This window comes from Dyella subtropica, from assembly GCF_026283965.1.
Taxonomy (GTDB): Bacteria; Pseudomonadota; Gammaproteobacteria; order Xanthomonadales; family Rhodanobacteraceae; genus Dyella_D; species Dyella_D subtropica.
In genome coordinates, this window is sequence record NZ_JAPDPD010000008.1 from 1 (window position 1) to 57671 (window position 57671).

General features: G+C 63.4%; 48 protein-coding genes. 32 read left to right on the top strand and 16 right to left on the bottom strand.

What is annotated here, in order from left to right; genetic code table 11:
- Positions 1-326: 326 nt before the first annotated feature.
- The 6 genes from yajC to OUZ45_RS08320 all read left to right on the top strand — a co-directional run bounded on the left by yajC (position 327) and on the right by OUZ45_RS08320 (position 8357).
- Positions 327-668: a preprotein translocase subunit YajC gene (yajC, locus tag OUZ45_RS08300; RefSeq protein WP_266169467.1), complete on the top strand. Its 342-nt coding sequence runs from the start codon at positions 327-329 to the stop codon at positions 666-668.
- 87 nt (positions 669-755) lie between these two features.
- Complete coding sequence (secD, locus tag OUZ45_RS08305; RefSeq protein ID WP_266169468.1) at positions 756-2645, top strand: protein translocase subunit SecD; 1890 nt, start codon at positions 756-758, stop codon at positions 2643-2645.
- A gap of 16 nt (positions 2646-2661) precedes the next feature.
- Positions 2662-3618: a protein translocase subunit SecF gene (secF, locus tag OUZ45_RS08310; protein ID WP_266169469.1), complete on the top strand. Its 957-nt coding sequence runs from the start codon at positions 2662-2664 to the stop codon at positions 3616-3618.
- Positions 3619-4187: 569 nt separating this feature from the next.
- Positions 4188-7265, top strand: coding sequence for a TonB-dependent receptor (locus OUZ45_RS08315; RefSeq protein WP_266169470.1), 3078 nt, complete (start codon positions 4188-4190; stop codon positions 7263-7265).
- A gap of 205 nt (positions 7266-7470) precedes the next feature.
- Positions 7471-7791, top strand: coding sequence for a DUF6289 family protein (locus tag OUZ45_RS20930; RefSeq protein WP_486599077.1), 321 nt, complete (start codon positions 7471-7473; stop codon positions 7789-7791).
- A gap of 128 nt (positions 7792-7919) precedes the next feature.
- Positions 7920-8357, top strand: a complete 438-nt coding sequence (locus tag OUZ45_RS08320) for a GNAT family N-acetyltransferase (protein ID WP_266169471.1) — start codon at positions 7920-7922, stop codon at positions 8355-8357.
- Between the two features lie 27 nt (positions 8358-8384).
- On the opposite strand, the gene OUZ45_RS08325 is transcribed toward OUZ45_RS08320, so the two are convergent.
- The 3 genes from OUZ45_RS08325 to OUZ45_RS08335 all read right to left on the bottom strand — a co-directional run bounded on the left by OUZ45_RS08325 (position 8385) and on the right by OUZ45_RS08335 (position 11417).
- Positions 8385-9500 (bottom strand): sterol desaturase family protein, encoded by a 1116-nt coding sequence (locus OUZ45_RS08325; RefSeq protein ID WP_266169472.1) that lies wholly within the window; start codon positions 9498-9500, stop codon positions 8385-8387.
- A gap of 196 nt (positions 9501-9696) precedes the next feature.
- The gene (gene murU / locus OUZ45_RS08330) at positions 9697-10407 is read right to left on the bottom strand and encodes an N-acetylmuramate alpha-1-phosphate uridylyltransferase MurU (RefSeq protein WP_266169473.1); all 711 of its coding nucleotides are present in this window, start codon (positions 10405-10407) and stop codon (positions 9697-9699) included.
- Positions 10404-11417 (bottom strand): aminoglycoside phosphotransferase family protein, encoded by a 1014-nt coding sequence (locus OUZ45_RS08335; protein WP_266169474.1) that lies wholly within the window; start codon positions 11415-11417, stop codon positions 10404-10406. The genes murU and OUZ45_RS08335 overlap by 4 nt, the downstream gene beginning before the upstream one ends.
- Before the next feature lie 117 nt (positions 11418-11534).
- Between OUZ45_RS08335 and OUZ45_RS08340 the strand changes: the two genes are divergently transcribed.
- The 5 genes from OUZ45_RS08340 (at position 11535) to OUZ45_RS08360 (ending at position 18922) form a co-directional block, all read left to right on the top strand.
- The gene (locus tag OUZ45_RS08340) at positions 11535-12809 is read left to right on the top strand and encodes a nucleotide sugar dehydrogenase (RefSeq protein ID WP_266169475.1); all 1275 of its coding nucleotides are present in this window, start codon (positions 11535-11537) and stop codon (positions 12807-12809) included.
- 93 nt (positions 12810-12902) lie between these two features.
- Positions 12903-13298 carry a hypothetical protein gene (locus tag OUZ45_RS08345; RefSeq protein WP_266169476.1) on the top strand — a complete coding sequence of 132 codons (396 nt, stop codon included), beginning with the start codon at positions 12903-12905 and terminating at the stop codon, positions 13296-13298.
- Between the two features lie 68 nt (positions 13299-13366).
- Positions 13367-14680 carry a TolC family protein gene (locus OUZ45_RS08350; RefSeq protein WP_266169477.1) on the top strand — a complete coding sequence of 438 codons (1314 nt, stop codon included), beginning with the start codon at positions 13367-13369 and terminating at the stop codon, positions 14678-14680.
- Complete coding sequence (locus OUZ45_RS08355; RefSeq protein ID WP_266169478.1) at positions 14677-15804, top strand: efflux RND transporter periplasmic adaptor subunit; 1128 nt, start codon at positions 14677-14679, stop codon at positions 15802-15804. Before OUZ45_RS08350 ends, OUZ45_RS08355 begins: the two co-directional genes overlap by 4 nt.
- A 1-nt stretch (position 15805) precedes the next feature.
- Entirely contained in the window at positions 15806-18922 is a 3117-nt protein-coding gene (locus OUZ45_RS08360) for an efflux RND transporter permease subunit (RefSeq protein ID WP_266169479.1), read from the top strand.
- 456 nt (positions 18923-19378) lie between these two features.
- Here the strand turns inward: OUZ45_RS08360 and OUZ45_RS08365 are convergent, their stop codons facing one another.
- Together OUZ45_RS08365 and OUZ45_RS08370 are read right to left on the bottom strand one after the other, a co-directional pair.
- The gene (locus OUZ45_RS08365; RefSeq protein WP_266169480.1) at positions 19379-20692 is read right to left on the bottom strand and encodes an ammonium transporter; all 1314 of its coding nucleotides are present in this window, start codon (positions 20690-20692) and stop codon (positions 19379-19381) included.
- A 52-nt stretch (positions 20693-20744) separates the two neighbouring features.
- Complete coding sequence (locus OUZ45_RS08370; protein WP_266169481.1) at positions 20745-21083, bottom strand: P-II family nitrogen regulator; 339 nt, start codon at positions 21081-21083, stop codon at positions 20745-20747.
- A 242-nt stretch (positions 21084-21325) separates the two neighbouring features.
- Here OUZ45_RS08370 and OUZ45_RS08375 point away from each other — a divergent pair, with 242 nt between their 5' ends.
- The 8 genes from OUZ45_RS08375 to OUZ45_RS08410 all read left to right on the top strand — a co-directional run bounded on the left by OUZ45_RS08375 (position 21326) and on the right by OUZ45_RS08410 (position 29679).
- Positions 21326-21790: an SUF system Fe-S cluster assembly regulator gene (locus OUZ45_RS08375; protein ID WP_266169482.1), complete on the top strand. Its 465-nt coding sequence runs from the start codon at positions 21326-21328 to the stop codon at positions 21788-21790.
- Positions 21787-23259: a Fe-S cluster assembly protein SufB gene (gene sufB / locus OUZ45_RS08380; RefSeq protein ID WP_266169483.1), complete on the top strand. Its 1473-nt coding sequence runs from the start codon at positions 21787-21789 to the stop codon at positions 23257-23259. The genes OUZ45_RS08375 and sufB overlap by 4 nt, the downstream gene beginning before the upstream one ends.
- Positions 23256-23705: a lysozyme inhibitor LprI family protein gene (locus OUZ45_RS08385; RefSeq protein ID WP_266169484.1), complete on the top strand. Its 450-nt coding sequence runs from the start codon at positions 23256-23258 to the stop codon at positions 23703-23705. Before sufB ends, OUZ45_RS08385 begins: the two co-directional genes overlap by 4 nt.
- A 2-nt stretch (positions 23706-23707) precedes the next feature.
- Positions 23708-24478 (top strand): Fe-S cluster assembly ATPase SufC, encoded by a 771-nt coding sequence (gene sufC, locus OUZ45_RS08390; protein ID WP_266169485.1) that lies wholly within the window; start codon positions 23708-23710, stop codon positions 24476-24478.
- Complete coding sequence (gene sufD / locus OUZ45_RS08395) at positions 24475-25794, top strand: Fe-S cluster assembly protein SufD (RefSeq protein ID WP_266169486.1); 1320 nt, start codon at positions 24475-24477, stop codon at positions 25792-25794. Before sufC ends, sufD begins: the two co-directional genes overlap by 4 nt.
- 128 nt (positions 25795-25922) lie before the next feature.
- A complete protein-coding gene (locus OUZ45_RS08400) occupies positions 25923-27170 on the top strand; it encodes an aminotransferase class V-fold PLP-dependent enzyme (protein ID WP_266169487.1) in 1248 nt (415 codons plus the stop codon).
- A 67-nt stretch (positions 27171-27237) separates the two neighbouring features.
- Entirely contained in the window at positions 27238-28641 is a 1404-nt protein-coding gene (locus tag OUZ45_RS08405; RefSeq protein ID WP_266169489.1) for a pyridoxal phosphate-dependent decarboxylase family protein, read from the top strand.
- Between the two features lie 39 nt (positions 28642-28680).
- Positions 28681-29679 carry a TPM domain-containing protein gene (locus OUZ45_RS08410; RefSeq protein WP_266169490.1) on the top strand — a complete coding sequence of 333 codons (999 nt, stop codon included), beginning with the start codon at positions 28681-28683 and terminating at the stop codon, positions 29677-29679.
- A 67-nt stretch (positions 29680-29746) separates the two neighbouring features.
- Here OUZ45_RS08410 and OUZ45_RS08415 read toward each other — a convergent pair whose 3' ends face one another.
- The 3 genes from OUZ45_RS08415 to OUZ45_RS08425 form a co-directional block, all read right to left on the bottom strand.
- A complete protein-coding gene (locus OUZ45_RS08415) occupies positions 29747-31783 on the bottom strand; it encodes a M13 family metallopeptidase (RefSeq protein ID WP_266169491.1) in 2037 nt (678 codons plus the stop codon).
- Positions 31784-32232: 449 nt separating this feature from the next.
- Positions 32233-33552, bottom strand: a complete 1320-nt coding sequence (locus OUZ45_RS08420) for a sensor histidine kinase (protein ID WP_266169492.1) — start codon at positions 33550-33552, stop codon at positions 32233-32235.
- Positions 33553-33577: 25 nt separating this feature from the next.
- Entirely contained in the window at positions 33578-34255 is a 678-nt protein-coding gene (locus OUZ45_RS08425; RefSeq protein WP_266169493.1) for a response regulator transcription factor, read from the bottom strand.
- Positions 34256-34458: 203 nt separating this feature from the next.
- Here OUZ45_RS08425 and OUZ45_RS08430 point away from each other — a divergent pair, with 203 nt between their 5' ends.
- The 4 genes from OUZ45_RS08430 to OUZ45_RS08445 all read left to right on the top strand — a co-directional run bounded on the left by OUZ45_RS08430 (position 34459) and on the right by OUZ45_RS08445 (position 39272).
- Positions 34459-37293, top strand: coding sequence for a TonB-dependent receptor (locus tag OUZ45_RS08430; protein ID WP_266169494.1), 2835 nt, complete (start codon positions 34459-34461; stop codon positions 37291-37293).
- A gap of 28 nt (positions 37294-37321) precedes the next feature.
- Entirely contained in the window at positions 37322-38323 is a 1002-nt protein-coding gene (locus tag OUZ45_RS08435; RefSeq protein WP_266169495.1) for a YncE family protein, read from the top strand.
- A 77-nt stretch (positions 38324-38400) separates the two neighbouring features.
- Positions 38401-38949 (top strand): GNAT family N-acetyltransferase, encoded by a 549-nt coding sequence (locus OUZ45_RS08440; RefSeq protein ID WP_266169496.1) that lies wholly within the window; start codon positions 38401-38403, stop codon positions 38947-38949.
- 8 nt (positions 38950-38957) lie between these two features.
- The gene (locus OUZ45_RS08445) at positions 38958-39272 is read left to right on the top strand and encodes a non-heme iron oxygenase ferredoxin subunit (protein ID WP_266169691.1); all 315 of its coding nucleotides are present in this window, start codon (positions 38958-38960) and stop codon (positions 39270-39272) included.
- Positions 39273-39350: 78 nt separating this feature from the next.
- On the opposite strand, the gene OUZ45_RS08450 is transcribed toward OUZ45_RS08445, so the two are convergent.
- The 6 genes from OUZ45_RS08450 to OUZ45_RS08475 all read right to left on the bottom strand — a co-directional run bounded on the left by OUZ45_RS08450 (position 39351) and on the right by OUZ45_RS08475 (position 44712).
- Positions 39351-40100, bottom strand: a complete 750-nt coding sequence (locus OUZ45_RS08450) for a MipA/OmpV family protein (RefSeq protein ID WP_266169497.1) — start codon at positions 40098-40100, stop codon at positions 39351-39353.
- 74 nt (positions 40101-40174) lie between these two features.
- Positions 40175-41107: an efflux RND transporter periplasmic adaptor subunit gene (locus OUZ45_RS08455; RefSeq protein ID WP_266169498.1), complete on the bottom strand. Its 933-nt coding sequence runs from the start codon at positions 41105-41107 to the stop codon at positions 40175-40177.
- On the bottom strand, positions 41104-41829 hold the full coding sequence (locus tag OUZ45_RS08460) for an ABC transporter ATP-binding protein (protein WP_266169693.1): 726 nt from the start codon (positions 41827-41829) through the stop codon (positions 41104-41106). The genes OUZ45_RS08455 and OUZ45_RS08460 overlap by 4 nt, the downstream gene beginning before the upstream one ends.
- A gap of 33 nt (positions 41830-41862) precedes the next feature.
- Complete coding sequence (locus OUZ45_RS08465; protein ID WP_266169499.1) at positions 41863-42996, bottom strand: ABC transporter permease; 1134 nt, start codon at positions 42994-42996, stop codon at positions 41863-41865.
- On the bottom strand, positions 42996-44417 hold the full coding sequence (locus OUZ45_RS08470) for a TolC family protein (protein ID WP_266169500.1): 1422 nt from the start codon (positions 44415-44417) through the stop codon (positions 42996-42998). Before OUZ45_RS08470 ends, OUZ45_RS08465 begins: the two co-directional genes overlap by 1 nt.
- A gap of 112 nt (positions 44418-44529) precedes the next feature.
- Complete coding sequence (locus OUZ45_RS08475) at positions 44530-44712, bottom strand: hypothetical protein (protein ID WP_266169501.1); 183 nt, start codon at positions 44710-44712, stop codon at positions 44530-44532.
- 101 nt (positions 44713-44813) lie between these two features.
- Here OUZ45_RS08475 and OUZ45_RS08480 point away from each other — a divergent pair, with 101 nt between their 5' ends.
- Both OUZ45_RS08480 and OUZ45_RS08485 read left to right on the top strand, forming a co-directional pair.
- Positions 44814-45515: an MtnX-like HAD-IB family phosphatase gene (locus OUZ45_RS08480; RefSeq protein WP_266169694.1), complete on the top strand. Its 702-nt coding sequence runs from the start codon at positions 44814-44816 to the stop codon at positions 45513-45515.
- Positions 45516-45560: 45 nt separating this feature from the next.
- A complete protein-coding gene (locus OUZ45_RS08485; RefSeq protein WP_266169502.1) occupies positions 45561-46970 on the top strand; it encodes an aspartate aminotransferase family protein in 1410 nt (469 codons plus the stop codon).
- A 124-nt stretch (positions 46971-47094) separates the two neighbouring features.
- Here the strand turns inward: OUZ45_RS08485 and OUZ45_RS08490 are convergent, their stop codons facing one another.
- Both OUZ45_RS08490 and OUZ45_RS08495 read right to left on the bottom strand, forming a co-directional pair.
- Entirely contained in the window at positions 47095-48546 is a 1452-nt protein-coding gene (locus OUZ45_RS08490) for a sensor histidine kinase (protein ID WP_266169503.1), read from the bottom strand.
- 52 nt (positions 48547-48598) lie between these two features.
- Complete coding sequence (locus OUZ45_RS08495) at positions 48599-49279, bottom strand: response regulator (RefSeq protein ID WP_266169504.1); 681 nt, start codon at positions 49277-49279, stop codon at positions 48599-48601.
- A gap of 249 nt (positions 49280-49528) precedes the next feature.
- Between OUZ45_RS08495 and OUZ45_RS08500 the strand changes: the two genes are divergently transcribed.
- The 7 genes from OUZ45_RS08500 to OUZ45_RS08530 all read left to right on the top strand — a co-directional run bounded on the left by OUZ45_RS08500 (position 49529) and on the right by OUZ45_RS08530 (position 57425).
- A complete protein-coding gene (locus tag OUZ45_RS08500; protein ID WP_266169505.1) occupies positions 49529-50155 on the top strand; it encodes a PepSY-associated TM helix domain-containing protein in 627 nt (208 codons plus the stop codon).
- Between the two features lie 11 nt (positions 50156-50166).
- Positions 50167-50682, top strand: a complete 516-nt coding sequence (locus OUZ45_RS08505; protein WP_266169506.1) for a DUF2271 domain-containing protein — start codon at positions 50167-50169, stop codon at positions 50680-50682.
- A 53-nt stretch (positions 50683-50735) separates the two neighbouring features.
- Entirely contained in the window at positions 50736-51548 is an 813-nt protein-coding gene (locus OUZ45_RS08510; RefSeq protein ID WP_266169508.1) for a DUF4198 domain-containing protein, read from the top strand.
- Positions 51549-51562: 14 nt separating this feature from the next.
- A complete protein-coding gene (locus tag OUZ45_RS08515) occupies positions 51563-52528 on the top strand; it encodes an FAD:protein FMN transferase (protein WP_266169509.1) in 966 nt (321 codons plus the stop codon).
- Positions 52525-54171: a sulfite reductase subunit alpha gene (locus OUZ45_RS08520; RefSeq protein WP_266169510.1), complete on the top strand. Its 1647-nt coding sequence runs from the start codon at positions 52525-52527 to the stop codon at positions 54169-54171. Before OUZ45_RS08515 ends, OUZ45_RS08520 begins: the two co-directional genes overlap by 4 nt.
- A gap of 105 nt (positions 54172-54276) precedes the next feature.
- The gene (locus OUZ45_RS08525; protein ID WP_323137536.1) at positions 54277-56520 is read left to right on the top strand and encodes a M1 family metallopeptidase; all 2244 of its coding nucleotides are present in this window, start codon (positions 54277-54279) and stop codon (positions 56518-56520) included.
- Complete coding sequence (locus OUZ45_RS08530; protein ID WP_266169511.1) at positions 56520-57425, top strand: hypothetical protein; 906 nt, start codon at positions 56520-56522, stop codon at positions 57423-57425. The genes OUZ45_RS08525 and OUZ45_RS08530 overlap by 1 nt, the downstream gene beginning before the upstream one ends.
- Positions 57426-57671: the final 246 nt, after the last annotated feature.

Below are 57671 nucleotides of genomic sequence, written 5' to 3' on the forward strand. Positions count from 1 at the left end.
GGAGCCCACCCTGTGGGCGACCGGGCTCTGTGAAGCAGGGCCCGGTCGCCCACAGGGTGGGCTCCTACATATAAGGTGTGGCGGCGAACGAAGTGGCGCCCTTACGGTCCCAAAGCCGGGCAGGGGAGCTGCGACGAGGCGTGGTTCTCAGTTGGGGACGGGGCGCTTGCAAGTGCCCCCCTTTGAGCCCCATAAGCTAGTGCTGGCGCGCCTTACGGACGGATCAACCACCGTGCGTGGTACCCGGGCGGCATGGCATAATCCACGATCTTTTTCAGGCGTCCGGCGGAAATTCCTGCTGGCGCCGCTACTTACGAGACAAAGTGATGAATCTTCCGACCACCTTCATGCTCGCTCAGGCCGCTCCGGCCGCGGCCGGTGCCCAGGCGCCGAACCCGCTGATGACCTTCCTGCCGCTGATCCTGCTGTTCGTGGTGTTCTATTTCCTGATGATCCGCCCGCAGATGAAGCGGCAGAAGGAGCACCGCACGATGGTCTCGTCCTTGTCCAAGGGCGACGAAGTGGTGACCAATGGCGGCATCGCCGGTCGCGTGGAAGAAGTGGGCGAGGCTTTCCTCACCGTCGAGATCGCGCCGAACGTGAAGATCAAGGTGCAGAAGAGCGCCATTTCCCAGGTGTTGCCCAAGGGCTCGCTGAAGTCGTCCTGATACGGTGTGGGGCAGACGCCCCCGCGCCTCCACTCGAATGATGCTACCGCCGCGGCCCTCGTGCCGCGGCTTTGACGGATGCAAGGCATGAGTGATTTTCCACGCTGGAAATACTTTCTGGTCGCCATCGTATTGGTGCTCGGGATCATCTACGCGCTACCGAACGTGTATATGCCGGTGCAGGCCGTGCAGATCACTGCGAACCATGACGCCAAGGTGGATGAGGCGCTGAGGCAGAAAGTGATCGGTGCGCTGACGCAGCAGAACATCGCGTACGGCAGCATCACCATCAAGCCGAACCCCGCGAAGGGTGATCAGTTGATGGCGGGTTTCGCCAACCCCGACCTGCAGAAGAGCGGCCTGGACGCCATCAAGGCGGCGCTTGGCAACGACTACACCGTAGCGCTCAACCTCGAATCCACCGTGCCGCGCTGGTTGCGCGCCATTGGCGCCAACGCGATGCCGCTGGGTCTCGACCTGCAGGGCGGTGTGCACTTCCTGATGGAAGTCGATCAGAACAACATGATCGACAAGCAGGAAACGCGCTATATGGACGATATCCGTAGCCTGCTGCGCGACAAGAAGATCAATTACGAGTCGGTGGTGCGCAATGCCACGCGCGGACAAGGCGTGGTGGTGACCCTGCGTTCCAGTGAGGATCGCACCGCCGCGGGCAATGCCATCCTCGCGGAATACCCCGACCTCGTCATGCAGGACGGCGCCGCTACCGGCGATCGCTTCGTGCTCAACGCTGCCGTGAAGCCGGACAAGCTGCGCGAGATGTCGCTCAACACGGTGCGCCAGAATCTCACCACCCTGCGCAATCGTATCAACGTGCTGGGCGTGTCCGAGCCGATCATCCAGCAGCAGGGTGACAGCCGAATCATCGTCGAGCTGGCCGGTGTGCAGGACACGGCTGACGCGAAGAAGTTGATCGGCGCCACGGCTACGCTGGAATATCGCGCTGAAGGCGGTTCCGACCAGCAGGCTATGGATGCCGTTCGCACCGGCAACGTGCCCCCGAATGCGCGTCTCTATTACGAGCGCGGCAGCAGGCGCCCGATCCTGCTGAACAAACAGGTGATCGCCACCGGCGATCAGCTGGTGACCGCCAATTCGGCCGTCGATCAGCAGACCGGCTCCGCCGCGGTAGCGGTAACGCTGAACGCGGCGGGCGCCAAGAAGATGCTGGACTTCACCTCCGGCAACGTCGGCAAGCGCATGGGTGTGGTGTACGTCGAGACCACCTACGAGGTGAAGACCGTGGACGGCAAGGAAGTGCGCGTGCCCAAGGTCACCGAGGAGGTGATCAACTACGCCGTCATCAATGGCGTGTTCGGCAAGAACTTCCAGACCACCGGCCTGCACGGCCAAAAGGAAGCCTCCGAGCTGTCCAACTTGCTGCGTGGCGGTTCGCTGGCTGCGCCGGTCTATATCGTCGAGGAGCGCGTGATCGGTCCCAGCCTCGGCCAGGACAACATCGCCAAGGGCATGACGGCGGTGATGCTTGGCCTGGGCCTGGTGCTGCTGGCCGCCGCCATCTACTACAAGCTGTTCGGCCTGGTGGCCGACGTGGCGCTGTTCTTCAACTTGGTGATCCTGCTGGCGGTGATGTCGATGATCGGCGTTACGCTGACCATGCCCGGTATCGCCGGTATCGTGCTGACGCTGGGTATGGCGATCGACGCCAACGTGCTGATCTGCGAACGCATCCGCGAGGAACTGCGTAACGGGTCGACGCCGCTGGCTTCGATCCGTGCCGGTTACGAGAAAGCGTGGGCGACCATTCTGGACGCCAACGTCACCCATCTGATCGCCGCACTGGCCCTGACCACCATGGGCTCCGGCCCCATCAAGGGCTTCGGTGTGACGCTGCTGATCGGCATCCTGACCTCGATGTTCACCTCGGTCACCCTGACCCACGCCATCACCGCGCTGCTCCACGGCGGTCGCAAGCTCAAGACGCTGTCGGTCTGAAGAGGAACAGACACTCATGGAAATCTTCAACCACAACAGTAATGTCAACTTCCTCGGCATGAGGAAGTTCAGCATCGGCATCGCCGTGCTGCTGATTTGCGCCTCGCTGGCCATGCTGCTTACGCGCGGGCTCGACTACGGTCTGGACTTCACCGGCGGTGTTTCCGCGGATGTGAGTTATCAGCAGTCGGTAGCGGTGGGTGACGTGCGCGGGGCGCTGACCAAGGCCGGCATGGCGAGCGCCGTGGTGCAAAGCATGGGCGGCACCAAGGACGTCTCTATCCGTATGCAGCCCACGGCTGCCATGAAGGACAGCGACGGCAAGGTGAATCTCGACAAGGTGTCCACGGTCATCGCTGCCGCTCTACAGGCGACGCGGCCGGATGCCGTGCTGAAGAGCCGCTCCTCGGTCAGCTCGCAGGTGGGCGACGAGCTGCGCAGCGACGGTTTCGTCGCGGCGATCTTCGTGATCCTGGGCATCGGCATCTATCTGTGGATACGTTTCGAGCGCCGCTTCGCCATCGCTGCCCTCGCTACCGAGGTGCACGACGTGCTGGTGACGCTCGGCGTGCTGGCGCTGATGCGACGTGAATTCGATCTCACCGTGCTGGCCTCGGTGCTGGCGGTGATCGGTTACTCGATCAACGACAAGGTGGTGGTGTTCGACCGTATCCGCGAACTGTTCCGCCTGGCCCGCAAGGCCGAGCCGGAGGAGGTGCTCAACCGCTCGATCAACAGCACGCTGTCGCGAACGATCATCACCTCGCTGTTCACCAGCATCACCATGGCGGCGCTGTTTTTCATTGGTGGCCCGGTGGTACACGGCTTCGCCATCACCATGTTGATCGGCATCCTGGTGGGCACGCTGTCCTCCATCTTCGTCGCCAGCCCGATCCTGCTGTGGCTGGGCGTGTCGAAGAAAGACCTGATGCCGCAGACCAAGGAAAACCCGGAATTGGCGCGCCGGCCCTGATTCGCGCTGATCATCTGATGTCCCAAAGGCCCGGTCTTTACCGGGCCTTTTTTTTGCCCGCGAGAAATTGCGGATGCTTCCAGGCAATCGATTTCAGTCCCGAGAAGTGCCGGAAGCTTTTGTTTCTGGGTAGAGAAAGGAAGCGAAAACGGAATGAAGGAACCGATGGCAATCGGGAGGAGGTCAGTTCTGCTTGACGCATGTTCTTGCGATACGGCAATCCCTTACGCCAATTGGTGGCACACAGTCGAGAGGCATTTTCACGTCACCCCTACGACATTTTCACGCCGTATACCGTGCCGTGACGCCATTCATTAATTAATTGTTGACTTATCGTGAGGGCCGACGTTATGTTCGGAATATTCCGCGGTGACAGTTCTGCGACAGCTTGCGAACGCTTTGGGAAAGGTCGCAAGAAATCGAGATCTGGCTGGGGAGTGCAAGGACTACATCTGCAGGGGGATTCCTACGGACGTACATCCTTGCGGCCTTTTGACCTATCGCCTGCCATTGAAGGCGGTGTTGCTCAATTTTGCCCACCCTCAGTGGGCGTTTTCGGGGAGATCCACATGAGTTTTCGTTCGTTGAATCGCGGTTATCTGCGCTATTCGGCGCTTGCTGCCGCATTGATGGTGGGCATGACCGGCGCGGCTTTCGCCCAGTCGACCACCGGTAACATCTTCGGCCAGGCGGAAGCCGGCGAAACCGTCACCATCACCAGCGCCACCGGTCTGACCCGTCAGATCCAGACGGATGCCAACGGCCGTTACAGCACCAACAACCTTCCGATCGGCTCCTACACCGTGACCTTGCAGAAGGGTGGCGCCACGGTCGACACGCGCAAGGACGTCACCGTCAAGGTGGGTTCGGGTACCGAAGTCTCGTTTGCCTCTGCCACCAACGCCTCCGCGCTGTCGGCCGTGACGGTGACGGCGAACGCCTTGCCGGCTATCGACGTCTCGGGTGTCGACTCCCGTACGGTCATCACCTCCCAGGAGCTGGCCCGTCTACCGCTGGCGCGTAGCGCCGAGGCGATCGCTCTGCTGGCACCGGGCGTGGTGCAGGGTAGCGGCTACTTCTCCGGTAACCTTGGTGGTCCGGTGGTGTCGTTCGGCGGCTCTTCGGTGACCGAGAACGCTTACTACATCAACGGCTTCAACACGACTGACCCGCTCAGCGGCTTCGGCGGTCTGACCCTGCCCTACGGCGCGATCGACCAGCAGGAAATCCTGATGGGCGGCTACGGTGCGCAGTATGGCCGTTCCGACGGTGGCGTGATCAGCCAGGTCGGCAAGCGCGGTACCAACGAGTGGCATTTCGGTGGTCAGATCCAGTGGACCCCGACCGATCTGAAGAGCGATCCGAAGAACTACTACCTGGTCAACAAAAACGGTTCGCAGGGTCCGATTCGTCAGTACCGCAACAACAACAAGGCCTGGACCACCACGGTCGATGGCTATGTCGGCGGCCCGCTGATCAAGGACAAGCTGTTCTTCTTCGGCGCGTACGAAGCCGAGCGCCAGATGGGGCAGTACACCGACACCACCGCCTCGCCGTTCACGACCCATCAGAAATGGGACAACCCGAAGTGGTACGGCAAGCTCGACTGGAACATCACCGACAGCAATATCCTTGAAGTCACTGGTGCCTCCAGCAAGTCGTCGTACCAGGGTCAGATGAACAGCTTCAACTACAAGACCCTCCAGGAAGGCGCGTTCGACCATTACGACACGTCGACCAAGAACGGTGCCGATCTGTATTCGGGCAAGTTCACCAGCTACATCACCGACGACCTGACCTTGACCGCCATGTACGGCAAGATGAAGGGCACGTACTACAGCAACACCCCTGGTTTCGATCCGACCAACCCGCATCTGTTCACCCCGGAGAACGAGAATCCGGCGTTGAACGGTGGTAACACGATCACCAACAACCAGACGATCTCGACGATCAATCTGCCGGGTCACAAGTCGACTAACACCAACCTGCGCGTCGACCTGAGCTACAAGCTCGGCAGCCACACGCTCACCGCGGGTATCGACAACCAGAACGTGAAGAATACCGACGCGGGCACCATGTTCCCGCCCGATGGTCTGGGCTATGCATGGCAATACGGCCAGCGCACCGACCCCAATGGCAATCCGGCGCCGAACCTCTACATCGTTGGTGGTCCGGGTTCGGCCCAGCCGGGTGCGGATTGGCATAACTCGCCCTGGGTCGTATCGACTGGCTCTTATGCCGGTGGTGACCAGGGTTACTACGTCACCAAGTACAGGTATCACGACAACGCCTCGGTCCGTGTGGCCCAGCGTGCGCAGTACATTCAGGACGACTGGCAGGTCAACGACCGCTGGTTGGTCAAGCTTGGTCTGCGCAACGACCAGTTCACCAACTACAACGCTGCTGGCCAGCCTTACCTCCGTCTGACCAAGCCGCAGTGGGCGCCCCGCGTCGGCTTCAGCTGGGACGTGAACGGCGATTCCAGCTTCAAGGTCTACGGCAATGCCGGGCGCTACTACCTCGCCATGCCGACCAGCGTCGCTCTGCGTTCCGCCGGTTCGTCGCTATTCACCAATGAGTACTACACCTACACCGGTATCAACGCCAACGGCGTGCCGACCGGTCTGACCCCAATCAACACCAGCTTAGGTGCAGGCGCTCCGTTCTCGGCTAACAACGAGTATGGCCAGCCGCGCGATCCGAAGCTGGGCGCTGCCGAGAACCTCAAGTCGGAATACCAGGATGAGTACATCCTCGGCTTCGACAAGAAGCTGGGCGACTCGTGGGTGTACGGCGCCAAGGCGACCTATCGCAATCTGCGCAACGCGATCGACGACACCGCCGACAGCACCTCGATCATCAGAAAGATGAATGCGATGGGTATCGACCCGGCGACCTACGACGCCACCCAGGTGCCAGGCAGCATCCTGATCAACCCGGGTAAGAACGCCACGTTCGATGTGGCGAAGCTGGCTGGTGGCTATTACAGGGTCCCGATGGATTGGAAGAAGGACTTTGGCTTCAACACCACGCTGAAGCGCAAGTACTACGGCCTGAACATGTACCTCGAGCATCCGTTTGACGGCAAGTGGTACGCCAAGGTCGACTACCTGTGGTCGCGTAGCTACGGCAACACGGAAGGTCAGGTGCGCAGCGACATCGGCCAGACCGACGTTTCGGCCACGGTGGACTGGGACTACGCGCAGATTATGGACTACGCCAATGGCTACCAGTCCAACGACCGCAGGCATCAGATCAAGGCTTACGGCTCGTATCAGATCGCTCCGGAGTGGATGGTGTCCGGTAATTTGGCGATCCTGTCCGGCACGCCGCGTATGTGCCTCGGTTATTACGGTGCCAATCAGAGTGACCCGGTCGGCTATGGTGTGATCTATCACTTCTGCCATGGACACCCGGACAGGCCTGGCGACGAGCGCAACCCGTGGACCTACTTGCTCAGCTTGAGTGGCGAGTATCGTCCGGAATGGGCGGACAAGAAGCTCGGTCTGAGCGTGATGGTCTACAACGTGCTTAACAAGCAGACCAACACGCAAGTTCGCGCGAATTCAACCACCGCACGGTACCTGCAGCCGCTCTTCTCGCAGACGCCGCGTTACGTCCGCTTCGGTGTGACGTACGACTTCTAAGATGTGTAATCCGGGCCTTCGTTGGAAAGTTACGAAGGCCTGGGGCTCACGTAGAGAAGTAGCGTTCTGACAAAAATTAAACGTGCGTCGATTGTCTCGGCGCACGTTTTTTTTACCTTGAGGAAAGTCATCTCAAGGGGTTTGTGGCAACGACTAACTAACTGCAACCACACATGGAGAAATGGATATGCACCATGGGTTCAAGATGTCGAAGCGGTTTTTCCTGGGATTGACGGGTGGTCTTTTGCTCAGTGGAAGTGCGTGGGCTGTCAATCCAGGCGGGACAATTGTAAAAAATAGCTACTACAGCGATGCGTCCATGACCGTCAGGGTCGGTGAAAGGGACTACAACTGCCAAGGCCAAGTGACGTGGTGGGGGCAGCAGACCATGTATCAGTCTTTCACCGCAAAAGAGTGCGCGGATACTGGCGGTAGCACAGGCGGTGGCGGCGGCGGAGATCTACCTGGGCCGCCCAACTGTACGGTCATATATACGCCTTACCCCGAGGCGATTTGTGGCGGTTAATAAAGAAAGCCCGGCATTAGCCGGGCTTTTCATTTCGGTATGACGCACGACTTCTGGTAGCTAAGGCCGATCTCACACAGTGTCGTGGAATCCATGGCAGCGACGATTGAGACAAGAGCGAGGGATCCATGACAACGGCAGGTGTAAACGTCGCACACGCCGAAACCGATGCGGAGATCACCGCAACCTTCGATGTCATGCAGCAGCTCCGCCCTCATCTGGAGCGCGAGCACTACGTCCCGCTGATCCGAAGCCTGATGGTCAGCGACGGACTCGGATTGCTCGCGCTGTTAGTCGACGGAACCGTACAGGCGGTGGCCTCGTATCGCGTGATGAACATGCTGTATTGCGGACGGCTGCTCTATGTGGACGATCTGGTTGCCGACGAGCGTGTCCGCTCGCATGGCTACGGCGCACAGTTGATCGACCGGCTCAAGCAGGAAGGGCGTGCACTCGGATGCAGCGAGATACAGCTGATCTCACGTGTGACGCGGGAACAGGCTCACCGGTTCTACTTTCGTGAGGGCTTCGGCGTGGAATGCTTCCACTTCCGGGCCAAGCTTTAGCGAGACAGGAGCAGCGGCAGCGTCCGCTCAGGCCGCGGACGCACCTTCATTCGCTGGCGTCGGCGACGCCGTGGCCGCAGCGCCTTGATGCTGTGCGGGCGATGCATGATGTCCCACCCCATGGTGTTCCCATTGGTCGATGGGGATCGGCTCATAGTCCGGCCCAAACGCCACCTCGCCGAGCTTCCAACCTGCAGGCCGCCGCACCGCACCCCAGAAGCGCTTGAACGCGGCCCAATGCAGGCCGATCAAACCATGATCGTTGTCCGCATCCACGGTGGGATCGCCCACGCCGGTGGGGCGCGGCGCCATGCCGTACAACGCGGTGCCAAACAACACATCCCAGATCGAAAACACCTGGCCGAAGTTGCAGTTGTGCAGGCCGGGGCGTTCGGGATCGACCAGCATGTGATGCAGGCGATGGAACTTGGGCGCGACGAACACGCGGTCGAAGACTGGACCGAAACCGATGCGCACGTTGGCGTGGGAGAAGTTCTGTACTAGTTCGCCGACCAGCACCAGCCAGGCGAACTGCTCGGGTTCCACGCCCATCACGATGCCGACTACGGCCAACACCATCGACTGCAGGAAGCCATCGATCAGGCTGCCGCGGTCGTTGGTCCAGCAGCTCATCTGGCGCGTGCTGTGATGCATGCTGTGCAGCGCCCACCACCAGGGCAGGGCGTGCTGCAGGCGGTGCATCCAGTAGTAGGTGAGGTCGTAGACGACGTAGTAGCAGAAGAACAGCAGCAGCGGATGCTGGTTCAGTACCGGAAACCAATGCGTGATGGCGAGCGGCGAGGCGCTGCTGTCGCTCGGGCCGGTGTCGGGGCCGCCGAAGTAGTTCGCGAGCGGCGCGAGCACCAGGTAGCTGAAGATCGGGAAGATGCCCACCAGCATCATCAGCGTGTACTGGAAATCGACCCGGGTGAGTTTGCGGTCGGTCCACTGTTCCGCCGGCATCAGGCTTTCCAGCGGGCGGAAGATGAAACCGATGATGCAGAGCTGCAGCATGGCGATCAGCAGCGAGGCGGCGATGTCGTTCGGATGGCCAGACAGCTTTTCAAGGTGCAGAAACTGCAGGACCGGAAGCACGCCGTGGCTGGCGAACCAGCTGACCAGGTGGGACCACAGTTCGGACATCAGGACACCATCACTACTTGTTCGTATTGTGGCGTGACCCGTGGGATGGGGCAGGCCGTCCATTTCCCGCGCGGATGCGCTGCGGGCTCGGCCCTAGGGCGAGGGGAATCACTGAACCGAGGCGTTTAGGATACCGCCCGGGCACACGGCGGGCCAAGCCAGGCGCAAATCCTTGCGTATGCAAGGCATGGCTCGCTCAGTCGGCGGGCTGGCGCAGGCGGTTATCGAGCTGTGCCAGGCGCTCGGGCGTGCCTACATCGGTCCATTCGCCTTGGTGATGATGGCCGCCGATTGCGCTGCGGCTCATGGCGGCACTCAATAGCGGACGCAGCTTGAAGCACGGTTTGCCAGTCGCGCCTACGGTGTCGCCGCCGATCTCCCGCCAATCGTCGAGCAGCTCTCTGCGAAACACGCCAAGTCCGCTGAAAGTGAGTCGCGGCTCGCCTTGCTCATGAAGCTGGCCCGTGGCGTCGAGACGAAAATCGCCGTTGGGGTGATGTGCCGGGTTGTCGACCATTACCAGATGCGCCAAGCCGGACGGCTCGGCCGGCAGCTTGCCAAAGTCGGCGTCGGTCCAGATATCGCCGCTCACCGTGATAAAGGGTTCCGGCCCCAGCAATGGCAAAGCGTTGAGCATGCCGCCACCGGTTTCCAGCGGCGTGGGGCCCTCATACGCATAACGGATGCGCAAACCCCAGCGTGAGCCATCACCCAGCATCTCGGGAAATTGTTCGGCCAGATGGGATGTGTTGACCACCACGTAGTTCACGCCGATCGCGGCAAGCTTTTCCAGGTGCCATACGATCAGCGGCTTGCCACCCACTTCCAGCAGCGGTTTGGGCGTGTGGTTGGTCAGCGGACGCATGCGCTCGCCCAAACCGGCGGCGAAAATCAACGCGTGCCTCATGCGTCGGCCGCCTGGGTCAGATCACGGCCCTGCGCGTGCCGTTCGAGCAACGCGGCAAAATCAGCCAGCTCAGGATAGTTGCGCGCTACCGACACGACGTACTGATAAATGCGCGGCACGTCAGCCAGGTAACCGGGTTTGCCATCGCGATACCACAGTCGGTAGAACTGGCCCAACACTCGGGTATGGCGATGCAGGCCGGTCAGGTCGAACCAGCGCTGGAAGCGCGCTCGGTCCACCCCGGCACCGATCAAGCCGGCGTCGATCAGTCGCAACCGGTAGGACTCGGCCCAGGCTTCGACTCGCTCGCGCGGCCAGGCGATATAGCCGTCGCGCAATAACGAGGCGAGGTCGTAGCTGATCGGCCCGGAGAGCGCGCCCTGGAAATCGATGATGCCCGGGTTGTTGTCCGACACGACCAGCAGGTTGCGGCTGTGGAAGTCGCGGTGCACGAAACAGCGAGGCTGTTCCAGCGCATTCTCGATCACCAGCTCGAAGGCGGCGGCCAGCACGGCCTGTTCCTCGCGATCGGGCGCCTGGCCCAGGTGTCGCCCCAGAAACCATTCCGGCATCACTTCCAGGCCGCGTGCGAGCACATCGCGGTCGAAGGGCGGCAGCTCGCTATGGTCCATGCACCGTTGCATGCGCAGCAGCGCATCCATCGCATCGCCATAGAGCGCGTCGACGTTGTCGGCGTGGAGCTCGGACAGGTACAGCCGCGTACCCAGGTCCTCAATCAGTAAGAATCCTTGCTCCAGATCGGTGGCATGCACGGTGGGCACGTGCAGGCCGGCCGCAGCCAGGCGCTGGCCGATATCCAGCCACGGACGCGGGTCTTCCTGCGCCGGCGGCGAGTCCATCACGATCCAGCTCTTACCCTCATGCTGCGCGCGCCAGTAACTGCGGAAACTGGCATCGGCCGAAGCCGGTTCCAGCGTGAGGTCGGGGCAGGAGAGGGCGGCGCGTGCCCAGGCAAGGCGGGCGTCGGCGCGTTCGGTGCTGAGAGTCATGGCTGGCGGTGGCGTGGCATACGATCAGCTTAGCGGCGGGTCCCGAAACTGGCGAGTGGTGGGCGCCGAACCTGTTCGCGGTCCTGTAATCTGCGCGGCATCCCTAAGGGTAGATTTATGGACAGCACGGCAACGCGTATCGGCATCATTGGTTTGGGTTACGTCGGGCTGCCGCTCGCCGTGGAGTTCGGCAAGCATTTCGATACGGTCGGTTTCGATATCCATGCCGGGCGCGTGGCGGAACTCCAGGGTGGCGGCGACCACACGCTGGAAACCTCGGCCGAGCAACTGCGTGCCGCGACCCGCTTGAGCTATACGCACCAGATCGAAGGGCTGCGCGACTGCAACACCTACATCGTCACCGTGCCTACGCCGATCGACGAGGCGCAGCGGCCGGACCTCAAGCCGCTGCAGGCCGCGTGCCGCATGCTTGCCGGTTTGCTCAAGCGCGGCGATGTGGTGGTGTTCGAATCCACGGTGTACCCGGGCACCACCGAGGAAGTTTGCGTACCGCTGCTGGAGCAGGGCTCGGGACTCGCCTTCAATGCGGACTTCTTCTGCGGCTATAGCCCGGAGCGGATCAACCCGGGCGATCACGCGCGCCGCGTCACCGACATCACCAAGCTCACCTCCGGCTCCACGCCGGAAGTGGCTGAGCGGGTGGATGCGCTCTATCGCACCATCATCCGCGCCGGCACGCACAAGACCTCGTCGATCCGGGTAGCCGAATCGGCCAAGGTGATCGAGAACGTGCAGCGCGACGTTAACATCGCGCTGGTCAACGAGCTGGCGTTGATCTTTCATCGCCTTGGCATCGATACCGAGGAAGTGCTGGCTGCGGCGGGCACCAAGTGGAACTTCCTGCCGTTCCGTCCCGGACTGGTCGGCGGCCACTGCATCAGCGTGGACCCGTACTACCTCACTCACAAAGCCGAGGTCACCGGCTATCACCCGGAGTTGATTCTCACCGCGCGGCGCATCAACAGTCGCATGGGCAGCTATGTGGCTGACCGCTTGATTCGCCTGATGAGCGAGCGGCGTTTGCACATCGTCGACGCGCGCGTGCTGGTGCTCGGTTTCGCTTTCAAGGAAAACTGTCCGGATCTACGCAATACGCGCGTGGTCGACATCGTGCGCGAGCTGGAGTCGTCGCATGCGCAGGTGGATGTGTACGATCCGTGGATCGATGCCGACGAGGCGCGCAGCGAGTATCGCGTGCAGCCGGTCGAAAGCATTCCCGATGGGGCGTATGACGCGATCATCCTGGCAGTGGCGCATCGTCAGTTTCGCGAGTGGGGGGCGGAGCGCATTCGTGCGTTTGGCAAGCCTGGGGCGGTGATTTTCGATGTGAAGTCGTTATTGCCGCAGGCGTCGGTGGACGGGCGGCTTTAGTCGCGCATGAGGTCTGGTACTCGCATGAGCGTGGCGAGGTTGTCGCAAGTATGAAATTGTCTAACAGCGGCTTCCTCGCCTAGAGTGTTGCCTATGCGCGCACAGCCGCCCCTGTTAACTCGCCTTCGTCGCCGTTTGCACGGCGCGCGCTGGCTGTTCGCGTTGCTGGTGGTGTTGAAGTTCGCGGCGGGTGCGGCCTGCCTGGCGGTTGATGGCGGGCGAGTTGAAGCCACGAGTGCTGTGACGACGGGTGCTGTGACGACGGTGATCGTCGAAGCCACTCAGGCTTCTATCCAGGATGACGCCGCCACATCGTGCTGGCACGACGGTGCCAATGGCTGCCATTGCCATTGCACGCATGCCACGCCTTTGGCGAGCCGCGGGCTCGCCTACTTGCTGCATCTCCAGCCGGTGCGTGTTTTCGTCGCCATGCGGCCTGCGGTGCAGTCGCCGCCCATGCGAAACCTCCTGCGACCTCCGATCGCCTGATCCCTCCGTAATGGCCGCGCGCACCTTGCGTAGGTGCGTGCTTGGATGGATTTCAGGAGTTTTTGATCATGCGTTTCTATTTGTGGGCACCGTCAGGTGTCCTGTGCGCGCTCGTGGGTGTCAGCCTGGTCGCCGCATCCTTGATGGCGCAACCCGTCGGTGCCACGACAACGTCCGTTGTCGATCGCGCGCCGGTAGCAATCACTCACGCCATTGGCGCGCTGTGGTCGGACAGCGCCGAAGTGCGCGCGGCTCGCGCCGAACTGGAAGCGGCCCGTGCGCGGGCGCGTGCCGCGGGGCAGCCGCTGTACAACCCCGAGCTGCAGTTGGCTGCGGAGAACGCCGATGTGGATCGGCGCACCGTGGGCCTCAGTCTTGCGCTGGATGTGTCCGGCAAGCGCGAGGCGCGCCGTGCCGTAGGCGATGCCGGTGTTATCGCGGCACAGGCGGCTTATGACCAGGTGCGCCGCGATGTGGCTGCGCGCTGGCTGAAGGCGTGGTTCGCGGCCAAGTTGTCCATGCGTGAGAGCGAACTGGGCAGGCATCGCGTCGCACTGATGCAGCGATTCGCCGATCTGGCCGAGCGCCGTTTGAAGGTGGGCGACGTCAGCATCACGGAGCGCGACCTTGCAGCGCTCGCACTGACTGAAGCGCAAGCACAGCAAGCGGCCTTGCTTGGCAAGGCCGCGGGTTCGCAGGCAGTGCTTGCCTCGCTGGGCGGTCCTGTAGATACGCTCGACCCACCTGCGTCATTCGCGTTGCCAGCGCCACTGGGTGATCACCGGTTGTCGACAAGCCAGCTGTCGTTGGAACAGCTTCCGGAGTTGCAGCAGGCACGGGCGCGTGTCGCAGGTGCTGATGCCGGCATTCGCGCCGCCCAGCGCCAACGTCTGCCCGATCCCGTGCTCACGCTTACCGGGGGGCGTGTGCGCACCGGCCCCGGGCCAGGTATGAGCCAGAACGTGGTCGGCTTGAGCCTCTCCGTGCCGTTGCCTATCCGCAACAACTACCGTGCCGAGGTCGAATCCGCGCGCGCCGAATCGGACGCCGCGCTTGCCGGACTGGATGCGCAGCGGTTGGCCCTGCGCGCACGGCAACGCGAGAGCGAGGCGCGTTATGCCGCCCTGCGGGAGGCCAGTGCGGTGTTCAAGGGGAGTCGTGCCGCCGCTTTCGACGACCGCGCTGCTTTGCTGGAGCGCTTGTGGCGCGCAGGCGAAATCAGCACTTCCGACTACCTCGTGCAACTCAAGCAGAGCCTGGATACCGCGCTGTCCGGCGTGACGCTGGAGAACGAGACCTGGCAAGCCGGGATCGATCACCTCAGCGCCACGGGTCAGCTGATCGGCTGGGTCGATGCCAACAACAAGGACGCTTCCCCATGAACAAATCGACATCGAAGACCTCGCTATGGAAGGCCGCGCTGCTGTGGCTTGCCCTCGCGCTGGCATGCGGAACGGCGGCAGCAAATGCCGAGGAAGCGCATGGCCAGGCCGCCAACCCGCTCGAACTCGATGCCGCCGCGATCCGCGCGGAAGGCATCGTTACCGCACCGGCTGCCGTTCGCCGCCTGGAGAGCGAGATCAAGGCACCTGGTGAAGTGAAGGCGAATGGTTATGCAACCGTACTGGTGTCGCCGCGCGTGCCGGCGCAGGTCGTCAAGCGTCAAGCGAGGCTGGGCGACAGCGTCAAGGCCGGCGCGCCGCTGGTGACCTTGTCGAGCGTGGAGGTGGCCGAGGCGCAAGGCGCGCTGATCGTCGGTGAACGCGAATGGCAGCGCGTGAGTTCACTGGGGCCGCAGGCCGTATCGGAGCGACGCTACACCGAAGTCAAAGTACAGCGCGACCAGGCCAGGGCACGCCTGCGGGCCTATGGCTTGAGCGACGGCCAGGTGGCTGCGTTGCTCCGTGCGGGTTCGGCGCGTGCGGACGGTACGTTCGAGCTGCTTGCGCCCGCCGACGGGCGCATCACCGCGGACGAGTTCATGCTGGGCGAACGCATCGAACCCGGACGCGCGCTGTTCACCCTGGTGGATGAGGACAGCGTGTGGGTGCAGGCGCAGCTGGCACCCGCCGACGCATCGCGTGTTCGCCGCGGTGGTATCGCACGCGTGGAGGCGCATGGGCAGGCATTGAACGGCAAGGTGGTGCAGCTGCCGCATCAGGCCAGCGAGCAGACCCGCACGGTGCCTGTGCGTATCGAGGTTAGCAACCGCGATGACCTGCTGCACAACGGCGAATTCGTCGACACCTTTATCGCCGCGGGCGACGGGCGCGAGGCGCTCGCGGTGCCCGATGAGGCCGTGTTGCTGTTGCAGAACCAGCCCAGTGTGTTTGTCGCCGTCGGCAAGGGGCGCTTCGAGCCGGTGCCGGTGGCCGCTGGCGTCAGCCAGGGTGGCTGGACGGTGGTTCGTGAAGGGTTGAAGCCAGGCGCGCAAGTCGTGGTCAAAGGCGCGTTCGCGTTGAAGGCTCGCTTGCTGAAATCGCAGATCGGCGGGGACGGGCACTGACATGCTGACACGTCTTGTCGAACTCTCCTTACGTTACAAACTGCTGGTCATCATCTTGTTCGCGGTGATCGGCTTCCTCGGCTGGCGTGCGATGCGGCAGGTGCCGATCGACGCCTTTCCCGACGTCACGCCCGCGCAAGTCAACGTTTACACCGAGTCGGCCGGGCTGGCCGCGGAAGATGTGGAGCAGCGGCTTACTGGGCCGATCGAGTCCGCCTTGGCCGGGTTGCCCAAAGTGCAGGAAATCCGCTCGGTCAGCCTGTTCGGCCTGTCCTATGTGTCTGTCTATTTCGAAGACGATATGGACATCTATTTCGCCCGGCAGTTGGTCAACGAACGCCTGCAGCAAGTAGGCGATCGTCTGCCGGCAGGCTATGGCAAGCCCGAGATGGGGCCGAACACGTCCGGGCTCGGCCAGGTGTTCTGGTACACGGTGGAGCGTGCGGATCAGACATCGCAGGGCGCCAGCGATATGGATCTGCGCACGCTGCAGGATTGGACCGTACGCCTGATTCTGCGCACAGCGCCCGGTGTGGACGACGTGGTGTCCTGGGGCGGCGGCGAACGCCAGTATCAGGTGCGCATCGATCCCCATCGGCTGATCGCCCACGGCCTCGGTTTCCGCGACGTGATGGCGGCGCTGGAGGCGAACAATGCGCAGGTCGGCGGCAACTACGTCGACATAGGGCGAGAGCAATACCTGGTGCGCGGTCTTGGTCTGGTCCGCAACGCCGAGGACATCGGCAGCATCGTGCTCAAAAGCACGGATGGCACGCCGGTCTACGTGCGCGACGTTGCCACGGTGGTGCAGGCGCCGGCGCCGCGTTTCGGTGCGGTCACCCGCGACGGCAAGGAAGTGGTGATGGGTCAGGCGCTGGCGCGCATCGGCGAGAACGCGAAGAGCGTGGTCGATGCCGTCAATGCGCGGTTGGATACCGTGCGTCAGGCGTTGCCGGCCGGAGTGGAAGTGAAGCCGGTCTACGAGCGCACGGACTTGGTGAATAAGGCGGTGGGCACGGCGGTGCGGGCGCTGGTGGAAGGTTCGCTGCTCGTCGCGCTGGTGCTGTTCCTTTTCCTCGGCGAGTTCCGCAGTGCCGTGGTGGTGATCGTGGCGTTGCCGCTGGCGATGCTGATGGCCTTTATCGGCATGGGGCAGGTAGGACTTTCGGCCAATTTGATGTCGCTGGCCGGCCTGGCGATCGGTATCGGCATGATGGTCGACGGTGCCGTGGTGATGGTGGAAAACGCATTCCGCATCATGGCCGAGCAGCGTGCGCAGGACGGCAAGGTGGACCGCACGGCTGCCGTGCTTATAGCGGCGCGAGAGGTGGCCAATCCGATCACTTTCGCCATCGCCATCATCGTGGTGGTGTTCCTGCCGCTATTTAGCCTGCAGGGGCTGGAAGGCAAGATGTTCAAACCCATGGCGTTTAACATCAGCTTCGCCATGGTCGGCTCGCTGGTGTTGGCGCTGACCTTGATTCCGGTGCTGGCGGCCTTGCTGCTCAAACCCAAGGAAGAGAAGGACACCTGGCTGGTTGCCCGGCTGAAGCGAGGCTATGTGCCGTTGCTGGCCTGGGCGCTGCGGCATCGTCGTGGCGTGCTGGCGGGTGCGTGTGTTGCCTTGCTCGGCAGCCTTGCCCTTTTCCCGCTATTGGGCAAAGAGTTCATGCCCAACCTGCGCGAGGGCGCGATCATGTGGCGTGTCACGTCGATTCCGTCGGCGTCGCTGGATGAGTCGATCGCGATCTCCAACAAGATCTCAGCCTTGTTCAAGCGCGATTTCCCTGAAGTGGAAACGACACTATCGATGATCGGGCGCGCGGAGAAAGGCGAAACCGCTGATGTGAATTACATGGAGATCTACACACCACTCAAACCGAAGGAGGGCTGGCGCAAGGGCGTGAGTCTGGAAAGCCTGGAGCGTGACATGCAGGAGGCGTTGGAGAAGGAGCTTCCCACCGCCGTGGTGGGCTTCACCCAGCCGATCCAGATGCGCATCGAGGAACTGGTTTCGGGTGTGCGGGCCACGCTGGCGCTCAAGCTCTATGGCGACGATCTGGGGCAGCTCGACCGACTCAGTGCGCAGGTCAAAGAGATGCTCTCCGGCGTACCTGGCGTGGCCGATCTTGCGCTGGAAGCCAATCTAGGCAAGCCACAGATTCGCGTACAGGTGGATCGCGAGGCGTTGGCACGCTATGGCCTGAATGCGGAGGACGTGCTGACCGTGGTGAAGAACGGCATCGGTGGCGAAGCCGTGAGCAGTCTGCTCGACGGCGTGCGCCGCTTCGATATAACGGCACGATTGGATGAAAACTCCAGGCAATCGATGACCGCAATCCGGCAGATTCCGCTGCGTTCCACCAACGGCAGCATCGTGCCTTTGGAAAAGGTGGCCGAGGTAAGTACGGCCGAAGGCTATTCCTTCATTCGGCACGAACAACTGCAACGCTACGCGGTGATTCAGATGGATGTGCGGGGACGCGATATCGACGGCTTCGTGAGGGACGCCAATGCGGCTATCGCGCAGCGAGTGAAGTTGCCGCCGGGTTATTGGACGGAGTGGGGCGGCGCCTTCGAGAACCAGCAGCGTGCGCTGGGGCGGCTGGCATTGATCGTGCCGGCGACGATCTTCTTCATCTTCATCCTGCTCTATACCGCGTTCAATTCCGCCAAGTATGCGGCCTTGATTCTGGCGAATGTCCCGTTCGCGACTATCGGTGGCCTGGTGGCGCTGACGGTGACGGGGCAGTACTTGTCGGTGCCGTCGGCGATCGGGTTTATCGCCGTGTTTGGCGTGGCGATGCTCAATGGCATCGTGCTGGTGAGTTTCCTCAACGAGCTGCGCGGCAAAGGGCTCGGTGTGCGCGAGGCGGTGTTGCGCGGGACGGTGTTGCGGTTACGACCGGTGTTGATGACCGCCAGCGTGGCGATTCTTGGGTTGGTGCCGATGTTGTTGTCGAGTGGCGTGGGGGCGGAGACGCAGCGGCCGTTGGCGACGGTGGTGGTGGGTGGGTTGTTGACTTCTACATTGCTGACGTTGGTGTTGTTGCCGGTGCTTTATGACTGGATCGAGGGGAGGAGGGAGCGTCACTCTCTCCGCGACGCTTCGGCATAGCCACTTGGCTCCCTCTCCCCTCCGGGGAGAGGGCTGGGGTGAGGGGTGGGTGCTCGCGATAACCCCTCATTGTCGTCACCTCGGCGTAGGCCGAGGTCCAGTGGCGTTGACGCTCGGTTATTGCGTCTGCGTGTGCCGGCTCGCCTGCCGCGGGCTTTCGAACCGCTGCCGCGGTCCGAGTCACTTTTCTCTGTTTGGCCAGAGAAAAGTAGCCAAAAGAGAGGCCACCCCGGTTCCGCGCCCTTCGGGTTCGTGAGGGCTGGCTGGGCTTTTCGACACGACGTCCCTGTCGTGTCGAAAAGGCATCGACGTCCTGTCGATGCCCCCTGCGGGGCCTGATCGTCCAACCCTCACCGCTGCACAGGGGCCCGTTACAGGCTCGCTTGCGCATCGCCAAGAAAGCAAGAGCCCGCAAGCGTTGCTTGCGGGCTCTTTATGTCTTTCTGCGTTTTGTTGTTACGAAAGGTTGTAAGCCTTCTCTTCGTGCAGGGCGATGTCGAGGCCGACCATTTCCTGTTCGTCGTCGACGCGCAGGCCGATGGTCCAGTCGACTAGCTTCAGCAGGACGAAGCTGAGTACGGCGCTCCATACGATGGTGAAGCCGACGCCTTTGGCCTGGATCCACAGTTGTCCCCACAGGGAGGTGACGGTGCCGAAGCCGCCGAGTGTCGGGGCGGCCAGCGGGCCGGTGAGTAGGGCGCCGATGATGCCGGCGATGGCGTGGACGCCGAAGACGTCGAGGGAGTCGTCGTAGCCGAGTTTGTGTTTGAGTTTGGTGGCGCTGAAGAAGCACACCACGCCGGCGATGAAGCCGAGTACCAGCGAGCCGCCAGGCCCCGCAGTACCGGCGGCGGGTGTGACGGCGACGAGGCCGGCGACGGCGCCGGAGACGATACCGAGCACGCTGGGGCGGCCGTGGGTGATCCACTCGGCGATCAGCCAGCCGAGTGCCGCGGCGGCGGTGGCGATCTGAGTGACTAGCATGGCCATGCCGGCGCTGCCGTTGGCGGCGACGGCGGAGCCGGCGTTGAAGCCGAACCAGCCGAGCCATAGCAAACTGGCGCCGACCACGGTGTAGCCGAGGTTGTGCGGCGGCATCGGGGTATGCGGATAGCCGCGGCGCTTGCCGATCACCAGGCAGGCGATGAGGCCGGCGATACCTGCATTGATATGCACCACGGTGCCGCCGGCGAAATCCAGCACGCCAAGGTCGCCCAGCAACGAGCCCGGTCCGCTCCACACCATGTGCGCCACTGGCAGATAGACCACGGTGAGCCACAACCCGCTGAACCACAGCATCGCGCTGAATTTCATGCGTTCGGCGTAGGCGCCGATGATCAGCACGGGGGTGATGATGGCGAAGGTGAGCTGGAACATCACGAACACGCTTTCGGGCACCGTCTGGTACAGCGAGGTCGGCGTCAGGCCCGCCAGCAAGGCGCGATCGAGCCCGCCGATGAAGGTGTGCCAGTTCACGACGTGGGCCTGCATTCCGGTCGAGCTGAAGGCCAGCGAGTAGCCGTAGACGATCCACAGCACCGTGACGAGCGCGGTGATCGCGAAGCACTGCATCATCACGGACAACAGGTTCTTGGCGCGTACCATGCCGCCGTAGAAAAGCGCCGCACCCGGGATGGTCATCATCAGCACCAGCATGCTGGCGGTCAGCATCCAGCCGGTGTCGCCGCTATCTAGATGTGTCGGTGCGGGTGCGGATTGTGCCCAGGCCGGCGACGCCACGCAGACGCCCATCACGATCCATGCCGTCAAGCCCGCGAGCCGCCGCCGGATGTCCGGTTCCCTATTCCCCGTTCCCAGCCTCTCAGAGCGCATCGGTGTCGACCTCCATGGTGCGGATCCGGATGGCCTGTTCCAGCTCGCTGACGAAGATCTTGCCGTCGCCGATCTTCCCCGTTCGCGCCGCGCCGCTGATGGCTTCGATAACGTGGTCGAGCTGCTCGTCGGCCACGGCCACTTCCACTTTCAGCTTGGGCAGGAAATCGACCACGTATTCGGCGCCGCGATACAGCTCGGTATGCCCGTGCTGGCGACCGAAGCCCTTGACCTCGGTGACGGTCATGCCGGAGATGCCGGCCTCGGACAGGGCCTGCCGCACGTCATCCAGCGTGAAAGGTTTGATAATCGCGGTGACCCATTTCATCCGGCGCTCCCCCGAGTGGTTGATATGTCGCAATGCAGCACATTGCATGCCAGCCGGAGAGTCGAGGGGGATGGCCGTAAATTCAGTAAGTTAGAGCATGGGTGGCGCTGGAGTAGCGCTTTTCTGGAGCTTTTTTGGCGAGGAGTTGCGCGCCATTGGTGCAATGGCTTGTCATTGACCCTCGCTGCGCCAATCAGTACCATTTTGGTACCGATTCAATCAGATTCTTCCCGGCCTCCCCCATGCTTCGCGTCAGCCGACTCACCGACTACGCCACGGTGGTGATGACCTGCATCGCCGCCCATCCGCACGACGTACTCAGTACGGCGCAGATTGCCGATGAGGCGCGTCTGGAATTGCCCACGGTCAGCAAGCTGCTGAAGTCGCTGGGGCACGCCGGGTTGGTCGAATCGTTCCGTGGCGTCAATGGCGGCTATCGCCTAGCGCGGCCGGCGAGCGCGATCTCGCTGGCGCAGATCGTCGAGGCGATGGAAGGGCCGATCGGCATGACCGAATGCGGCATCGTTGCCGAAGGGCAGTGCGATCGCGAGTCGCAGTGCACCGTGCGCGGCAGTTGGCAGCTGGTGAGCCATGTGGTGGACAACGCGCTGCGCGCGGTCAGCCTGGCCGACATGCTCAAACCGCCGTCACGCACGCCGGTAGCGACCGTGGCACTCAGTGAATTGAAAGGCAGGACCCACGCATGACCAGCGAACGCAGCGACAACACCGCCACCACGCTTCGCGACAACGCTGAAGTCGCGGAAGCGCTCGGCCGCCGCTACGAGGCCGGTTTCGTCACCGACATCGAAACCACCAGCCTGCCGCCTGGCCTGAGCGAGGACATCATCCGCCAGCTCTCCGCGATCAAGCAGGAGCCGGAGTGGATGACCGAGTGGCGCCTGAAGGCGTATCGCCACTGGCTGACCATGCCGATGCCGGATTGGGCCAGGCTGCGGCTTGCGCCGATCGACTATCAGGCCATCAGCTACTACGCCGCGCCGAAGGAAGGCCCCAAATCGCTGGACGAGGTCGACCCCAAGCTGCTGGAAACCTACGACAAGCTCGGCGTGCCGCTGCATGAGCGCGCCAAGCTGGCCGGCGTGGCGGTGGACGCGGTGTTTGACTCCGTCTCCGTGGGCACCACCTTCCGCAAGGAACTGGCGGAGGCCGGCGTGATCTTCTGCTCGATGAGCGAGGCGATCCGTGAGCACGGCGATCTGGTGCAGCAATACCTGGGCAGCGTGGTGCCGACCGGCGACAACTTCTTCGCCGCGCTGAACTCGGCGGTGTTCTCCGACGGCTCGTTCGTGTTCGTACCCAAGGGCGTGCGCTGCCCGATGGAGCTTTCCACGTACTTCCGTATCAACGCGATGAACACCGGACAGTTCGAACGCACCCTGATCGTGTGCGAGGACGACGCCTACGTCTCCTATCTCGAAGGCTGCACCGCGCCTATGCGCGACGAGAACCAGCTGCACGCCGCGGTGGTGGAACTGGTCACGCTGGAACGCGCGCAGATCAAGTACTCCACCGTGCAGAACTGGTACCCCGGCGACGAGAACGGCGTCGGCGGCATCTACAACTTCGTGACCAAGCGTGGCGACTGCCGCGGCGCGGATTCCAAGATTTCCTGGACCCAGGTGGAAACCGGTTCGGCCATCACCTGGAAGTACCCGAGCTGCGTGCTGCGCGGCGATCGTTCGGTGGGTGAGTTCTACTCGGTGGCGCTGACGCATCATCGCCAGCAGGCCGACACCGGCACCAAGATGATCCACATCGGCAAGGGCACCAAGTCCAAGATCGTCTCCAAGGGCATCAGCGCCGGTCGCAGCTCCAATGCCTATCGCGGCCTGGTGAAGGTGGAGAAGGGCGCCGACGGTGCGCGCAACTACACCCAGTGCGACTCGCTGCTGATCGGCAAGCGCTGCGGCGCACACACCTTCCCGTACATGGAAGTGAAGAACCCGAGTGCCATCGTCGAGCACGAGGCGACTACTTCCAAGATTTCCGACGACCAGCTGTTCTATTGCCGCAGCCGTGGCATCAGCGAAGAAGACGCCGTATCGATGATCGTCGATGGCTTCTGCAAGCAGGTGTTCCGCGAGCTGCCGATGGAGTTCGCGGTCGAGGCGAAGAAGCTGCTCGAAGTCTCTCTGGAAGGGGCTGTGGGATGAAGCGCATCGCGTTGTTCGCCATGCTGGCGATCTTGCCTTTCACGGCCTCGGTGGCGGGTTCGCAGCCAAGCTGCAACGCCGCCGGTTCGCAGGCTGAACTCAACGCCTGCTCGGCCGGCGATTTCGCCAAGGCCGATCAGGAACTCAACAAGGTCTGGGAGGCCATTCTCGCCAAGTACGCGGATCAGCCACTGTTCCTGCAGAAGCTCAAGGCTTCGCAACAGCTGTGGATCAAGTTCCGCGATGCCGAGGTCGAGGCCACCTATCCGGTGGGCAAGTCGGAGAGCCCGGCCGTCCAGTACGGCTCTGTGTACCCCATGTGCGTCGGCCAGGCTAAGGCTCGCCTCACCCAGCAACGTACCGAGCAGCTGAAGGCGTGGCTCGATGGTGTGCAGGAAGGCGACGTTTGCGCCGGCTCGGTAAAGAATTCTGCGGAACTGAAGTGACCATGCTGAAGATCGAAAACCTGCACGCCCGCGTCGAGGGCAAGGACATCCTCAAGGGGCTCTCGCTCACCGTGAATCCGGGTGAGGTGCACGCCATCATGGGGCCGAACGGCGCGGGCAAATCCACGCTGGGTAACGTGCTGTCCGGCCGCGATGGCTACGAGGTCACCGAAGGTTCGGTGACATACGAAGGGCGCGACCTGCTGGCGCTGGAGCCGGAGGAACGCGCTGCGGCCGGCATGTTCCTGGCCTTCCAGTACCCGGTGGAAATCCCCGGCGTGAACAACACCTATTTCCTGCGCGCCGCACTCAACGCGCAGCGCAAGCAGCGCGGTGAGAAGGAACTGGATTCCATGCAGTTCCTCAAGCTGGTGCGCGAGAAACTGAAGATCATGCAGATCTCGGACGAGCTGCTGCATCGCGCCGTCAACGAGGGTTTCTCCGGCGGCGAAAAGAAGCGCAATGAGATCTTCCAGATGGCCGTGCTGGAGCCGAAGCTGGCGATCCTCGACGAAACCGACTCCGGCCTCGATATCGACGCGCTCAAGCACGTGGCGCAGGGCGTCAACGCGCTGCGCTCGCCGGATCGCGCCTTCCTGGTCATCACCCACTACCAGCGCCTGCTCGACTACATCGAGCCGGATTTCGTGCACGTGCTGGCGGACGGCCGCATTGTGGAGAGCGGCGACAAGACGCTGGCGCTGAAGCTGGAAGAACACGGCTACGCCTGGGTGGCCGATCGCGATCCGGCGCTGTCCGGAGCGCAGGCATGAACCAGCCGGTGCGCACGCCGTTCGTCGAGTCGCTGCTGGCGTCGGCGGCGCTGGCGCAACTGCCGGGCAGCGGTATCGCGTGGCTGGATGCGGCGCGTCGCGAAAACCTCGAAGCGTTCGAGGCAGCTGGACTGCCGGATACCCGGGTCGAGGCCTGGAAGTACACCGCGCTGCGCGCGCTGGGTCAGCGCCAGTTTGCCCATGGCGATGCAAACGCGGCGGGACGCCCCGTCGACCTTGCTGCGCTTGCGCTGCCGGGTGTTGATGGGCCGCGCCTGGTCTTCGTCAACGGCGTGTTTCGCGCCGATCTTTCATCGTCGTTCGGTCTTCCCGACGGCCTGAGTTTGATGCCGCTGTCGCAAGCGCTGCAGGGCGATGCGGAGTCCCTGCGTTTTGCGCTTTCGCGACACTATCGCGAGGCGGGCGATACGTTTGCCCGCCTCAATGCCGCATTGGCCGGCGATGGCGTGGTGCTGCGCGTGGATGCCGGCACAAGGATCGCGCAGCCGGTGCATCTGCTGTTCGTCGGCGCACCGGCCGATGGCGACTGCAGCTGGCACGTGCGCAACGTGATCGAGCTGGGCGAGGGCGCCGAGCTGACCCTGATCGAACATCATGCATCGACGGGCGAGCAAGGCCATCTCGCGACGCTGGTTGGCGACATCGTGTTGCGCGATGGCGCCAAGCTGCAGCACACGCTGCTGCAGAATGCGGCCGAGAGCGGCACGATGATCCGTCGCAGCAGCCTGCATTTGGGCGCGCGTGCGCACGTCATGTCGCATGTATTGGAGCTGGGCGGCGCACTGGTGCGCCACGACCTGCAGGCCGAGCTGGTAGGCGACGAGGCGCGCTTCGATTCGCGCGGTGTGTTCGCGCTGCATGGCCGCCAGCACGTGGATACCCAGCTGGCGATTCGTCATCAGGCGCTGAACACGGCATCGGAATCCATCTGGCGCGGCGTGGCCGACCAGCGTGCACGCGGTGTGTTCCGCGGTGCCATCGTGGTGGCGCAGGGCGCCGACGGCAGCGATGCCTTGCTCAGTAGCAAGAATCTTTTGCTGTCCGGTCAGGCCGAGATCGACACCAAGCCGGAACTCGAAATCTACGCCGACGAGGTCAAGGCGGCGCACGGCGCCACGGTCGGCCAGCTGGACGAACGCTCGCTGTTCTACCTGCGCTCGCGCGGCATTCCGCAGGCCGAAGCGCGCACGTTGCTGACGGCGGCGTTCTGTCGCGCCGTATTGCAGTCGATGCCGCATGAAGCCTTGCGGGAGCATGTTTCGAATCTGCTGCTGGCGCATTTGCCGGCGGAGTGAATGACCTGCACCTCCCCTTGCTTACAGGGGGAGGCTGGGAGGGGGGTAGGCCCTGACTCAAGGGTTCACCCTTTCCCAACTCTCTCCTGACGAGGGGAGGGAGTCCCATCGCTACGGACCCTTTGCCGATGAATGCACAGTCCAAGTCCATCCCCACCGCTTTCGACGTGCAACGCATCCGCGCGGATTTCCCGCTGCTGGCGCGCACCGTGCACGACAAGCCGCTGGTGTATTTCGACAACGCCAACACCAGCCAGAAACCGCACAGCGTGATCGAGGCGGTGGACGAGCACTATCGTTTGCACAATGCCAATGTATCGCGCGCCGTGCACACACTCGGCGAGGAGGCCACGGCCGCCTACGAGGGTGCACGCGACAAGCTGGCGCGTTTCATCAACGCCACGTCGAGTAACGAGCTGATTCTAACCTCCGGCACCACTCAGGCCACCAACCTGGTGGCCTATAGCTATGCGCTGCCGAAGCTGCAGCCGGGCGATGCCATCGTCACTACCGTGATGGAACACCACGCCAACATCGTGCCGTGGCAGATCATTGCGCAGCGCAGTGGCGCTACCGTGAAAGCGGCGCCGATCGACGAGCGCGGCGAGCTGATCGTGGAAGCCTTCGTCAAACTGCTGACGCCGGAAGTAAAACTGGCCTGCGTGACCCACGTTTCCAACGTGCTGGGCACGGTGAATCCGGTGCGTGAGCTGGCGCGCGAGTGCCGGAAGCGTGGCATCCCGCTGCTGGTCGACGGCTCGCAGGCCGTGCCACATCGTCCGGTGGACGTGCAGGCGCTCGGTTGCGACTTCTACGCACTGACCGGGCACAAGATGCTCGCGCCGACCGGCACCGGCGCCTTGTGGGCGCGCAAGGAGCATCTGCAGGCGATGCCGCCGTTCTTCGGCGGCGGCGAAATGATCCGCGAGGTGAGCTTCGGCGGCACGACCTTCACCGACCCGCCGCATCGTTTCGAAGCCGGTACGCCGAACATCGCCGGCTTCGTGGGGCTCTCTGCAGCCATCGACTACTACGAGTCGATCGGCTTCGAGGCAATTCATGCCTGGGAGCAGCAACTGCTCACGTATGCTACCGAGCGCCTGCGCGAAATCCCCGGCCTGCGCCTGTTCGGCGAGTCGAAGGAGAAGGAGCCGGTGATCTCGTTCCTGATCGAAGGCGCGCAGGCGACGGACCTGGCGACCTTGCTCGATCTGCAGGGTGTGGCGGTGCGCTCCGGTCACCATTGCGCGCATCCATTGATGCAGTTCTACGGCGTGCCCGCCACGCTGCGCGCCTCGCTGGCGTTCTACAACACCCGCGAGGAAGTGGACGCGTTCGTCACCGCGCTGCTCAAGGTGCGTACGCTGCTGATGTAGGTTGCGGTGAGCGAAATGCTCCCAACCTTCGAGGCGCGCGCGATAGAACTACACCTGGAACGTATCCATGCATGACCGCCTGAAGCAGGACCTCACCGAGTTCGATGCCATTCTCGATCGCGCTCGCGCGATGGCCAGCGACTACCTCCATGGATTGCCGCAGCGTCCGGCAGCAGCCGACGTGCTCTCGCCGCTGCCTGCGCGTATGGACCTTCCCGGGCGCGGGGAAGGGGCACAGGCTGTATTGCAGCGTTTCGAGCGCGACTACGCCGCGTTGCTGTCGGGTGGTCCCGGACCACGTTACTTCGGTTTCGTGACTGGCGGCGGCACGCCGGCTGCGCTGGCCGCTGACTGGCTGGTCAGTACCTACGACCAGAACGCACAGCGCAACGGCGATACGTGCGCACCGGCCATCGAGGCGCAGGCTGTCGATATGTTGCGGCAGCTGTTGGGTTGGCCGGCGCATTGGACGGGTGCATGTGTCACCGGTGCGACCATGGCGAACTATGTGGGCGTGGCCTTGGCGCGGCAGTGGATCGGCCATCAGCATGGTCGGGATATTGCCGCCGACGGTTTGTTAGGTTTGCCGTCGATTCCGGTGTACGCCGGCGGTGCGCATTCGAGCACATCGAAAGCCTTGAGCATGGCCGGGCTCGGGCGCCATGCGCTGCGTTCGTTGCCGCTGTTGCCCGGTCGCGAAGCGCTGGATGTCACCGCGCTGGAACGTGCATTACACGAGCAGGGCGATATCCCGAGCATCGTGGTGGCCAGCGCCGGTACGGTGAATACGGTGGACTTTGACGATCTCGCCGCGATTGCCGATCTCAAGCAACGTTATCGCTTCTGGCTGCATGTGGATGCGGCCTTCGGTGGTGTGGCGGCGGCGTCGGAGCAACGTCGCCATCTGATGTCCGGCATGGAAGCAGCCGATTCGGTCACGGTCGATGCGCACAAATGGTTGAACGTGCCCTACGACTGCGCCTTGCTCTATACCGCGCACCTCCCACTGCAGATCGAGGTGTTCCAGAATCGTTCGGCTTATTTGCCGGCGCCGGCCGTCGCGGAAGACAACTATCTGCACCTGACGCCGGAGAACTCGCGGCGCTTCCGGGCGCTGCCCTTGTGGATGAGTCTGTTGGCTTATGGTCGCGAGGGCTATGCCGAGCTGGTCGAACGCAACTGCGAGGCCGCACGTTACCTCGGCGAGTTGATCGCAAGCGATTCGCGCTTCCGCCTGGCTGCGCCGGTACGGCTCAACGTAGTGTGTTTCGGGCTCGCCGGCGGCGATGCCGCGGCCAACGCTGCTCTACACCGCGCCTTGCACCAAGACGGCACAGCCTATCTTTCGCCCTCGACGTTGGAGGGACAGCCCATATTGCGTGCGGCCATCTGCAACTGGCGCACCACCCGGGACGATATCGAGCTGACCTTTGCTGCCTTGCAGCGACTGGCAGCGACTTTGGCAAAATAGCGTTCTCCATTGGCATCGATGAACACAGGGAAGTGCTCCATGCGACAGGCAATCCAGGGTACGAGCGCATCGCGGTTCGCTGCACACGCCCTATGCATCATGCTCTTGCTGGGATGGTGCTGGCCGCTCACTTCATTGCATGCGACGGCGGTGCCAGCGCTGCACGCACACGTCAACGACGACGCCCAAGTGCTGGGCGATCGCGCGGCGAATATCGAGACGAAACTGGCTGCGCATGAGCAGGCAACCGGCAATCAAGTCGTCGTACTGACCGTGCCAGATCTTGGCGGGCAGGATATCGAGGGCTACGCCAACGACGTTTTTGCGCAGTGGCGGCTGGGCCACAAAGGCGTCGACAACGGTGTGCTGATGGTGGTGGCGGTGAAGGATCGTCGCGCCCGCATCGAAGTCGGCTATGGCCTGGAAGGTCAGCTCACGGATCTGGCCAGTTCGCAGATCTTGCGTAACGCTATGCATCCACGCTTTGCCACAGGCGATTACGCGGGTGGTGTGGAGGCGGGCGTCGAGGGCGTGCTGGCTGTGTTGTCTGGTGCCGAGCCTGCACCGGTTCCGCCGAAGCCGGCGACCGAGGGAGCGCCATGGTGGGTCTCGGTCTTCATTTTCTTCATGCTCACCTTGTTCAGCCTGATGGCCGCGTCAGGCGGTGGCTTGTTGACGTTATGGGTCACACCAGCGTGCAGCCTGTTTCTGTTCTTTCTCATGCCGTGGCCGGTGGCGCTCATCATCTTTTTGGGCTTCATCGGCGGCGTGTATGGATTGCGCCGTCGCTGGATGCAGAAGGCATTCCTCAAGCGCAAGCCAAGCGGAAAGCGGCGGGCCGCATCGTCGGTCAAGGCGTGGCCGCCATCGGTATGGCAAGTGCTTTTGTGGAACGGCGCCTGGACCTCGGGTAGCTCATCGCGAACCGGTGGCGGTTGGAGCGGCGACGAGAGCAGCAGTAGCTCGTCGTCATCGAGCTCCGATTACTCGGGCGACGACGGGAGTTCCGGCGGCGGTGGTGCTTCCGATAGCTGGTAGTGCAGCCATGAAAAACCCGTGAGCTCGCGCCCACGGGTTTTGCTTGCCGGCAAGCAAGGTTGGGCGCTTACCAGATCTTCACCTGCTTCTCGCTTGAGCGAACCATCTTCGAGCCCGCCTTGCACTGGAAGGCATCAGCGAAGGCCGGCATGTTCGACGGCGCACCGATAGCGCGGAATTGCGCCGGGGCGTGAGGGTCGGTGTTGAGCAGGGTCAGCTGCGCTTCCGGCAGGACGTTGCCGCGCCACACGCGCGCCCAGTTGAGGAAGAAGCGCTGCTCCAGGGTGTAGCCATCGATCTTCTTGTTGGCTTCAGCCGGGTTCTTGGCCAGCGCCATTTGCAAAGCGTCGTAGGCTGCATTGAGGCCGCCAAGATCGCCGATGTTCTCGCCCATGGTCAGCTTGCCGTTGACGAATTTGCCAGGCAGCGCCTCGTAACCGTCGAACTGCGCGGCCAGCTTGGCGGTGCGTTCCTCGAAGGCCTTGCGATCGGCATCGGTCCACCAGTTGACGTTGTTGCCCTGAGCGTCGAACTTGCTGCCCTGGTCGTCGTAGCCGTGACCCATCTCATGGCCGATCACCGCGCCGATACCGCCGTAGTTGAGCGCGTCATCCACTTTGGCGTCGAAGAACGGAGGCTGCAGAATGGCGGCGGGGAACACGATCTCGTTCTTCTGCGAGTTGTAGTAAGCATTGACTGTCTGCGGCGTCATGCCCCACTCGCGGCGGTCCACCGGCTTGCCGATCTTGGCGACGCGATAGTCGTAGTTGAACTTGGCTGCCGCCATCACGTTGCCGAAGTAATCGCCTTGCTTCACCTGCAAGCCGCTCCAGTCGCGCCACTGATCGGGGTAGCCGATCTTGGGCGTGAAGCTGGCCCACTTCTCCAGCGCCTTCTGCTTGGTCGCGTCGCTCATCCATTCGAGCTTTTCGATACGCGACTTGTAGGCCGCGCGCAGGTTATCAACCAGCGCTTGGGCGCGAGTCTTGGAATCGGGCGAGAAGGTCTTGTCTACGTAGAGCTGGCCCAAGGCCATCCCCATGCTTTCGTTGACGGTGTCGAGCGTGCGCTTCCAGCGCGCCTTCATTTCCTTCTGGCCATTGAGCGTCTTGGCGTTGAAGTCGAAGTCTTCCTGCTGGAACGCCTTGGAGAGGTAGGGCGCGGCGCCTTCGATGGCGTGGAACCGCAGGTAGGCCTGCCAGTCGGCCGCCGGCACCTCGGCCAGCATCTTGTCGAACTCGGTGAAGAACTTGGGGTGCGACAGCGAGAAACCGTCCTTCACGTCGGCACCTTGCGCCTTGAAGAACGCGGTCCACTCGAAATGTGGCGTGATCTTGTCGGCGTCGGCGATGCTCACGTAGTGGTAGCGGTTCTCTGGCTGGCGCAGTTCGGTGGGCACCAGCGAGGCACCGGCCAGGCGCGTTTCGAACGTCATGACCGCCTTGGCTTGGGTCTGGGCGTCAGCGGCGCTTACACCGGTGAGTTCGAGCGTGCGTGCGATGTGCGCGACGTAAGCCTCGCGGATATTCGCGAAGTCCGGCTTGCTGTAGTAATCCGCGGTGGGTAGACCCAAGCCGCTCTGGCCGGCGTAAGCGATCTGCTGGTTGGAATTCTTGAAATCGGCGTTGCCGTAGAAGCTGAACACCATGCCGTCGCCCTTGGCGTAGCTATCGGTGATATAGGCCACGACGTCCTTGCTGTTCTTCAGCGCGGCGATGCGCGCGAGCTGCGGCTTGATCGGATCGAAGCCGGCCTTTTCGATGGCCGCCTCGTCCATGCCGGAGGCGTACAGATAGCCGATCTTCTGCTCGATCGAGCCCGGCGTGCTCCCGCTGGCGTTCTTCGCCGCGCCCTCGACAATGTCGCGCTGCACGTTGAGGCTGTCCTCGCGCAGGACGTCGAAGGAGCCCCAGCGCGTACGGTCTGCGGGAATCGGATGGGCCGCGACCCACTTCGCATTCACGAAGCCGTTGAAGTCGGTGCAGGCGTCGATCTTCTTGTCGAGGTCCTTCACGTCGAAGTTGCCGGAGGGGCCGGCGATGGCGCCAGTGCAGAGGGCCAGGCCAACAGCCCAGGCCAACGGTTTCACGATGCGGTTCTTCATGGAATCTCCCTAGGTACGATGAGCTGGCGAGTGCGTTAAGGCGCAGTCTGCCAGCCGATCAGGCTAGGGAGGGGCGCCGGATGCCGGACAGTGTCGAAGGTCACTGTCCGGGTCGTCAGAGCCTAATCAGTATCTCCACAGCGTGCTTGGTCCTTGCGGACGCAGTCCGCCGCCCTTGCTTTGGGCTCTGGCTCTTCAGCTTTCCAGTCCGCTGTGCAGCGGTTTGTCTCTTGCGCTCAACTCAACGCGTGCATGAGCATGCTTCTGCTCCCTCTTCCCCGCTCACCGATTTGTGTGCGGGGGAGAGGGGTGGGGGGCTCGCGATAACCTCTCACTGTCGTCTCCCCGGCGTAGGCCGGGGTCCAGTGGCGTTGTCGCTCGATGTTCGCGTTGTCGCGAACACAGAACACATCTCCATATAGGCCGGCGTAGAGATTTTGAACCGGCTCTTAGGCCGGGCCCGGAAAGCGCAGTTCGACCTGCAGACCGGGCTGCGCGTCGCCCAGAGTCAGCTGGATATCATGCAGATCGGCAACGGCGGCGACGAGGGCGAGGCCGAGGCCGCAGCCCGGCGTGCTGCGGCTGCTGTCCAGTCGCACAAAGCGACGCAGCACTTTCTCGCGGGCTTCGGTCGGAATGCCCGGGCCGGTGTCGACAACGCGCCCGATCAGATGTCCATGGGCTGCTTGCAGTGCAAGCCGAATGTGCGTACCCGGTGGCGTGTGATGCAGGGCGTTCTCCACCAGGTTGGCGAGCATCTGGGTGAGCAGGGCGCGGTCGCCGCGCAGTCGTGATCCTGTCGCGATCTGCGCCTGCAACTGCTGGCCGCGATCTTCCGCGACGGGGCGATAGGTTTCGGCGATGACGTCAAACACCGAGGAAAGATCGAGTTCCTCGAAGCCGGCCAGGCGCTGGCGCGACTCCACACTGGCGATGCGCAACAGCGCGCTGAACGTGGCCAGCAACGCGTCCATGTCGACCAGCGATTGCTCGACGCTATCGCGCAGGGCTGGAATTTCGATATCGGGTTCGAGGCTGGCTTCCAGGCGCTGGCGTACGCGCGTCAAGGGCGTACGCAAATCATGGGCGACGTCCTGCGATACCTGCCGCATGCCATCCATCAAGGTGCGCATGCGCGTGAGCATGCGATTGAGGCGTGTGGCCAGGCGGTCAAACTCGTCACCGCGACCGGAGCCGGCGATCACGATTTCCCGCTTTCCCTCCAGGGCGTGCTCGGCCAGTTCGCCCAGGGCGTCGATGCGGCGCAGATAGATCCAGCTGCCTAGGCCGCCGATCAATAGCACCAATACAACAGCGGCCAGACCCACACGAAGAAACCGTTGGCTCAATATCTCGCCCAGTTCGACCACGTTGCGGTTGTCGCTGCCGGCAACCAACCATCGACCATCGGCCAATCGTGTCGCATAGAGGTGCACGTGATCGGCGTCGCCCTTGTCTTTGCCCAGGGCGCCTTGTAACGGTACTTCGTGCCAGCCGGGCGTGCGCGGCCGGTAGCTGAGGTTGCCGGCGATGCGCCGGCCATCGGCATCGGCGAGCAGGTAGTAGTCGGGGCCCACCGGCATCACCGCCACGCGCTGCCGTATCTGCACGCTGACCGTGCCGTCGGCCGCCGCCTGCAGCAGGCTGGCCATGTCGGTCTGCACTTTGTCATGCAGTTGCGCTTCGGCGTAGGTGTTGACGCTCCACCAGACAATGCCGAGCAAGGCAGTCACGACGGCGGCGAACAGCAGGGCCTGCAGCAAGGCCATGCGGAAGGCTGCTGTGCGAAACAGGCTAAACGATGGCACGCAGGCAATACCCGAAGCCGCGGATGGTATGCAGCAAGTCATTGTCGAAGCCGCGATCGATCTTGGCACGCAGACGGCTGATGTGGGTTTCGACCACGCTGGTCTGCGGGTCGAAATGGAACTCCCAGACGTGTTCCAGCAGCATGGCCCGCGTCACTACGCGGTCGACATGCGTCATCAGATAGTCGAGCAGGCGGAATTCGCGCGGCTGCAGCTCGATAAGTTGACCGCCGCGTTGCACTTCGCGGCTGATGCGGTCCAGTTCGAGATCGGCGACGCGCAATCGGGTGATGGTTTCCGCCATGCGCGGCCGGCGCGACAGGGCCGACAGGCGTGCGCGCAATTCCGTCATCGCAAAAGGTTTCGCCAGGTAGTCATCGGCACCGGCTTCCAGCCCCTCGACACGCGCATCGACCTCTCCCAGTGCGGAGACCATCAACACGGGCATCTCGCAACCAGCGAAGCGCAGCTTGCGCACCATGGTGATGCCGTCGGTATGCGGCAGCATGCGGTCGACGATGAGCAGGTCGTAGTGCCCGCCGGTGGCTCGAGTGAAACCTTCATCGCCGTCCGACACGCTGTCGACCTGGGTCATGTCGGGTCGCAGGCCAGCGGCGATCAGCGCCGCCGTCGCGTGGTCGTCTTCGACGATCAGGACTCTCATTGGGATGTTCCGGTTCGCATGGATGAATGAAATAGCTTGCTCGTTCACATCGTCCATGAGTCGCGCGAGTTCCTTACGGATCGGTAAGCCGTTCGAATGAAAGTGGTCATACCACCCCTCTAGTTTCGGTTGGATGACAGCGCGTGCCGATCGTCGATCGGGCGCCGCTATCGCAGGCCATCCATCATCGTAAGGAATTACTCATGGCTCGAAAGCATGCGGGCGGTTTAGTGGTGGGGTTTGTCGCGTTGACGGGTGCGACCCTGGTTCATGCGGCGCAGCCCGCGACATTGAAGGGCGAGGTTGAGAACAATCATCAGCCGGTCTCCGGTGCACGGGTCGAATTGCGCGAGCTGGGCAAGAGCGTCACCACCGGCAGCGATGGCGAATTTGCGTTCGAGGGTGTGGACGCCGGCAGTTACACCTTGGTCACGAGCGCATCCAATCAGGCGCCGGTGGAGCGCCGCGTGGTGTTGCATGAGGGCCAGGCGATCGAGCAGGACGTGGATCTGGGCGGCGGCAGCAGCAACACCAAGACCTTGCAGGGTCTCAAGGTGACCGCGCAGACCACGCCGCTGGAAATGGCGCGCAGCATCCAGCAGGACGCGCCCAACCTGGTCAATGTGCAGCCGGCTACCGAGATTCGTAAATTGCCCGATGTGAATGCCGGTGAGGCCGTGCGCCGCATCCCCGGCATTTCGCTGGAGAGCGACACCGGCGAGGGCCGGTTCGTGAACATCCGCGGCCTCGACGCGGACCTGAACGGCGCGACGTTCGGTGGCGTGCGTCTGCCGCCGACCAATGTGGCGTCGCCGCTGGGTGGCGGCCGTGCGGTGGCGTTCGACTCGATCCCCACGGGGTTGATCGGCGCGATCACGGTGACCAAGACCAATACGCCGGATCAGGATGCTGAAGCGCTTGGCGGCACCATCGAGATCACGCCCAAGCAGGTGCCGCCCGGCAAGGACAAGTTCCTCGAGGTCGAGCTGGGCACCGGCTATGAAAGCCAGCGCAGCACGCCGATCAAGGACTACCAGCTGAGCGGCGGTGGCCGCTTCGGGCCGGACGGTGTCTTCAGCTTCATTGGCACCGTGGCCTATTACGAAGACAAGCGTGGCGTCGACGATATCGAAGGCTCCTATGCCGACGACCAGGCCAACGGCACGCCCGATAAGGTGATGAACGACTTCGAGCAGCGCTACTACCGCTACCATCGCCGCCGCCTCGGCTATGGCGGTGAGCTGAACTACCAGCCCGACAACGACAACCGCTGGTACGTGCGTTATTTCGATGCCGGTTATACCGAGTCGGTGAATCGCCAGCGCCTGACCTACAACATGTTCGGCGGCGGCACGGGATCGGTGACGGTCGACCCCTCCAACCCGCACGGCTTCATCGACCCCAACGTCGCCTTCGACAAGACCCTGCGCGACGAAAAGGAAACCATCGATACGCGCGTGGTCACGTTCGGCGGCGAGAACCATTTCCAGAGCGTCAAGATCGATTATCTGCTGGCGGCGACCTACGGCTCGTACAACAAGCCGTTCGACTACAACAGCACGTTCTCCAACCCTAATGCGGTGACGGTCGCCTACGACAACATCAGCGATCCGCGCTACCCGCGCTTCCGCTATCTCAATGCCAATCCGCTCGATCCGTCGGGCTATACGTTCGGCAATTTCCAGAACAGCACGGAGCACGATCACGATCAGGAGTACACGGGCGCGTTCAATGTCACGTTGCCGACCAGTTATTTCGAGGGAAGCGACGAGAACATCAAGTTTGGCGTGAGTGCGCGTAAGCGCGCCCGTCATGGCGAGATCACGCGCTTCGGCAGCACTCCGCCGGCCTTGCCGTTGAGCCAGTTCATCGGCGGGCAGCCGATCACGTACTACAAGGACCATTACCAGAACGGCTACAACATCAACGCTGACGCGCTGCGCAACCTGTTCGTGACCCATCCTGAGCTGTTCCCGGAGAAAGATCCTCTGGCCGATGCGCAAAGCGAGGCGCAGGGTGCGTCGAACGGTAAGGAAAATGTCTACGCGATCTATGGCCAGTATCAGTTCAAGCCGATCGACAAGCTGGGTGTGCTGGCTGGCGTGCGCTGGGAGCGGACCACGGCCACGTACGGTGGCAACCAGGTGCTGGTCGATCCGGTCACGGGTGCGTTCGGCGGCGCCGTGCCGACGTCAACGACGCACAGCTACAACAACTTCTTCCCGACCGTGCAGTTGCGCTACGAATTGAGCGAGGGCCTGGTCGCCCGTGCGGTCTATTCCAAGACCATTGCGCGACCAGGCTTCAACCAGGTCACGGCGTCGATGTTGATCGATCCGGCCGCGGACAACGTGACCCAAGGCAATCCGAACCTCAAGGCGACGACCAGCAACAACTTCGACCTGTCCATGGAGTACTACCTGGACAACGGCGGCATCGCCTCGGTGGGTGTGTTCGACAAGGAGTTGAGCAACTACATCATCAACAAAGAGACGAGCGCGACCTTCCCGAACAACGGCTTGTTCGCCGGCTTCACTGGTGCGGCGAAGGTGTTCACGTTTGCCAATCTCAACAGCGCGCATGCACGTGGCCTCGAACTGAACTACCAGCAGAAGTTCGCGATGTTGCCGGGCTGGCTGGCCGGCTTCGGTATGGCGGCGAACTACACCTATGTCGATTCGAGCGGAGAGATCCGCTCCGGCGAACATCTGCAGCTGCCGTCCACCTCGCGCAACACCGGCAATCTGGCATTTTTCTACGACCTGGGCGGTTTGAACGTCAATCTCGGCGCGTACTACGTCAGCAAGAACATCTTCGGCGTCGGCAATTCGGCGGCAACGGACATCTGGTCGGAGGCGCGGTTCTCGCTGGATCTCGGCGCGAGCTATGCGATCGACGAGCAGTGGTCGGTATTCGTCAATGCCAAGAATCTCACCGACACGCGCCTGAAGTTCACCGAGGGCCCGTCCAACAACCGCCCGATCCAGCGCGAGTTCTACGGACAGACCTATACCGCCGGCGTCCGCCTGAAGCTCTGACCTCCACACGACACGTACAAGGACTCCCATGAAATCGTTGACTATGGCCCTGTTGCTGACCGGGGCACTGGCCGCACCCGCACTCTCCGCCGCCGACGCAGGCGTGCCTTATGCCGTCGCCCAGCACTATGCGCTGGGTGGCGCAGGCGGTTGGGACTATCTCAGCCTGGACGCTTCGTCCCATCGCCTGTTCATCGCTCGCGACGATCGCGTCATGGTGGTCGACGCGGGCACCGGCAAGTTGCTGGGAGAGATTCCCGGCATGCAGCATGCGCACGGCATCGCGCTGCAGCCGGCAACGCATCAGGCCTTTGTGAGCAACGGGCACGGCGACAATGTCAGCGTGGTGGACACGGAGACCTTGAAAGTCACCGGCCACATCGCGCTTACCGGCAAGGACCCGGATGCGATCGTGTTCGACGACGCTTCCGGTCATCTGCTCACCATGAACGGGCACAGCAGCAACATCAGCGTGATCGATGCCAAGGCCGGCAAGGAGTTGGCGACCATCACCGTGCCGGGGCGCCCGGAGTTCGCGGTGAGCGATGGCAAAGGGCAGCTGTTCCTCAACCTGGAAGACAAGCATCAGCTGGCGCGGGTGGACCTCACCACGCGCAAGGTGCTGAACGTGTGGCCGTTGGCGCCTTGCGAGGGGCCGACCGGGCTGGCCTTGGATACGGCGAACCATCGTCTGTTCTCGGTTTGCGATAACGGCTGGATGATCGTGACCGATGCCAGCGATGGTCATCAGGTCGCCAAGCTGCCGATTGGCAAGGGTCCCGATGCCGTGGCGTTCGATGCGCAGCGCCATGTGGTGCTCAGCTCCAACGGCGATGACGGCACGCTCAGCGTGATCGCACAGGACAGCGCCGATCACTATCGCGTGCTGGGCCATGTGAAGACCCAGCCGAGCGCGCGTACGCTGGCGCTCGATCCGCAGAACCACACGGTCTACCTCGCCGCGGCCAGCTCCGCTGTCAAGGGCAAGCCGGTGGACGGCTTTGGCGTGCTGGTGGTTGCGCCGCACTAAGTACGGTGTATGCATGCTGGCGCACCGATGGGGGCGCCAGCATGGCCCGAGGCAGGGCCAGGCATTATGATTTGCTCATGTCCGAACTCACTTCTACCCTCTTTCGTGCGGCCGAGGCCGCCGACGTCGCCGCCATCGTCACCCTGGTTGAATCCGCCTATCGTGGGGATTCCGGGCGCCGCGGCTGGACCACCGAATCCGACCTGCTGGATGGCCAGCGCACCGACGCCGCAGGCGTGTCGGCAATACTCGGCCAGCCCGGCAGCGTGGTGCTGCTGGCAGAGCGCGATGGCGTTCTGCTGGCTTGCTGCCACGTCGAGCAACAGGGCGAGGCCGGCTACTTCGGCATGTTCGCGGTGAACCCCGATTTGCAGAACGGCGGTATCGGAAAGGCCTTGCTGGCGGAGGCCGAGCGCTATGTGCGCGAGCAATGGCATAGCCTGGCCATGCGCATGACGGTGATCGAGCAGCGCGCCGAACTGATCGCCTGGTACGAGCGACGCGGTTACCAGCGCACCGGCGAATTTCGCCCATTTCCCTACGGCGACGAGCGTTGCGGTATTCCGCGCCGCGATGACCTGCGCTTCGAGTGCATGGTGAAGTCTCTGGTCGGGGCACCAGCGTGAGCGAAGATCTGAAGGACTGGATCTTCGTAGGTACACGTAGTGAACTTTTGCCGGGCGAGTTCAAAGTGGTCTACGACGGCGATACGCCGATCGTGGTCTACAACATCGACGGCGATCTCTATGCGGTCGAGGATCTGTGCACCCACGACGGCGGCGATCTCGCCGGTGGTGAAGTGCACGGCTTCGAAGTGGAATGTCCGCGCCACGGTGCGCGCTTCGACTTGCGTACTGGCGAGGTCACCTGTCCGCCGGCCTACGAGCCCATCGCCCGTTTCCCGGTGCGCGAAGCGCACGGTGGCATCTGGACGCGCGACGATCGCTGAAGCAAGAGCTTGTTCAACCGCCGTGCAAACCGGCAGTCCTGCCGGTTTGTCGCGCACAGGGTGCGCTCCTACAAACGCTTAGAGCTTGTAAACGAAGGCGAGGGACGTTGCGAACTGGTTCGGCGTACCGAACCGCTTGACCAAGGGGCTGTTGCGGGCCGAGCCGAGCAGGCGCGTGTACTCGAGGCCAAGCACGAAGCCGGTGTGTTGGCTGGTCGGCATATAAGCGTTGTACGAGAAGGAAATCTGTTGACTGCCTCCGGTGGGGTCCCAGTGCTGGGTGTTGATTTTCTGCGCCTGCATCCGCCTGACGCCGAAGAACCGGCGCATGGCCGCACCGTTCATGGCCTGCCATTGCACTTCCACGGAGTGCTCAAGGTAGCCAATGGAGGGTAGGTCATGGTCGGCATAGAGATCGAGGTAAGCACCAGCGCCCTGGGTGTCGTGGCTGAGATTGCCGCCGAAGCTGAAGGGTTTGTTGACTTGATATTCGAGGTAACCGCCGGCGTGAAGCCTTGGCGAGAGGCTGTGCACGATGCGGCTGAGCCGGCGGCTCAAGTCTTTGCGATCGCGGCCCCACATGTAGTTGGCGTATAGCCCGCCATGCAGCTGCTTGTCGCCGATCAGGTCGACGTTGAGGCCGTCGACGGTGGAGAAGGTGACGTGGTTCGGCCAATCGAACAGCACATACGGGATGGCTTGATAACGCGTGTTGCGCGAGCCGATCCAAGTGGGGAGATGCTGATAACCCGCGCCGACCATGGTGGTGATGGTGTTGTCGCCACTTGTTTCATCCGTCTCCGCGTGTAGCACCGGCGACATGGACATGGCGAGCACGCCGGACAGCAGGCCAGCGCAAACGGCCTTCGAGGGCCATGCGGGTGCTGGGGCGTGCAAGTGCATTAAGGCGTCTTGGCGGGTGCCGTGGCGGTTCCGAAACGCACCAGCACGCGTTGGCCGATGCGCATGGAGGCCGGCGGTGGCTGGTCGAGGGCGAGTACGCATTCGACCGTGCGGGTGTTGGCGCGCACCAGCGGATCGTCTTCCAGCGTACTGGCACCAAACACGGTGCCGATGCGAATCACATGAGCGGCGAGGTTGGGCATGCCACTGCCGCTGTCGTCCACCACTTCCGCATGCATGCCTTGCTCGACGGCGCGCACGAAGGATTCGTTGAGTTCGGCGCGCACGATGCGCGGCTGGTCGGGCAGCAGCACGAAGGCAGGGCCGCTTTGCGGTGAGGCGGCGGCGCCTGGTTGGATCATGCGCTGCACGATCTGTCCGTCGATGGGGGCGACCAGGCTGCGCTGTGTCAGTTCGTAGCGCGCACCGGCAAGCTTCTGCGCGGCGAGGGCGGCGGTGGCGCGCGCGTTGTCCGCCTCGCCTTGCAGCTGCGAGGCATTTTCGCGGGCGTCGTCAGCACTCTGGCTGTCGCCTGCGCCGGCTGCAGCGGCGGCGGCGAGCCGTTCAGCGCGTTGCGTGGCGGCCTTCACGCGGGCATCGAGCAGTTTGGTTTGGGCTTCAGCCTGCTTCTGCTCAGCCTCTGCGGAGGTCACGGCCAGGCGCGCGGGTTCCGTATCCAGCGCGGCGAGCAGTTGACCTTTGTGGACGCGGTCGCCTTCGTGAACCTCGATGTCCGCCACCACACCGTCGCGCGCCATGCTGAGCTTGAGCAAGCCGCCTTCGATGTCGATGCGCCCACGGGCTACGGCCAGATATTGGGGCGCAGCCACCTGCTTGGCGGTCTTGTCGGACGCGCCGTCGTGCGAGCAGCCCGCTAGCACGAGGGAGGCGGCAGCCAGGACAAGCAACGGACGAAGCAGGCGCAAACTCATGCAGAGGATTCCTTGAGGCCGGGGACGGCGGTCGATAGAGACGGCTGGCTGCGATCGCTCAGGATACGACCGTCTTCCATGGCAAGAACGCGATCGGCGTGGCCGACCAGGCGCGGATCGTGGCTGACGCACAGCACGGTGGTGCCGTGCGCGCGCGCGATGCGGTGCAGGATATCGATGATGATCTGACCGTTGGCGGCGTCAAGCGCGCTGGTCGGCTCGTCGGCGAACAACAGCTCGGGCTCCTTGGCCAGCGCGCGGGCAATTGCCACACGCTGCTTTTCGCCGCCGGACAGCTCGGAAGGGCGCAGGCGCATGCGCGGCCCCAGGCCGACTTCTTCCAGCGAAGCCACCGCACGGCGGCGCGCCTCCGACGGCAATAGGCCCAAATAACTCAGCGGCAACTCCACCTGTTCCAGCGCGTTCAACGCCGGAAACAGATTGAAGCCCTGGAAGACGAAGCCGGTATGCAGCAGGCGGAAACGTTCGAGCGCGCGCATGTCGAGCAGGCCCAGGTCCTGATCCAGCGCGACTACCTGCCCAACGTCGGGCCGCTGTAGGCCACTGAGGATGGCCAGCAGCGTGCTCTTGCCGCAGCCGGATGGGCCGGAGATCAGGGTGAGTTCGCCAGCACGCATGTCCAGCGTGAGGTCGTGCAGCACGGTACTGCGCACACGGCCGGACTCGAACGATTTGCTGACGCCGCGCGCCTGCAGGGAGATGGATGCGGATGGCACGGTCTGACTGGCCACGGCTTACCTCAACAAGCTCGCGGGATCGGCGCGGCGCAGGCTGCGCATCGCGGCCAGGCCGGAGACGATAGCCAGGCCCATGCCGAGCACCAGGCAGGCGGTAGTGGTGAGGGCGTTCAGTTCCACCGGCACGCTGCGACTGCGTGCGAGAAAGAAGAACAGCGCACCCAGGATCGCGCTGCCGATCAGCCCCAGGGCGCCTACCCAGAAGGCCTGTTCCATCACGACCTTGCGCAAGGCGCCCACGCCGACACCCAGCGCGTTGAGCGTGGCGTACTCGCGGATCGAGCCGATCACCGCACCCACCAGGGTCTGGCTGGTGATCACCGTGCCTACCAGGAACACGATGCCGGCGAGGAACAGCACGCCAGCGCCGGCGCCGGTGTCGAACATCCAGTAGAACACCGAGCGGCGGGCGAAGTCGCGCGCGGTCCATACGTCGTAATTGCCGAAGGTGTTTGCGCCGCGCAGGCGCTGGGCGACCGCGCCGGCTTCGCCCGGGTCGCGCACTTTGGCGACGAAGTAGGTCATGCGGTTGGCGTTGGCTGGGTCGCTGTCCAGCTCCCGCGCGGTGGCCAGCGAGGCCACCACGTTCACGCCGCCCAGCGCGCGCAGGCCGCTGCTCACGCCGACCACGCGCACGCGATGGCCGTTGATGATGGCGGTGTCGCCGACGTTCACGCCGAGGCTGCCGAGGTCGGCGCGATCGACGATCACCGCGTCCGGCTCGTTCAGGCGCGCACGCAGGGCCTCGGGCAGGGCATGCGCGAACATCATGCTCTCGGGCCGCGCGTCGATGCCGGATACGAATACCGATACGCCGCCGGTATCGTTGGGGCCGCGCCAGTCGGCGTCCACCCAGTGGAACGGTTCCACTTTGGTCACGGCCGGGTCCATCAGCAGCCTCATCTCCACACCGGTGTCGATCGGGCGGCCCAGATTCACGCTCTGCGTGCCGGGATAGCCGACCCAGAGGTCGGCGGAGGAGCCGGTGATATACACGCTGGCACTGCCGAAGATGCCAAGCACCAGTGCGGCCTGCAGCAGCTGCAACAGACCGGCGAAGCCCACCGCGACGATGGCCGGCAGGAAGCGGCGCCATTCGTAGATCAGGGTCTTGCGAGCGAGTGCCACCATCAGTCGGCACCCCGCGGCTCGGGTGGCGCGGGCATGGGAGCGCCGCCCAGTGCCTTGTACAGCGAGACGTAGGCCAGATCGCGCGCGGCGATGGCGCTCACCAGTTCGAGTTCGGTGCGATGGCCTTCGATCAGGCTGTCCTGGATGTCGAGATGGCTGCCGAGACCCAGCTCAGCGCGCTTGCGCAAGGCGCCGGTGGCCGATTGCAGGGCATCGGCGGCTTGCTGCGACGCTTGTTCGCGACCGCGCAACTGCTCCAGATCACCCATCGCGATCTCCGCTTCGGCCACACCTTGCAGCACGGCTTGGCGGTAGGCGAGGACGGCGGCATGTAGTTCATGGTCCTTGGCATGCGCGGCGGCCACGCGTTGCCCCCAGTCGAACAGCGGAATGTCGATGACCGGGCCGAGCGAGAAGATGCCTTCCCCGTTACGTGCGCGGTGATTGCTGGCGATGTTCACGGACCACTGCATGGAGGCGCCGATGCCGATATGCGGGTATATATCGGCGCGGCTCATGCCCAACTCGCCAGCGGCACGCAGCACTTCGGCCTCGGCGCTGGCGATTTCCGGGCGGGTACGCAATAGGTCGGCGGGGGCGGAGGTGAGCTGCCACTGGCCGAGGCGCGGCTGGGTACCGGGTTCCAGCCACTGTGCATCGGGTTCGTTCTGTCCGAGCAGCACGGCCAGCTGCTGGGCACTGCTGATGATGGCTTGCTGCGGTTCCGATAGCGCCGCCTCGGCGCGCGACAGTTCGGCCTGCGCGCGAGCTGTCTCGGCCGGCGAAGCCAGTTTCAGATCGACACGAGTCTGCAGCAGGTGCAGTTTTTCTTGCTGGGCGTCGCGAATCGCGGTGAGCAGACGCGCTTGCTGCTGCGCGGAGCGCAACTCGATCCAGCGACGGGTGACCTCGGCGACCAGCGATACCTGGGCCCCGCGCAGCCCGGTCTGGGCAAGGTTCAACTGCGCCTGGGAGACCCGGCCGGCACTTTGCCAGGAACCGAAAAGCGGCAGTTCCCACATGGCATCGAAGCCGACCAGAAAGTAAGACGCGCTGGTGTCGGGACTGATGACGTCGTTGGTCTTCGCGTGCAGGTTGGGCAGATACGCGTCATGGGCGTGCGGGTTGAGGATGCGCGCCGCGCGCAGGCGCTCGGCAGCCTGCGCCACGTCCAGGTTGTTTTTCAGGGCACGGTCGATCAGGGCGTCCAGCTGCGCGTCGCCCAAGGCCTGCCACCAGCCACGCAAGTCGGCGGGTGCGGGAGCGACCCCGGCAGGGGCGTTGCGCCACGCATCCGGCACCGGCGGCTTCAGCTCGGGCAACGGCGCCACCGAGCAACCTGCCAGCACGGCCAAGCTCGCCGCCATGAACAACAGGCGCCAAGAGCGAGCCTGTCGATACAACGTTCTGGCGGCCGTCATCGGCGCTGTAGATGGTGAAAGGGACACGAAACTCCCGGGGATGACTGGTAGAGGCTGGCTTGGCGCCGTCCGTTGGACCATCGCGAAACCCTCCGGTTCGCCCTCGATCCCTTCACTTTTCAAGACGGCAAAAGCGCAGGAATTTGCGGGGCGTTCGGTGGAGCGTACGCGATGTGCCATGGCGATCGGCAATGCTCAGGGCATAAAGCATACCTTGCCTGCCTTTGCCTTGGCTCAGGACCTGCACATCAGAGAGCTTGGACGGATCAGCCGGCTGTTTTTGAAACGCCGCCATGAACGGCGTTCCGTCTGTGCCAAAAGGCATGCTTCGTAAGAAAGGAGGCCGAAAGGGGGGGGCGCCTAAGGTGCGCCATCCTGAAATTCAGAGTGGCATCTGTGACTGCATGGAACATCCTCTGCGACTTCGACGGCACCATCTCCGTTGAGGACGTGATCGACTCGCTGCTTGACCGCTTCGGCCGCCCCGGCTGGGAGACGCTCGAGCAGGATTGGCGCGCCGGCCGCATCGGTTCGCGCGAGTGCATGACCGGCCAGGTCGATTTGCTCGACATGAGCCGCGCCCAGCTCGACAAGCATCTCGAAGGCCTGTGGATCGATCACGCCTTCCCGGCGTTCGTGGCCAAGACCCGCGAGCTGAACACGCCGATGCGTGTGGTCAGCGACGGTCTCGACTACGCCATCCACAAGATCCTCGGCCGCTACGATCTGGACGACCTGCCGCTGGCTGCCAATCACCTGGCGCCGGCCGAGCCGCCGCGCCAGTGGCAGCTGACCTCGCCGTTCAAGGCGGATGGTTGCCGCAGTGGCACCTGCAAGTGCGCCTGTGTGGCGCAGGCTCGCAAGGGTGGTGCCAAGACGTTGTTGATCGGTGATGGCGCTTCGGATTTCTGCGCTGCCGACCGTGTGGATTTCGTGTTCGCCAAGCACCGTTTGATCGAGCATTGCCGCGCCGCGGGCATCCCCTACGTGCCGATCACCGGTTTCGAGGATGCGCTGGAATTGCTGCCCAAGCTGCTCGATGGCAGCCTGCTGGCGGAGCATGAGAAGCCTGCGCTGGCCATTGCCTCGGCTCGCTGATTCACTACCCCCTTTACTACTTACTACCCCATTCGGACCCACCCGATGAATGCTTACGACCCGAACGCCGCTACTGGCGTGATCCCTGATGCGCAGCTGCTGGCCGACGAGGCCCAGTACAGCTCCTTTGGCGACACCGTTCATTACGTCGACCCGCCGAAGATCTTCCGCCACGGCGAAGGCAGCTGGATGTACGACACCGCCGGCGTGCCGTTCCTTGATCTGCAGATGTGGTACTCGGCGGTCAACTTCGGCTACGGCAATCAGCGCCTCAATGACACGCTGAAGCGCCAGATCGATCTGCTGCCGCAGGTGGCCAGCCAGTACCTGCACCAGACCCGCATCGAGCTGGCCAAGACGATTGCCGTCGACGCGCAGCAGAAGTTTGGCTTGAAGGGCCGCGTGCATTTCAACGTGGGTGGCGCACAGGCGGTTGAGGATTCGCTCAAGCTGGTGCGCAACTACAAGAACGGCAAGAGCCTGATGTTCGCCTTCGAGGGCGGCTACCACGGCCGCACGCTGGGCGCTTCGGCGATCACGTCGAGCTATCGCTACCGCCGCCGCTTCGGCCACTTCGGCGAGCGTGCGATGTTCATCCCGTTCCCGTATCCGTTCCGCCGCCCGAAGGGCATGACCCCGGAAGAGTATTCGGACGCCTGCGTGCGCCAGTTCGAGCGCCTGTTCGAGACCGAGTACAACGGCGTGTGGGACCCCAAGGTCAACCAGGCCGAATACGCTGCCTTCTACATGGAGCCGATCCAGGGCACCGGCGGCTACGTCATCCCGCCGCGTAACTTCTTCAAGGATATGAAGAAGGTGCTGGACAAGTACGGCATCCTGATGGTGGTCGACGAAATCCAGATGGGCTTCTGGCGCACCGGCAAGCTGTGGTCGATCGAGCACTTCGGCGTGACGCCGGACGTGATCGTGTTCGGCAAGGCGCTGACCAACGGCCTGAACCCGCTGTCCGGCCTGTGGGCGCGCGAGGAGATGATCAATCCGGAGATCTTCCCGCCGGGTTCCACGCACTCCACCTTCAACTCCAACCCGCTCGGCACCTCGCTCGGCCTCGAAGTCATCAAGATGGGCTACGAGCTGAACTACGAGAAGACCGTGGCGGAGAAGGGCGCCCACTTCCTCGACGCGCTGAAGGATCTGCAGAAGCGCCACAAGGAAATCGGCGACGTCGACGGCCTGGGCCTCGCGCTGCGCGCCGAGATCTGCACCGACGACGGCTTCACGCCGAACAAGGCGCTGATGGACAAGATGGTCGACATCGGCCTGGCTGGCGACCTCACGCACAACGGCAAGAAGATCGGCCTCGTGCTCGACGTGGGCGGCTGGTACAAGAACGTGATCACCTTCGCGCCGTCGCTCGACATCACGCACGAAGAGATCGACCTGGCCATCGCGCTGCTCGACCAGCTGCTGACCAAGGCCAAGAAGAGCATGTAAGAAGTGAAGAGTAAGGAGTAAGAGGAGATAGGGGACTGTGTCTTACGCCCTTGCCTCCTTACTCCTAACTCGCTCTTTTTGTGTCACTACATTCCCATGCAGGGGATTCTGACAACGGCGATGCCTAGGCATCGCCGTCTTTTTTTGTGGTGCGCGCGAGGGGGAACAGAATCTCCACGCGCAGGCCGCCTTCGCTGCCGGCCATGTAGTGCACGCGGGCCTGGTGCCGTTCGGCGATGCGCTGCACGATGGCCAGACCCAAGCCGGTACCTTCTTCAGTGCTGCCTGGCACGCGGAAGAAGCGTTCGCCTAAGCGGGCGAGGAAGGCCGCTGGTACGCCGGGGCCGTTGTCCTCGATGCTGAGGCTGGCGCCTTTGGCATCGCAGGACACGCCCACCGTCACCATGCTGCCGCGGCCGGCGTAGCGCAGGCTGTTGTCGAGCAGATTGTCCAGAAGCTCCTGCAGCGTCGAGTGGTCGCCGTCGATCCAGACCGGTTCCGCCGAGCCGTCATAGCCCAGGTCGACGCCGGCCGCCAGGGCCTCGTGTACGCGCAGGCTCAACAGTTCGGGAATCAGTCGCGTTAGATCGATGAGCGCATGCGGGCCGCCGTCCTGGTCCGGCGACTGTGCGCGGGTGAGCGCAAGCAACTGGCCCGACGTGCGCGTCGCTCGCTGAGTCAGGCGCAGGATGTGTTCCAGGGCGTCCTTCACCGTCGCCGGCGAAGGGTCGCTCTGCGCGCGTTCGACGTGTACCCGCAATCCGGCCAGCGGCGTGCGGAGCTGGTGTGCGGCATCGGCGATGAAGCGCTCTTGCAGGGCCAGCATGCCGCGCAGGCGTGCGAACAGGCCGTCGATGGTGCGAGTCAGCGGCAGAATTTCCACCGGTACGTCCGCGTCGCCGATTGGAGCGAGATCGTGCTCGCGCCTGGCCAGCCGGGTAGTGAGCGGGTCGAGCTGGCGCAGACCGATACGCACGCCAAACCACACCAGCACGAACACCGTGGCGATCAGCAAGGCTTGTGCGGGAATGCTCAGCAGCAGAATCTCGCGCGCACGCAGCCGCCGGTCGCGCAGGGTTTCGGCGACGGTGATGGTGAGTTGGTCGCCTTCCTCGTGAACGCTGTCGATGATCAAGCTCGCCGCGCGCAGTTTGCGGCGGTCAAGCATGACGTCGAACAGTTTCGGATCGCCGTTGACGCTGAGGCCGAGGCTCGATGGTGGGGTCAGCTTGTCGCTGCCGGCGAGTAGCCCGTGGCGCTGGCTGACGATGCTGAAGTAGTTGATGTTGTTGTGACCTTCCGGGTCGTACTGCAGCAGGAAGCGCGCCTGCTCCGAGATCGGACCGTCCAGGCCCTCCTTCTGCATCATCTGCGCCACGGTTTCCGCGCCGCCGCCAAGATCACGGTCGTGCACGTGGTTGGAATAAACCAGCGCACCGGTGTATGTGATGAGGCTTTCGATCAGCAGCATCAGCATCAGCGGGATCAACAGGAATGCCAGCAGCCGGCGCCGCAGGCTCTGCCGGCCATCGGGCTCCAGCACGCGATACAGCCAGGGTTGAGGGGGCCTGTTCATAGTCAACAGGCCACGTGAAGGTGATGAACAGGCCCTGCTTGACTGGCACGGGTCATGCGGCGCCTTCCTTCACTTCCTCGAGCAGATAGCCGAGGCCGCGGATGGTGCGCACCTGGGTGCCGGAGTCGGCCAGTTTGCGGCGCAACCGATAGATGGCGATGTCCAGGCCGTTGTCGGTGAGTTCCTCGTCCCAGTTGCACAAGGCTTCGACCAGTTGCGCGCGGCTCGTGACGCGATCCGGTCGTGCGGCCAGCGCTTCGAGCAGGCCGAACTCGCGCGCGGTGAGTTCGAGCGGCGCCTCATTGACCCAGGCGCGGTGGCCTGGCAGATCCAGGCGCAGGCGACCCAGTACCAGTTCCGGAGCGCCTTGCGCCGTGTAGCGGCGCAACAGTGCGCGCACACGGGCGTCGAATTCAGCGAGCGCGAAGGGCTTGACCAGGTAGTCGTCGGCACCGAGGTCGAGCACGCGTACGCGTTCGCGCAGGCCCTCGCGGGCGGTAACCACCAACACTGGCATGCCAGCGCCGCGCTTGCGCAGGCGCTGCAGTACCTCGCTGCCGTCCAGGGCGGGCAGGCCCAGGTCGAGGATCAGCAGGTCATACGGTGTGTCGCGCAGAGCGGCGTCGGCACGCGCGCCGTCGCTCACGTGGTCGACGGCGTGGCCGCTCTGGCGCAGAGAGGCGCAGACGCCGCTGGCAATGGCGAGGTCGTCCTCGGCGATCAGGATGCGCATGAAAAGCTCCGTAACAGACGAATGATGGGCAGGGGGATAGATGGGGACACAAAGTTTATGAATTGAGAGTGATTCTCATTTATGGCAACATCCCACCTACGGCCGCACAGAGCGGCGCCGTCGCCCGGCAGCTTAGCGCCCAGGCGGACAGCTGGGACAGATCGCAAGCGGTGAGAGTTGCACGACCGGCCCGCGATACCCGCATACACATTACGGGCAGAGTGGATGGTCAAGGAACAGACAACGCGAATGCAGGGTGGGAAGGCGCAGCCGGAGCGCGCGTTCTGGCTCAAGCAACTGCATCGCTGGCATTGGATCAGTTCGGCGTTGTGCCTGATCGGCATGCTGCTGTTCGCCGCCACCGGCATCACCCTCAACCATGCCGCGCAGATCGAGGCGAAGCCGCAGACCGTGCGTCGTGAAGCGCAGCTGCCAGTGCCGCTGTTGCCAGCGTTGGCGGGCGAGGACGAGCGCAAGGGTGTCGTATTGCCTGCCGCCGTGAGCGATTGGATTGGCGATGCATTGCAGGTGGACGTATCCGGTCGCAAAGGCGACTGGTCGGCGGATGAAATCTATCTGTCGATGCCGCGCCCCGGCGGCGACGCATGGCTCAGCATCGATCGCAGCAGTGGCAAGCTCGAATACGAGCGCACCGCGCGCGGCTGGATTTCCTATCTCAACGACCTTCACAAAGGCCGCAATGCGGGGCCGGTGTGGGGTTGGTTTATCGACGTGTTCGCGCTGGCCTGCGTGATCTTTTCGGTCACCGGTCTACTGCTGTTGAACATGCACGCCGCCCAGCGCGGCGCCACCTGGCCGCTAGTTGCTTTCGGCCTGGTCTTGCCGCTGGTGCTGGCCCTGATCTTTATCCATTGAGAGGAACGCCTATGAGTCGCCTGCTGTTTTCCATGCCCGCATTGTTGATCGCCGCACCCGTGGCGGCGGCCGATCTCGACGTGACTGTGCAGATTCCCCAGCTGGACGTGGCCGAGTACCACCGTCCGTACACCGCGGTGTGGATCGAGCGCGAGGACCACAGCGTCGCCGCACAACTGGCCGTGTGGTACGCGCAGAAGCAAAGCAAGGAAGGCGCCGGCACCAAGTGGCTGCCGGAGTTGCGCCAATGGTGGCGTCGTGGCGGTCGCGAAGTGCAGATGCCGGTGGATGGCGTATCCGGTGCGACACGGCCGGCCGGTCAGCAGCAACTGAAGTTCAAGGACGGCAAGGCGCCGCTGGGCCAGCTTGCCGCAGGCAAGTACGAGCTGGTGGTGGAGGCCGCGCGCGAAGTAGGCGGGCGCGAAGTCGTGCGCGTGCCGTTCACCTGGCCGGCGACGTCGCCGCAGCATCTCGATGCGAAAGGTAGTACGGAGCTGGGTGCGGTGAAGGTCGACATCACTCCTTGATCGCCTCCCCGTCAAGCGTCTCAAGCGCCGTAATTGCTCTCCTGGAGTTCGACATGCTCAAGCGTTCACTGATCTGGACCACCCTTGCGCTGGCCTTTTCCCTTCCGCTCGCCGCGCAAGCCCACAAAATGTGGATGGTGCCTTCCGCCACCAACGTGTCCGGCGCCGATCCATGGGTCACCGTGGATGCTGCGGTGTCCAACGACTTGTTCTATCCCGACCACATGCCGGCGGATCTCACGCGCCTGGTCATCACTTCACCGGACGGCCAGACGGCCAAACCGGATAACGCCATCACCGGCAAGTACCGCAGCGTGTTCGATCTGCATCTCACGCAGAAGGGCACCTACAAGCTCGCGTTGGTTAGTACGGGTGTGCTAGCCAGCTATGAGCTGGGTGGCGAGAAAAAGCGCTGGCGCGGCGAGGTGGCGAACCTTGCCAAGGAGATACCGGCCGAGGCGAAGAACCTCGAAATGAGCGAATCGATTAACCGTGTCGAGACCTTCGTCAGCAACGGCAAGCCGAACGACTTGGCACTCAAGCCGGTCGGTCAGGGACTGGAGCTGGTGCCGATCACCCATGTCACCGATCTGGTGGCAGGCGAGGGCGCGACCTTTCAGCTGTTGCTGGATGGCAAGCCGGTCAGTGACGTGAAGGTCACGGCCATCGCTGGCGCCACGCGCTACCGCAATGCGCAGGACGCATTCGAAAGCATCACCGGCAAAGACGGCAAGTTCACGCTCGCCTGGCCCCATGCGGGCATGTACTGGATCAACGCCAGCACGCAGGACGCCAAGACCAGCGTGAAGCAGGCCAAGCAGCGCCGCCTGTCATACACGGCCACGCTGGAAGTGCTACCGCAGTAAGAGCAACCACGAGGATGTCGGCTCAATCACACGCGAGGCTTGCTGTGCAGCATCTGCACGGCGAGACGATGGGCACCACGTGGTCGGTACGCGTCGTCGTGCCGGCCGGCGTGTCGTTGCACGATTTGCAGGCCGGCATCCAGCGTTGCCTCGATCTCGTCGATAGACAGATGAGTACGTACAAACCGCACTCGGATCTGTCGCGCTTCAACACGGCGCCTGCAGGCACCTGGCATCCCTTGCCGTCGGCTTGTTTCACCGTGCTGGCGCATGCGTTGAAACTCGCCCGCGACACCGGCGGTGCCTACGACCCCACCGTAGGGCCGCTGGTCAATCTATGGGGTTTCGGCCCCGATGCACGCACGCATCGAGCACCTTCCGGCCAAGTCATCGTGGACGCGCGAGCGCGTATCGGCTGGTGGAAGGTAAAGCTCGACGCGACCACGGAAATGGCTTTTCAGCCCGGCGGTATCTATCTGGATCTCTCTTCGGTCGCCAAGGGCTACAGCGTCGATCTGGTCGGCGCATGGCTGGACGAGGTCGGCGTAACGGCGTGGCTGATCGAAGTCGGCGGCGAGCTGAAGGGCAAAGGCATGAAGCCGGATGGCTCGCCCTGGCGCATTGGTATCGAACGACCGGATGCTACGGAGCAGCTCGACCGCATCGTCTCGCTCAGTGGGCGAGCCATAGCCACCTCTGGCGACTATCGGCGGAGCTATGACAGTGGTGATGCTACGTACTCCCACCACATCGATCCGCGTAGCGGGTATCCGGTACCGCACACGGTTGCCTCGGTGAGCATCCTGGCGACGCAGGCCATGACAGCGGATCCACTGGGCACGGCCCTGACTGTGCTCGGTCCGGAACATGGGCTGGCCTATGCACGCGAACGCAATCTGGCGGTGCTATTTGTCCTGCATGGCGAGCACGGCTTCGAGGAGCGCATGTCACCCGCCTTCGTCGAAGCTTTGCGCGCATGACTGCCGGCACGGGGATCTCCATCGAAAGGACCACTTTCGGCAACGTCTTGCTGATGCTGGCGTTGGCCGCCGTGGCCGGCTGGTTGTTCACCCTGCACGTTGGGGCCATGCAATGGCGGAATCCCGGCACAACCCGATGGTTGATTGCATCGTTGAGCGTATCGGCATGGCTGGGCTTTACCGTGGTGTTGCGTGGCTCGCGTGCCAAGGCGGCACATACACGGACGATGGTGCTGCCCTCATCCGGTGCGATCGCTGGCGACGCGATCCTGATTGCCTACGCCAGTCAGACCGGCCTTGCCGCGCAATGGGCTCAACAAACCGCACAGAGCCTTCATGCCGCGGGCACATCGGTGCGTTTGGCGGAACTAGGCGCGCTGGATGAAGCGGCGTTGCGCGAGGCCGGGCGCGTTCTGTTTGTGGTCAGCACCACGGGCGAGGGTGACGCGCCCGATAGTGCGGCAGCGTTTGCCCAGCGTTGCCTGCGGCGAGTCGGTGCGCTCGAAGGTTTGCGATACGGCCTGCTGGCTTTGGGCGATCGCGACTACGAAGACTTCTGCGGTTTTGGCCGTCGCCTGCATCATTGGCTGGCGCAGAGTGGTGCACGGCCGCTGTTCGATCCGGTGGAAGTCGACAACGGCGACGACGGCGCTTTGCGTCACTGGCAACATCGCTTGGGTTGGTTGAGCGGCGCGAGCGAGTTGCCGGATTGGCAGCGACCGCCGTACCAGCGCTGGCAATTGGCCGAGCGCCGCCTACTCAACCCAGGCGGCGTGGTTGGCGCGTGTTTCCATCTCGCCCTACGTCCACTTGACGGTGAGCTTGACTGGCAGGCGGGCGACTTGGTGGAGATCGAGCCACGTCATGCTGCGGCCGATGTCGAGCACTGGTTGAGCGTTACGGGTTTCGATGGCTCGGCCTTGCTTGCAGTGGGCGATGGGCGTGAATCGCTTGCAGCTCGATTGTCACGCAGCCATCTACCGCCTTCGAATGATGTGCTGAGCTGGCCTGTCGAACGCCTCGTCGACAGCTTGCGTCCGCTGCCGCACAGGGAATACTCCATCGCATCGCTGCCCTCCGAGGGAGCCTTGCATCTGCTGGTGCGACGTATGCGGCGCGATGACGGCACCACGGGTCTCGGTTCCGGTTGGCTTACGCAACGGGCGCCGGAGGGAGCCGAGATCGCATTGCGTATCCGGCCCAATGCGGCCTTCCACATGCCTGCGGACGATGTGCCGATGATCCTGATCGGCAATGGTACTGGCTTGGCCGGCCTGCGCGCCTTGCTCAAGGCGCGTATGGCAGCGGGTCATCGGCGCAACTGGCTGCTGTTCGGCGAGCGCCAATCGGCGCACGACTTTTTCCATCGCGAGGAGATTGATCGGTGGTTGTCGGAGGGCCATATCGAACGCCTCGATCTGGCGTGGTCGCGTGATGCCGCGTCGCGCGTCTACGTTCAGCAGCGCCTGGCCGAATCCGCTGATGTCCTGCGCCAATGGGTGGATCAAGAGGCCGCCATCTACGTCTGTGGCAGTCTCGCCGGCATGGCGCCGGGCGTGGACGCGGTACTTCGCGAGGCGCTGGGCGCGGAGCGCGTCGAACAGTTGCGTATGCGTGGTCGCTATCGCCGCGACGTGTATTAGCCAACGTCTCCTCGCGAATCCTTGGGGCAGCGCGCGTGACCTTTGGCCTATGCCTCTGCCCACGCACATGGCGCACGCTGCGCCGACGTTTGGGGAGACATCACGATGCGGAAGCGATGGGGCTGGGCGGGCTGCTTTGGATTGACGATGGCGTTGATCGCCGTTCCTTGGGAGGGCATGGCGCAGGGAGTTGCCGCCCCCGTGCCGGCCAAGTCGGCCGCAACGGTGCCCAGCATGGAAGGTCAAGTCGGCGATCTCGCGGATATCCCACTCGCCCGCGCCGATGCCGCTGGCGTGAAGGTGCCCAGTGCGCCGAACGCCTGGGGTGGCGAGCGGAGCGGTAGCGAGCCGACGCTGTCGGATCGCGTCGTGGGTTACCGCATCGATGCGGAGCTGGATGCGGCCAAGCATGCCGTCACCGGCAAACAGCAGATGACTTGGCGCAATCGCAGCGACCGCGCCGTGCGCAGCATCTACCTGCATCTCTACCTCAACGCGTTCAAGAATGAAGGCAGCACCTTCTTCTCCGAGCGCAGTGTGCTCACTGCACATGGCCGTTCGCGTGGTGCCGCGGTACTCAAGAAGGGGCAATGGGGTTGGATCGACCTCACGCGCGTGCAGCAAGGCGATACGCCATTGAAGTGGAGCTTCGTGCATCCCGACGGCGGTCCGAAGACCGACGAGACCGTGGTGCGCGTCGACCTGGCCCAGCCGGTGGCGGCAGGCGATACGCTCACGTTGGATATCGACTTTCTCAGTCAGCTGCCCCGCGTGGTCGAACGCACTGGCTGGTGGGGCGACTTCAACCTGGTTGCACAGTGGTTCCCCAAGATCGCGGTGCTGGAGCTGCCCGGCGAGCGCGGCGCCACCGAGGTGCGCTGGAACGCTCACGAGCTCCACTTTAATAGCGAGTTCTACGCCGACTTCGGCAACTACGATGTCCGTCTTACCGTGCCCGCCGATTACACCGTCGGTGCGGTAGGCGAGCAGCAGGGTGAGCCGGTTCAGGCGGGTGGCAAGACCACGTACCACTTCATACAGGGCGATGTGCACGACTTCGCCTGGGTTGCGGCCAAGGGCTATCGCACGCTGGATGGCAGTTACACGGGGCCGGGCAGTCCGAAGGTGGCCGTACGCGTCATCTATCCGCCCGAGTACGTGGCCAGCGCGCAGCCCGTGCTGAAGGCATCGATCGATTCGCTCGACTACTTCTCGCGCACTCTCGGCGCGTATCCCTACCGTACCGTGACCGCTGTGGTGCCGCCGTACAACGCGGCCGAAGCAGGCGGCATGGAGTACCCGACCTTCTTCACCGTAGAGGGCTACGCCAAGATCGATGCGCGCACCTCGGACCAGTGGGAGCTCGATTTCGTCACCATCCACGAATTCGGCCACGGCTATTTCTATGGTCTGCTCGCCTCGAACGAGTTCGAGGAGCCGATGTTGGACGAGGGCCTCAACGAGTATTGGGACCAGCGCATGCTGCGCGAACGCAATCAGCGCATTCTGGTGCCCAGTTCGTGGGCGGCGCGCATCGGTATTCGGCCGTCGATGGATGTATTCGCGACGGAGCGCATGTGGGCGAGCCTGAAGTCGCCGTACGATCCGCTCGGTGAGAACAGCTGGAACCGTTTCTCCAGCAGCAGTTACGGCACCGTCTATTCGCGCACCGCTACGGCCATGCACGATTTGGAAGAGCGCCTGGGCAAGCCGGTCATGGAGCGCGCGTTCCGCGAGTACTACAAGCGCTGGCATTTCCGGCATCCCTCTGTCGCCGATTTGCGTGCGACCTTGATCGAGGTGTCGGGCGATGCGAAGAACGTCAACCAGATTTTCGATCAGTACGTCTACGGCACCGCCTTCATCGATGATCGCGTGGCTTCGATCGACAACGAGGAAGTGCTTCCGCAGTCCGGTGTAACGAACAAGGACGGCAAGCGCGTTGAAGTGGTCGCTGTCGATCTGGACAAGCAAATCGACAAGCAGCGCGATGCCTGGAAGACATCGCATCCGGATGCGAAGGACGACGAAGGGCCGTTCCCCTGGCGAGGTACGGTTACGGTGGTGCGGGAGGGAGCGGCCGTACCGCAGCTATTACGGGTGAAGTTCGCTGATGGCAGCAGCGAAGACGTGCATTGGAATGACGAGCGCCGCTGGGCACGCTTCGTGTTCGACAAGCCGTCCAAGGTCGTGTCGGCCGAACTCGATCCCGAGCAGACGATCTTGCTCGACGCGAACAAGCTCAACGATAGCCGCACGACCAAAGCCAACCCCGCTGCCTCACGGCGCTGGACTTCCGATGTCACGGCCCTGCTGCAGGCCTTTTACTCCTTCCTGGTGACGCTGTGATGGCCTACAAGAACACTCGTCGTGTTGCCTTTGGTGCATTGATGGGCGCTCCCTTCGCCGCGCTGCAATGGCGGTTGCTGTTGCTCTGGGTACTGCTGATGTTGCTGCCCGCGATGGTGGTGGCGCTGCCGCTGATGCATGCGCTCGGCGCTTTGCTGGATCATTCGGTGCATGCCGATGCATGGGCGCGTCAGTTCGACGCCATGATGTTCGGCGACACGGTGCGCGAGCTCAGTGATAGCCATGGCGCATTGGGCGGAACGTTCTTCGCCGCGTTGGCGATCACTTTGCTGTTGGCACCGCTGCTCAACGGCATGATTGTCGGTAGCGGGCGGGCGGGACGTTCGCTGGGTTTCGGTCAGCTGCTGCAGAGTGGTGTGGTGGAATACGGACGCATGTTCCGGCTGATGCTGTGGTCGCTGTTGCCGTATGCCGCAGCCGTCATGCTGGTGAAGACCGGCATGAACATGCTTGACGACAAGACCGAGGCGGTGACGCTGGAGTCGCAGGCGGTTTCCGCCACGTATCTGGTGGCCTGGTTGTCCGGCCTGTGGGTGGTGCTGGCGCAGGTGATCGTGGAGTCCGGTCGTGCGGCGTTTATCGCCGACACGGGTCTGCGCTCCGCGACGGTGGCGATCTGGCGCGGCATCATGCAGCTGTTGCGCCGCCCCTTCAGTAGCCTATTCGGCTACCTGTTCATCACCGCGATCGGCTTTGGTATCGCTTTCGCGCTGGGTGTGGCGCGTGCGCATACGACGCCGGCCGGTGGGTTGAGCGTGCTGCTGGCCTTCCTGCTGAGCCAACTGGTGGTGGTGGCGATCGGTTGGATGCGCATCGCTCGCTTGTTCGCGTTGGCGGAAGTGGCGCGGTCGCTGGTGGGTGGAGGCCGGCGAGTGGGGTATTGAGTTGGGTTTGGCGTGGGGGAGGTTGTTGCAAGGGCTTACCCCTCCCCAACCCTCCCCTGCAAGCAAGGGAGGGAGCACGATGTCGCAAGCCTTTAGCCCCTCCCCTTGCTTGCAGGGGGAGGTTGGGAGGGGGTAAGCCCTAGCGACAACCTCCCCTCGCAGAAGAATGAAAAAATCCTCCGGTCAGGTGTCGATCTACCAAGGTCTCGTTCGGCTGTAGGTCGGCTATCCCGCCGAACCATGCAA

Bases quoted from the DNA above. Each gene is read 5' to 3' on its own strand.
- OUZ45_RS08375 (WP_266169482.1), top strand. From the start codon at position 21,326: ATGCTTCGCGTCAGCCGACTCACCGACTACGCCACGGTGGTGATGACC.
- yajC (WP_266169467.1), top strand. From the start codon at position 327: ATGAATCTTCCGACCACCTTCATGCTCGCTCAGGCCGCTCCGGCCGCG.
- OUZ45_RS08415 (WP_266169491.1), bottom strand. From the start codon at position 31,783: ATGAAGAACCGCATCGTGAAACCGTTGGCCTGGGCTGTTGGCCTGGCC.
- OUZ45_RS08440 (WP_266169496.1), top strand. From the start codon at position 38,401: ATGTCCGAACTCACTTCTACCCTCTTTCGTGCGGCCGAGGCCGCCGAC.
- OUZ45_RS08430 (WP_266169494.1), top strand. From the start codon at position 34,459: ATGGCTCGAAAGCATGCGGGCGGTTTAGTGGTGGGGTTTGTCGCGTTG.
- murU (WP_266169473.1), bottom strand. From the start codon at position 10,407: ATGAGGCACGCGTTGATTTTCGCCGCCGGTTTGGGCGAGCGCATGCGT.
- sufD (WP_266169486.1), top strand. From the start codon at position 24,475: ATGAACCAGCCGGTGCGCACGCCGTTCGTCGAGTCGCTGCTGGCGTCG.
- OUZ45_RS08370 (WP_266169481.1), bottom strand. From the start codon at position 21,083: ATGAAATGGGTCACCGCGATTATCAAACCTTTCACGCTGGATGACGTG.
- OUZ45_RS08490 (WP_266169503.1), bottom strand. From the start codon at position 48,546: ATGAACAGGCCCCCTCAACCCTGGCTGTATCGCGTGCTGGAGCCCGAT.
- OUZ45_RS08320 (WP_266169471.1), top strand. From the start codon at position 7,920: ATGACAACGGCAGGTGTAAACGTCGCACACGCCGAAACCGATGCGGAG.
- OUZ45_RS08420 (WP_266169492.1), bottom strand. From the start codon at position 33,552: ATGGCCTTGCTGCAGGCCCTGCTGTTCGCCGCCGTCGTGACTGCCTTG.
- OUZ45_RS08495 (WP_266169504.1), bottom strand. From the start codon at position 49,279: ATGCGCATCCTGATCGCCGAGGACGACCTCGCCATTGCCAGCGGCGTC.
- OUZ45_RS08325 (WP_266169472.1), bottom strand. From the start codon at position 9,500: ATGTCCGAACTGTGGTCCCACCTGGTCAGCTGGTTCGCCAGCCACGGC.
- OUZ45_RS08435 (WP_266169495.1), top strand. From the start codon at position 37,322: ATGAAATCGTTGACTATGGCCCTGTTGCTGACCGGGGCACTGGCCGCA.
- OUZ45_RS08410 (WP_266169490.1), top strand. From the start codon at position 28,681: ATGCGACAGGCAATCCAGGGTACGAGCGCATCGCGGTTCGCTGCACAC.
- OUZ45_RS08475 (WP_266169501.1), bottom strand. From the start codon at position 44,712: ATGGCGGCGTTTCAAAAACAGCCGGCTGATCCGTCCAAGCTCTCTGAT.
- secD (WP_266169468.1), top strand. From the start codon at position 756: ATGAGTGATTTTCCACGCTGGAAATACTTTCTGGTCGCCATCGTATTG.
- secF (WP_266169469.1), top strand. From the start codon at position 2,662: ATGGAAATCTTCAACCACAACAGTAATGTCAACTTCCTCGGCATGAGG.
- OUZ45_RS08470 (WP_266169500.1), bottom strand. From the start codon at position 44,417: ATGACGGCCGCCAGAACGTTGTATCGACAGGCTCGCTCTTGGCGCCTG.
- OUZ45_RS08455 (WP_266169498.1), bottom strand. From the start codon at position 41,107: ATGAGTTTGCGCCTGCTTCGTCCGTTGCTTGTCCTGGCTGCCGCCTCC.
- OUZ45_RS08510 (WP_266169508.1), top strand. From the start codon at position 50,736: ATGCTCAAGCGTTCACTGATCTGGACCACCCTTGCGCTGGCCTTTTCC.
- OUZ45_RS08400 (WP_266169487.1), top strand. From the start codon at position 25,923: ATGAATGCACAGTCCAAGTCCATCCCCACCGCTTTCGACGTGCAACGC.
- OUZ45_RS08465 (WP_266169499.1), bottom strand. From the start codon at position 42,996: ATGGTGGCACTCGCTCGCAAGACCCTGATCTACGAATGGCGCCGCTTC.
- OUZ45_RS08360 (WP_266169479.1), top strand. From the start codon at position 15,806: ATGCTGACACGTCTTGTCGAACTCTCCTTACGTTACAAACTGCTGGTC.
- OUZ45_RS08450 (WP_266169497.1), bottom strand. From the start codon at position 40,100: ATGTCCATGTCGCCGGTGCTACACGCGGAGACGGATGAAACAAGTGGC.
- OUZ45_RS08345 (WP_266169476.1), top strand. From the start codon at position 12,903: ATGCGCGCACAGCCGCCCCTGTTAACTCGCCTTCGTCGCCGTTTGCAC.
- OUZ45_RS08520 (WP_266169510.1), top strand. From the start codon at position 52,525: ATGACTGCCGGCACGGGGATCTCCATCGAAAGGACCACTTTCGGCAAC.
- OUZ45_RS08350 (WP_266169477.1), top strand. From the start codon at position 13,367: ATGCGTTTCTATTTGTGGGCACCGTCAGGTGTCCTGTGCGCGCTCGTG.
- OUZ45_RS08335 (WP_266169474.1), bottom strand. From the start codon at position 11,417: ATGACTCTCAGCACCGAACGCGCCGACGCCCGCCTTGCCTGGGCACGC.
- OUZ45_RS08515 (WP_266169509.1), top strand. From the start codon at position 51,563: ATGTCGGCTCAATCACACGCGAGGCTTGCTGTGCAGCATCTGCACGGC.
- OUZ45_RS08500 (WP_266169505.1), top strand. From the start codon at position 49,529: ATGCAGGGTGGGAAGGCGCAGCCGGAGCGCGCGTTCTGGCTCAAGCAA.
- OUZ45_RS08505 (WP_266169506.1), top strand. From the start codon at position 50,167: ATGAGTCGCCTGCTGTTTTCCATGCCCGCATTGTTGATCGCCGCACCC.
- OUZ45_RS08485 (WP_266169502.1), top strand. From the start codon at position 45,561: ATGAATGCTTACGACCCGAACGCCGCTACTGGCGTGATCCCTGATGCG.
- sufB (WP_266169483.1), top strand. From the start codon at position 21,787: ATGACCAGCGAACGCAGCGACAACACCGCCACCACGCTTCGCGACAAC.
- OUZ45_RS08385 (WP_266169484.1), top strand. From the start codon at position 23,256: ATGAAGCGCATCGCGTTGTTCGCCATGCTGGCGATCTTGCCTTTCACG.
- OUZ45_RS08525 (WP_323137536.1), top strand. From the start codon at position 54,277: ATGCGGAAGCGATGGGGCTGGGCGGGCTGCTTTGGATTGACGATGGCG.
- OUZ45_RS20930 (WP_486599077.1), top strand. From the start codon at position 7,471: ATGTCGAAGCGGTTTTTCCTGGGATTGACGGGTGGTCTTTTGCTCAGT.
- OUZ45_RS08315 (WP_266169470.1), top strand. From the start codon at position 4,188: ATGAGTTTTCGTTCGTTGAATCGCGGTTATCTGCGCTATTCGGCGCTT.
- OUZ45_RS08355 (WP_266169478.1), top strand. From the start codon at position 14,677: ATGAACAAATCGACATCGAAGACCTCGCTATGGAAGGCCGCGCTGCTG.
- OUZ45_RS08405 (WP_266169489.1), top strand. From the start codon at position 27,238: ATGCATGACCGCCTGAAGCAGGACCTCACCGAGTTCGATGCCATTCTC.
- sufC (WP_266169485.1), top strand. From the start codon at position 23,708: ATGCTGAAGATCGAAAACCTGCACGCCCGCGTCGAGGGCAAGGACATC.
- OUZ45_RS08340 (WP_266169475.1), top strand. From the start codon at position 11,535: ATGGACAGCACGGCAACGCGTATCGGCATCATTGGTTTGGGTTACGTC.
- OUZ45_RS08425 (WP_266169493.1), bottom strand. From the start codon at position 34,255: ATGAGAGTCCTGATCGTCGAAGACGACCACGCGACGGCGGCGCTGATC.
- OUZ45_RS08530 (WP_266169511.1), top strand. From the start codon at position 56,520: ATGGCCTACAAGAACACTCGTCGTGTTGCCTTTGGTGCATTGATGGGC.